49 protein-coding genes, 2 tRNA genes and 5 pseudogenes (1 of these 56 only partly in view) are annotated in these 56409 nt (G+C 65.4%); 24 read left to right on the forward strand and 32 right to left on the reverse strand.

The window, feature by feature from the left end; translation table 11 throughout:
• Positions 1-120, forward strand: a 120-nt coding sequence (locus ACWGRX_RS22420; RefSeq protein ID WP_452119443.1) for a DNA translocase FtsK, incomplete at its 5' end; no start/stop codon positions are given.
• Here the strand turns inward: ACWGRX_RS22420 and ACWGRX_RS22425 are convergent.
• On the reverse strand, positions 117-986 hold the full coding sequence (locus ACWGRX_RS22425; protein ID WP_291644409.1) for a LysR substrate-binding domain-containing protein: 870 nt from the start codon (positions 984-986) through the stop codon (positions 117-119). The genes ACWGRX_RS22420 and ACWGRX_RS22425 overlap by 4 nt on opposite strands.
• A gap of 154 nt (positions 987-1140) precedes the next feature.
• Here ACWGRX_RS22425 and ilvD point away from each other — a divergent pair, with 154 nt between their 5' ends.
• Both ilvD and ACWGRX_RS22435 read left to right on the forward strand, forming a co-directional pair.
• A complete protein-coding gene (gene ilvD, locus ACWGRX_RS22430; RefSeq protein ID WP_452119372.1) occupies positions 1141-2982 on the forward strand; it encodes a dihydroxy-acid dehydratase in 1842 nt (613 codons plus the stop codon).
• A 199-nt stretch (positions 2983-3181) separates the two neighbouring features.
• Entirely contained in the window at positions 3182-3958 is a 777-nt protein-coding gene (locus ACWGRX_RS22435; RefSeq protein ID WP_452119373.1) for a DUF1499 domain-containing protein, read from the forward strand.
• 10 nt (positions 3959-3968) lie between these two features.
• Here the strand turns inward: ACWGRX_RS22435 and ACWGRX_RS22440 are convergent, their stop codons facing one another.
• The 3 genes from ACWGRX_RS22440 to ACWGRX_RS22450 form a co-directional block, all read right to left on the reverse strand.
• On the reverse strand, positions 3969-4916 hold the full coding sequence (locus tag ACWGRX_RS22440; protein ID WP_452119374.1) for an MBL fold metallo-hydrolase: 948 nt from the start codon (positions 4914-4916) through the stop codon (positions 3969-3971).
• A 206-nt stretch (positions 4917-5122) separates the two neighbouring features.
• Positions 5123-5266: a hypothetical protein gene (locus ACWGRX_RS22445; protein WP_291644416.1), complete on the reverse strand. Its 144-nt coding sequence runs from the start codon at positions 5264-5266 to the stop codon at positions 5123-5125.
• 351 nt (positions 5267-5617) lie between these two features.
• Positions 5618-5694 (reverse strand) — tRNA-Pro (locus tag ACWGRX_RS22450).
• Between the two features lie 177 nt (positions 5695-5871).
• Between ACWGRX_RS22450 and ACWGRX_RS22455 the strand changes: the two genes are divergently transcribed.
• Positions 5872-5946 (forward strand) — tRNA-Gln (locus tag ACWGRX_RS22455).
• 290 nt (positions 5947-6236) lie between these two features.
• Here ACWGRX_RS22455 and ACWGRX_RS22460 read toward each other — a convergent pair.
• From ACWGRX_RS22460 to ACWGRX_RS22500, 9 genes and pseudogenes are all read right to left on the reverse strand, one after another.
• Positions 6237-6545, reverse strand: coding sequence for a hypothetical protein (locus tag ACWGRX_RS22460; protein WP_452119375.1), 309 nt, complete (start codon positions 6543-6545; stop codon positions 6237-6239).
• Between the two features lie 131 nt (positions 6546-6676).
• Positions 6677-7082 (reverse strand): annotated as a pseudogene (locus ACWGRX_RS22465) (transposase); the annotation flags it as partial.
• A gap of 181 nt (positions 7083-7263) precedes the next feature.
• On the reverse strand, positions 7264-8046 hold the full coding sequence (locus ACWGRX_RS22470; RefSeq protein ID WP_452119376.1) for a transporter substrate-binding domain-containing protein: 783 nt from the start codon (positions 8044-8046) through the stop codon (positions 7264-7266).
• A gap of 29 nt (positions 8047-8075) precedes the next feature.
• The gene (locus ACWGRX_RS22475; protein WP_452119377.1) at positions 8076-8807 is read right to left on the reverse strand and encodes an amino acid ABC transporter ATP-binding protein; all 732 of its coding nucleotides are present in this window, start codon (positions 8805-8807) and stop codon (positions 8076-8078) included.
• On the reverse strand, positions 8794-9444 hold the full coding sequence (locus ACWGRX_RS22480) for an amino acid ABC transporter permease (RefSeq protein WP_452119378.1): 651 nt from the start codon (positions 9442-9444) through the stop codon (positions 8794-8796). Before ACWGRX_RS22480 ends, ACWGRX_RS22475 begins: the two co-directional genes overlap by 14 nt.
• The gene (locus tag ACWGRX_RS22485) at positions 9441-10136 is read right to left on the reverse strand and encodes an amino acid ABC transporter permease (protein ID WP_452119379.1); all 696 of its coding nucleotides are present in this window, start codon (positions 10134-10136) and stop codon (positions 9441-9443) included. The genes ACWGRX_RS22480 and ACWGRX_RS22485 overlap by 4 nt, the downstream gene beginning before the upstream one ends.
• Positions 10137-10143: 7 nt before the next feature.
• On the reverse strand, positions 10144-11283 hold the full coding sequence (dgoD, locus tag ACWGRX_RS22490) for a galactonate dehydratase (protein ID WP_452119380.1): 1140 nt from the start codon (positions 11281-11283) through the stop codon (positions 10144-10146).
• A 10-nt stretch (positions 11284-11293) separates the two neighbouring features.
• Positions 11294-12466, reverse strand: coding sequence for a galactonate dehydratase (gene dgoD, locus ACWGRX_RS22495; protein ID WP_452119381.1), 1173 nt, complete (start codon positions 12464-12466; stop codon positions 11294-11296).
• Positions 12467-12473: 7 nt separating this feature from the next.
• Positions 12474-13160, reverse strand: coding sequence for a FadR/GntR family transcriptional regulator (locus ACWGRX_RS22500; protein WP_452119382.1), 687 nt, complete (start codon positions 13158-13160; stop codon positions 12474-12476).
• A 191-nt stretch (positions 13161-13351) separates the two neighbouring features.
• Between ACWGRX_RS22500 and ACWGRX_RS22505 the strand changes: the two genes are divergently transcribed.
• Positions 13352-13591: a transposase gene (locus ACWGRX_RS22505; RefSeq protein ID WP_452119383.1), complete on the forward strand. Its 240-nt coding sequence runs from the start codon at positions 13352-13354 to the stop codon at positions 13589-13591.
• Here the strand turns inward: ACWGRX_RS22505 and ACWGRX_RS22510 are convergent.
• Both ACWGRX_RS22510 and ACWGRX_RS22515 read right to left on the reverse strand, forming a co-directional pair.
• Positions 13584-13742 (reverse strand): annotated as a pseudogene (locus ACWGRX_RS22510) (IS3 family transposase); the annotation flags it as partial. The gene ACWGRX_RS22505 and the pseudogene ACWGRX_RS22510 overlap by 8 nt on opposite strands.
• A 58-nt stretch (positions 13743-13800) precedes the next feature.
• Positions 13801-14133: pseudogene (locus ACWGRX_RS22515) on the reverse strand (DDE-type integrase/transposase/recombinase); the annotation flags it as partial.
• Between ACWGRX_RS22515 and ACWGRX_RS22520 the strand changes: the two are divergent.
• Positions 14029-14307: a hypothetical protein gene (locus tag ACWGRX_RS22520; RefSeq protein ID WP_452119444.1), complete on the forward strand. Its 279-nt coding sequence runs from the start codon at positions 14029-14031 to the stop codon at positions 14305-14307. The pseudogene ACWGRX_RS22515 and the gene ACWGRX_RS22520 overlap by 105 nt on opposite strands.
• Here the strand turns inward: ACWGRX_RS22520 and ACWGRX_RS22525 are convergent.
• On the reverse strand, positions 14256-14600 hold the full coding sequence (locus ACWGRX_RS22525; protein ID WP_452119384.1) for a hypothetical protein: 345 nt from the start codon (positions 14598-14600) through the stop codon (positions 14256-14258). The two genes, ACWGRX_RS22520 and ACWGRX_RS22525, sit on opposite strands and share 52 nt — an antisense overlap.
• Positions 14601-15017: 417 nt before the next feature.
• Between ACWGRX_RS22525 and ACWGRX_RS22530 the strand changes: the two genes are divergently transcribed.
• The 3 genes from ACWGRX_RS22530 to ACWGRX_RS22540 all read left to right on the forward strand — a co-directional run bounded on the left by ACWGRX_RS22530 (position 15018) and on the right by ACWGRX_RS22540 (position 18698).
• Entirely contained in the window at positions 15018-16208 is a 1191-nt protein-coding gene (locus ACWGRX_RS22530; RefSeq protein ID WP_452119385.1) for a GntR family transcriptional regulator, read from the forward strand.
• Between the two features lie 73 nt (positions 16209-16281).
• Positions 16282-17610, forward strand: a complete 1329-nt coding sequence (locus ACWGRX_RS22535; RefSeq protein ID WP_452119386.1) for an MFS transporter — start codon at positions 16282-16284, stop codon at positions 17608-17610.
• Between the two features lie 227 nt (positions 17611-17837).
• Positions 17838-18698, forward strand: coding sequence for a 2-keto-4-pentenoate hydratase (locus ACWGRX_RS22540; protein ID WP_452119387.1), 861 nt, complete (start codon positions 17838-17840; stop codon positions 18696-18698).
• A gap of 123 nt (positions 18699-18821) precedes the next feature.
• Here ACWGRX_RS22540 and ACWGRX_RS22545 read toward each other — a convergent pair.
• A pseudogene (locus ACWGRX_RS22545) lies at positions 18822-18947 on the reverse strand (transposase); the annotation flags it as partial.
• Positions 18948-19505: 558 nt separating this feature from the next.
• Between ACWGRX_RS22545 and ACWGRX_RS22550 the strand changes: the two are divergent.
• The 3 genes from ACWGRX_RS22550 (at position 19506) to ACWGRX_RS22560 (ending at position 22525) form a co-directional block, all read left to right on the forward strand.
• Entirely contained in the window at positions 19506-20504 is a 999-nt protein-coding gene (locus ACWGRX_RS22550; protein WP_452119388.1) for a TRAP transporter substrate-binding protein, read from the forward strand.
• Between the two features lie 123 nt (positions 20505-20627).
• Complete coding sequence (locus ACWGRX_RS22555; RefSeq protein WP_452119389.1) at positions 20628-21233, forward strand: TRAP transporter small permease; 606 nt, start codon at positions 20628-20630, stop codon at positions 21231-21233.
• A gap of 17 nt (positions 21234-21250) precedes the next feature.
• Positions 21251-22525 (forward strand): TRAP transporter large permease, encoded by a 1275-nt coding sequence (locus ACWGRX_RS22560; RefSeq protein WP_452119390.1) that lies wholly within the window; start codon positions 21251-21253, stop codon positions 22523-22525.
• On the opposite strand, the gene ACWGRX_RS22565 is transcribed toward ACWGRX_RS22560, so the two are convergent.
• Positions 22476-23042, reverse strand: coding sequence for a site-specific integrase (locus ACWGRX_RS22565; protein ID WP_452119391.1), 567 nt, complete (start codon positions 23040-23042; stop codon positions 22476-22478). The genes ACWGRX_RS22560 and ACWGRX_RS22565 overlap by 50 nt on opposite strands.
• Positions 23043-23642: 600 nt before the next feature.
• Complete coding sequence (locus ACWGRX_RS22570; protein ID WP_452119392.1) at positions 23643-23966, reverse strand: hypothetical protein; 324 nt, start codon at positions 23964-23966, stop codon at positions 23643-23645.
• Between the two features lie 573 nt (positions 23967-24539).
• Here ACWGRX_RS22570 and ACWGRX_RS22575 point away from each other — a divergent pair.
• A complete protein-coding gene (locus ACWGRX_RS22575; RefSeq protein WP_452119393.1) occupies positions 24540-28757 on the forward strand; it encodes an amino acid adenylation domain-containing protein in 4218 nt (1405 codons plus the stop codon).
• Complete coding sequence (locus ACWGRX_RS22580) at positions 28754-29974, forward strand: MFS transporter (RefSeq protein WP_452119394.1); 1221 nt, start codon at positions 28754-28756, stop codon at positions 29972-29974. Before ACWGRX_RS22575 ends, ACWGRX_RS22580 begins: the two co-directional genes overlap by 4 nt.
• 129 nt (positions 29975-30103) lie before the next feature.
• Here the strand turns inward: ACWGRX_RS22580 and ACWGRX_RS22585 are convergent, their stop codons facing one another.
• Genes ACWGRX_RS22585 through ACWGRX_RS22600 form a run of 4 tightly spaced genes read right to left on the reverse strand, consistent with a single transcriptional unit; the run spans position 30104 to position 34086 of the window.
• The gene (locus tag ACWGRX_RS22585; protein ID WP_452119395.1) at positions 30104-31381 is read right to left on the reverse strand and encodes a TRAP transporter large permease; all 1278 of its coding nucleotides are present in this window, start codon (positions 31379-31381) and stop codon (positions 30104-30106) included.
• 10 nt (positions 31382-31391) lie between these two features.
• The gene (locus ACWGRX_RS22590) at positions 31392-31904 is read right to left on the reverse strand and encodes a TRAP transporter small permease (protein WP_452119396.1); all 513 of its coding nucleotides are present in this window, start codon (positions 31902-31904) and stop codon (positions 31392-31394) included.
• Positions 31901-32887 carry a TRAP transporter substrate-binding protein gene (locus ACWGRX_RS22595; protein WP_452119397.1) on the reverse strand — a complete coding sequence of 329 codons (987 nt, stop codon included), beginning with the start codon at positions 32885-32887 and terminating at the stop codon, positions 31901-31903. Before ACWGRX_RS22595 ends, ACWGRX_RS22590 begins: the two co-directional genes overlap by 4 nt.
• A gap of 47 nt (positions 32888-32934) precedes the next feature.
• Positions 32935-34086, reverse strand: coding sequence for a mandelate racemase/muconate lactonizing enzyme family protein (locus tag ACWGRX_RS22600; RefSeq protein WP_452119398.1), 1152 nt, complete (start codon positions 34084-34086; stop codon positions 32935-32937).
• A gap of 109 nt (positions 34087-34195) precedes the next feature.
• Here ACWGRX_RS22600 and ACWGRX_RS22605 point away from each other — a divergent pair, with 109 nt between their 5' ends.
• Positions 34196-35110, forward strand: coding sequence for a LysR family transcriptional regulator (locus tag ACWGRX_RS22605; protein ID WP_452119399.1), 915 nt, complete (start codon positions 34196-34198; stop codon positions 35108-35110).
• 31 nt (positions 35111-35141) lie between these two features.
• Here the strand turns inward: ACWGRX_RS22605 and ACWGRX_RS22610 are convergent, their stop codons facing one another.
• On the reverse strand, positions 35142-36059 hold the full coding sequence (locus ACWGRX_RS22610) for a LysR family transcriptional regulator (protein ID WP_452119400.1): 918 nt from the start codon (positions 36057-36059) through the stop codon (positions 35142-35144).
• 109 nt (positions 36060-36168) lie between these two features.
• Here ACWGRX_RS22610 and ACWGRX_RS22615 point away from each other — a divergent pair, with 109 nt between their 5' ends.
• From ACWGRX_RS22615 to ACWGRX_RS22630, 4 genes are read left to right on the forward strand one after another with little or no spacing between them, the layout of a single operon-like run.
• Positions 36169-37230 carry a TRAP transporter substrate-binding protein gene (locus ACWGRX_RS22615; RefSeq protein WP_291637156.1) on the forward strand — a complete coding sequence of 354 codons (1062 nt, stop codon included), beginning with the start codon at positions 36169-36171 and terminating at the stop codon, positions 37228-37230.
• A gap of 26 nt (positions 37231-37256) precedes the next feature.
• Positions 37257-37847 (forward strand): TRAP transporter small permease subunit, encoded by a 591-nt coding sequence (locus ACWGRX_RS22620; RefSeq protein ID WP_452119401.1) that lies wholly within the window; start codon positions 37257-37259, stop codon positions 37845-37847.
• A 6-nt stretch (positions 37848-37853) separates the two neighbouring features.
• Positions 37854-39143: a TRAP transporter large permease gene (locus ACWGRX_RS22625; RefSeq protein WP_452119402.1), complete on the forward strand. Its 1290-nt coding sequence runs from the start codon at positions 37854-37856 to the stop codon at positions 39141-39143.
• Between the two features lie 34 nt (positions 39144-39177).
• Complete coding sequence (locus ACWGRX_RS22630) at positions 39178-39861, forward strand: HD domain-containing protein (RefSeq protein WP_452119403.1); 684 nt, start codon at positions 39178-39180, stop codon at positions 39859-39861.
• A gap of 31 nt (positions 39862-39892) precedes the next feature.
• Here ACWGRX_RS22630 and ACWGRX_RS22635 read toward each other — a convergent pair.
• The 8 genes and pseudogenes from ACWGRX_RS22635 to ACWGRX_RS22670 form a co-directional block, all read right to left on the reverse strand.
• Positions 39893-40222, reverse strand: a pseudogene (locus ACWGRX_RS22635) (IS630 family transposase); the annotation flags it as partial.
• Between the two features lie 72 nt (positions 40223-40294).
• Positions 40295-41464 (reverse strand): 4-hydroxybenzoate 3-monooxygenase, encoded by a 1170-nt coding sequence (gene pobA / locus ACWGRX_RS22640; RefSeq protein WP_452119404.1) that lies wholly within the window; start codon positions 41462-41464, stop codon positions 40295-40297.
• A gap of 138 nt (positions 41465-41602) precedes the next feature.
• On the reverse strand, positions 41603-43195 hold the full coding sequence (locus ACWGRX_RS22645) for a gamma-glutamyltransferase family protein (protein ID WP_452119405.1): 1593 nt from the start codon (positions 43193-43195) through the stop codon (positions 41603-41605).
• A gap of 174 nt (positions 43196-43369) precedes the next feature.
• The gene (locus tag ACWGRX_RS22650) at positions 43370-44254 is read right to left on the reverse strand and encodes a DMT family transporter (protein WP_452119406.1); all 885 of its coding nucleotides are present in this window, start codon (positions 44252-44254) and stop codon (positions 43370-43372) included.
• A gap of 186 nt (positions 44255-44440) precedes the next feature.
• Positions 44441-46048 carry an ABC transporter ATP-binding protein gene (locus tag ACWGRX_RS22655; RefSeq protein WP_452119407.1) on the reverse strand — a complete coding sequence of 536 codons (1608 nt, stop codon included), beginning with the start codon at positions 46046-46048 and terminating at the stop codon, positions 44441-44443.
• Complete coding sequence (locus ACWGRX_RS22660; RefSeq protein WP_291637144.1) at positions 46048-46884, reverse strand: ABC transporter permease; 837 nt, start codon at positions 46882-46884, stop codon at positions 46048-46050. Before ACWGRX_RS22660 ends, ACWGRX_RS22655 begins: the two co-directional genes overlap by 1 nt.
• A 142-nt stretch (positions 46885-47026) precedes the next feature.
• The gene (locus tag ACWGRX_RS22665) at positions 47027-48004 is read right to left on the reverse strand and encodes an ABC transporter permease (RefSeq protein WP_452119408.1); all 978 of its coding nucleotides are present in this window, start codon (positions 48002-48004) and stop codon (positions 47027-47029) included.
• A gap of 176 nt (positions 48005-48180) precedes the next feature.
• The gene (locus ACWGRX_RS22670; RefSeq protein ID WP_452119409.1) at positions 48181-49737 is read right to left on the reverse strand and encodes an ABC transporter substrate-binding protein; all 1557 of its coding nucleotides are present in this window, start codon (positions 49735-49737) and stop codon (positions 48181-48183) included.
• A gap of 218 nt (positions 49738-49955) precedes the next feature.
• On the opposite strand from ACWGRX_RS22670, the gene ACWGRX_RS22675 reads away from it, so the two are divergent.
• From ACWGRX_RS22675 to ACWGRX_RS22695, 5 genes are all read left to right on the forward strand, one after another.
• Positions 49956-50768, forward strand: coding sequence for an IclR family transcriptional regulator (locus tag ACWGRX_RS22675; RefSeq protein WP_452119410.1), 813 nt, complete (start codon positions 49956-49958; stop codon positions 50766-50768).
• Between the two features lie 42 nt (positions 50769-50810).
• Positions 50811-51725, forward strand: coding sequence for a LysR family transcriptional regulator (locus tag ACWGRX_RS22680; RefSeq protein ID WP_291637139.1), 915 nt, complete (start codon positions 50811-50813; stop codon positions 51723-51725).
• Between the two features lie 148 nt (positions 51726-51873).
• Entirely contained in the window at positions 51874-53514 is a 1641-nt protein-coding gene (locus ACWGRX_RS22685) for a hydantoinase B/oxoprolinase family protein (RefSeq protein ID WP_452119411.1), read from the forward strand.
• A gap of 16 nt (positions 53515-53530) precedes the next feature.
• On the forward strand, positions 53531-55597 hold the full coding sequence (locus ACWGRX_RS22690; protein ID WP_452119412.1) for a hydantoinase/oxoprolinase family protein: 2067 nt from the start codon (positions 53531-53533) through the stop codon (positions 55595-55597).
• 147 nt (positions 55598-55744) lie between these two features.
• A protein-coding gene (locus tag ACWGRX_RS22695) for a TRAP transporter substrate-binding protein (RefSeq protein WP_452119413.1) crosses the window boundary here: on the forward strand, positions 55745-56409 show its 5' portion. 379 nt of this gene lie beyond the right edge of the window; only the first 665 of its 1044 coding nucleotides appear in the window; it begins with the start codon at positions 55745-55747; its stop codon lies beyond the right edge, outside the window.

The following is a 56409-nucleotide window of genomic DNA, read 5'->3' on the forward strand; positions in this document are numbered from 1 at the left end:
GGCTACAACCGCGCCGCCTCGATCATGGAGCGCATGGAGAACGAGGGCATCGTCGGCCCCGCAAACCACGCCGGAAAACGCGAAATCCTGGTGGAAAGCCTGCCCGAGCGCGAGGGCTAGCTCTCGCGGCCTTCCCGGAGCGCCTCGGCGAGGAAGCTGCTGAGCGCGCGGGCCGCGGCGCCGGGGCGTCCCGGGGCGAGATGCAGCGCGATCTCGGAAGCGGGCAGGGCGGGAAGCCCGTGCTCGGTGCCGAGCAGGCGCAGGCCGGGCCGTGCGGTGCCGGCCTTGACCACGGTCAGCGCGGCGCCAGCCGCCGCCATCGCCTCGACGGCGCCGATGCTGGAGCTGGAGAACAGGATGCGCCAGCCGAGCCCGGCCTCGTTCAGCGCCTCCAGCGCCCATTCGCGATACATGTTCGGCGCCTTCAACAAGGCGAGCGGCAGCGGGCCGGCGAGCGAGAGATCATGCCGGTCGGAGGCCGCCCAAGCGGTGCGCTCGGTGCGCAGCACCTCGCCGCGCCCGTCGCCGGCGCGCTGGGTGGCGAGCACGAGGTCGAACTCCTCGCCAAGCGCATTCATCAGATCGCGGGTGAAGCCGGTGGTGACCTCGAGCTCGACCTCCGTATGCGAGCGGGCGAAGCGGGCGAGGGTCTCGGGCAGGACGATGGTGGCGTAGTCGTCCATCACGGCAAGACGGACGCGTCCCGACACGCCCTGTGCCCTGACCACGTCGAGCGCCTCGTCATGCAGTGCGACGATGCGGCGGGCATAGCCGAGGAAATCCTCGCCGGCGCGGGTCAGCAGCACCTCCTGCGGCGAGCGCCGCAGCAGGGTCTGGCCGGCGATCTCCTCGAGCCGGCGCACTTGCGTCGAGATGGTCGACTGCGTCCGCGACAGGGCGGCGGCGGCACGGGTGAAGGAGCGCAATTCGGCGATGGTGACGAAGGAGCGCAGCAGGTCGATGTCGATGTTGCGGAGCGCCGTCACACCATTCCCTTTTCCAGCCCTCATCCTGCTTCGCGCCCGCAGCATGGACCGCGCCGATGGTCAAAATCGAATAATTCAATTTTGGCTGGTCAGCCGCGGTCGCTAGCCTTAGTCCCAAACTCTCTGTTTGAGCGTATGGGCGAAGAGGTCAAGCATGCCGAGGTTGAGATCCGCCACCACCACCCATGGCCGCAACATGGCCGGCGCCCGTGGGCTCTGGCGCGCCACCGGCATGAAGGATTCGGATTTCGGCAAGCCGATCATCGCGGTGGTGAACTCGTTCACCCAGTTCGTGCCGGGCCATGTGCATCTGAAAGATCTCGGCCAGCTCGTCGCGCGCGAGATCGAGAAGGCTGGCGGCGTCGCCAAGGAATTCAATACCATCGCGGTCGATGACGGCATCGCCATGGGCCATGACGGCATGCTCTATTCGCTGCCCTCGCGCGAGCTGATCGCCGACAGCGTCGAGTACATGGTCAACGCCCATTGTGCCGACGCCATGGTCTGCATCTCGAACTGCGACAAGATCACGCCAGGCATGCTGATGGCGGCGATGCGCCTCAACATCCCGACCGTCTTCGTCTCGGGCGGCCCGATGGAGGCCGGCAAGTTCATCGCCGAGGGCGTGCTGAAGAAGGTCGATCTGGTCGATGCCATGGTCGCGGCCGCCGACAGCAACCTCAGCGACAGCGAAGTCGAGGTGATCGAGCGCTCGGCCTGCCCGACCTGCGGCTCCTGCTCGGGCATGTTCACCGCAAATTCGATGAACTGCCTGACCGAGGCGCTCGGCCTGGCGCTCCCGGGCAATGGCTCGACGCTGGCGACCCATGCCGACCGCAAGCGCCTCTTCGTCGAGGCCGGCCATCTGATCGTCGACATCGCAAAGCGCTGGTACGAGCAGGACGACGCCTCGGTGCTGCCGCGCAATGTCGCGAGCTTCAAGGCCTTCGAGAACGCGATGACGCTCGACATCTCGATGGGCGGCTCGACCAATACCGTACTGCACCTGCTGGCAGCGGCGCATGAGGCCGAGATCGACTTCACCATGGCCGATATCGACCGGCTGTCGCGCAATGTCCCGGTGCTGTGCAAGGTCGCGCCCTCGGTCGCCAATGTCCATATGGAGGACGTGCACCGCGCCGGCGGCATCATGGCGATCCTCGGCGAGCTCGATCGCGCCGGGCTGATCGACACCTCGCTGCCAACCGTGCATGCCGCGACGATGGCCGAGGCGCTCGAGCGCTGGGACATCAGGCAGACCACCAGCGAGGCAGTGAAGAGCTTCTACAGCGCCGCGCCGGGCGGCGTGCCGACGCAGACCGCCTTCAGCCAGGACCGGCGCTATGCCGAGCTCGATCTCGACCGCGAGACCGGCGTTATCCGCGACAGGGCGCATGCCCATTCGCAGGATGGCGGCCTTGCCGTGCTCTACGGCAACATCGCGCTCGATGGCTGCATCGTGAAGACGGCCGGCGTCGACGCCTCGATCCTGACCTTCTCGGGCGCCGCGGTGATCTTCGAGAGCCAGGACGCGGCGGTCGAGGGCATCCTCAACAACAAGGTCAAGCCCGGCGAGATCGTGCTGATCCGCTATGAGGGGCCGCGCGGCGGGCCGGGCATGCAGGAAATGCTCTATCCGACGAGCTATCTGAAGTCGAAAGGGCTCGGAAAGGCCTGCGCGCTGGTCACCGACGGGCGTTTCTCGGGCGGCTCCTCCGGCCTCTCCATCGGCCATGTCTCGCCGGAAGCGGCGGAAGGGGGCGCGATCGGCCTGGTCGAGGGCGGCGACGTCATCGAGATCGACATCCCGAACCGCAGCATCAACCTGAAGATCTCCGACGAGGAACTGGCGCGCCGCCGTGCCGCGATGGAGGCCAAGGGCAAGGATGCCTGGAAGCCGGCGACGCCGCGCAAGCGCAAGGTCTCGACCGCGCTGAAGGCCTATGCGGCGCTGGCGACCAGCGCGGCGAAGGGGGCGGTTCGGGCAATCGACTGAGCGCGTCGCCCGGGCTTTTTCCGGTCGTCCCGGGCGAGCGCAGCCCGACCCGGGACCCATGCCAGAGCCTGTTCCGGCGAAGTTCAGGCTGGGATCCCGGCTCTGTGCTGTCTCGCGGCGCCGGCCGGGATGACCTACCAGGAAGCGGTGCCGAAATCGCCCGCTTGCCTTCCGCGCGGCGCTCGGCCACCTAAGAGGCATGCACCGCCGTCTCGTCTTCGAGGAACCGGTTTCGCGTGCGGCGATCTGGAGCCGCCGGCTGGCGCTGTTCGGTCTGACGGTCGTCGTGCTCGCGGTGGTGATCTTCCGCTTCGGGCAGCCTTCGGTGGAAAGGCTGGCGCCGATCGCCGGAGCCTATGTCTTTGTTCTTCTGGCCTTGCTGCTGTCGCTCGCCGCCTTCGTGCGGATCTGGCAGGACGGGCATCGCGGCATCGGCATCGCCGCCTTCGCTTTCGTGCTCAGCCTGCTCCTGCTGCTGCCGGTGGCTTATGCCGGTTTCCAACTCGCGACGCTGCCGCTGCTCAGCGACGTCTCGACCGATATCGAGGAGCCGCCGGCCTTCAGCCGCTCGCGCGTCGCGCTCGCGGCGCGTCAGGGGCTGGTGCCGCCGGACGTGCCGGCCGAGCGGCGCAAGGCGCAGCGCCAAGGCTATCCGCGCGCTTTGCCGATCGTGCTCGAGCTGCCGGCCGAGGTCGCCTATGACATCGCCCGCAAGGCTTCAGTCAATCTCGGCTGGCGGGTGCTGGAGGGCGCGGCGCCGGGGGGGCGCAGCGGCGCGGGGCGGCTCGATGCGGTGGCGCATTCGCGCGTGCTGCGTCTGGTCGACGACATCACCATCCGGATCCGGCCGCGCGCCGATGGCAGCCGGATCGACATCCGTTCGGCCTCGCGGCTCGGCGGTTTCGATTTCGGCGGCAATGCCAGGCGCATCGCCGCCTTCGACGAGGAGGTGAAGCTGCTGGTGGAGTTGCGCTGAGGCTCGGCTCTCAAGCCAATTGGTAGCGGCTCGCCAGCGCGGGCAGGGCGTCGTCGCAGAGCACGATGCCGCGCGCGACCAGATCCTCGAGCTGTGCGAGGACCGACAGCGAGGCGGCGCCATGCAGCGCCGGCGCCAGATCCAGATAGATCATCGGCACCATGGCCGAGATCGTCTCGTCGCCGGCCCGCAGCCGGTTGACAATCGCCGCTTCGCGCTGGAGCCGGTGCTGCACCAGCCCGCGCAGGAAACGCTGCGGCTCGCGCACCGGCCCGCCATGGCCTGGCCAATAGAGGCGATGGTCCGCGCCGCGCAGCTTCTCGATCGAGGCCATATAGGCGACCATCGAGCCGTCGGGCGGCGCGACGATCGAGGTCGACCAGGCCATGACATGGTCGCCCGAGAACAGCGTCTCCTCCTCGTCGAGGGCGAAGGCGAGATGGTTGGCGGTGTGGCCGGGCGTCTCGACCGCGCGCAGGCTCCAGCCCTGGCCGGAAACGGCGTCGCCATCGCCCATCACCAGATCCGGCGCGTAGTCCCTGTCGGCTGCGGCGTCGAGCGGGTTGATCTCGCCGAGCGCGAGCTCGCGGGCGGGGCGGTGCGGGCTGCAACCGACAATCGCGGCGCCGGTCGCGGCCTTGATGGCACGGCTCGCCGGAGAATGGTCGCGATGGGTGTGGGTGATGACGATCTGCTCGACGCTCTCGCCGGCGACTGCCGCGAGCAGGCTGGCGAGATGGGCGGGGTCGTCGGGGCCGGGGTCGATGATCGCGACCTTGCCGTGGCCGACGATGTAGCTGCAGGTTCCGGTGAAGGTCATCGGCCCGCCATTGCCGGCGACGATGCGGCGTACCAGCGGCGAAAGCTGCACCACCGTACCAGAGCTCAGCGCCTCGCGGTCGAAGGTGAGCGGCTCGGCCATCTCGTTGTCCGTCCTCTGTTCGCGGCTCTGGTTCATGGCTGAATCCGGAGCCGGCCGGCCCTGTGCCGCGCGCGGCCGTTCTAGAGCATCATGCCGAGAAGTGGAAATCGCTTTTCGGGCGAATCGGACGCTTTCACAAAGAGATAGATCGCCAATCGACATCCACCGGCAGGCTCGGAGGTCCGGCCGCCGCGGCGCAGGGCGCTACGCATCGGCTACCCTCGCCGAGGGGGGCGGCGAGCTCAGCCGCCGGGCTTGCTGTCGGTGCAGACCTTCTTCACCGGCTGGAGGAACATGTCGAGTTCCAGCAGCTTGCCGCAACGGTCGCAGCCGGCGAGCGTAAGCGCCAGGCCGAGGATTGCAGCGATTCGAACGATGCGCGTCATTGCCGGCCCTGCTCCGCTTGCCGGGACATAGCCTAGCGAAAGCCGGTCGGGGGCGCCACGGGGCGAAAATGCTGGAGCCGGCGCTATCTGCCGTCGAGAAATGCCGGGCCGCTTTCTGTGCCCACAGGCTACTCGCCCCTCGCGATCCTATCCGTCCTCGTGATCGCTGATCGCGTCACCTTCGGGCACGACGCCGGGGCGACGCAGCCGGCACGGAACGGGAGGTGACGGCGAGCGCCCCGAGCGCATGGCCGCCAATCAGTCGGGCGGTCATCGATCGCTGGCCTGCCCGGCAAAAAAGAAAGGGCGCCCTGAGGCGCCCTCTTAACCAGTTGACTGAACTGGAATTTTTGGTCGGAGTGGCAGGATTTGAACCTGCGACCCCCTCGTCCCGAACGAGGTGCTCTACCAGGCTGAGCCACACTCCGATCAACTGGTGGCCGGCTTATAGCCAGCCGCTTGATGCTGCGCAACAGGCAACCGACAGGAAAACGCAAACTTCTGCAGAAAGCTGAGATGGCGGCCGCCAGGGCCGAGACATCTTGTGATCGACGCCGATCCGATATTGCGCGCGCCGTCGCCGCGCTCTAGAAGGCAAGCCGCATTGGGGCGTCGCCAAGTGGTAAGGCAGCGGTTTTTGGTACCGCCATTCGGAGGTTCGAATCCTCCCGCCCCAGCCACCCAGCCCGGTTCCGTGGCTCTTCTGGTGGTTGTCTCGTAAATTCAAAGGCTTGGGCGATTTTTTGCGGTCTCTGGGCGTTGCCCTGACACCTGATATTCGAGCAATTTTGGCCTCAGTCTGCGCCAGGCGATTCGGAATGTCCGCAGCTAACTAGCTGAGACCGTTTGGTTATCCTGCGAGACCGGTTTGAGACGCGGCAAAGACAGCTCGAGGGATTGCAAGCGACCTGTCGACGGCCGCGCCGGCGTATCCGGAGCGCGGTCAGGCGGAGTGGCTTGGCGTTATTCGTCAGCCGATCAGTAAGCGTTGTTCCTGGCTGGCCCAGTCATGGGGGAGGGCGCTCGTCAGGGCGCTGAGGGTGAGGTTAGCCGGGGCGGTGCCATTGGCGATGGCCTCGACGATGTGCGGCGAGAGGCAGGCGAGCGGCAGAAGCCTGCGCAGATGGCGCTGGTCGAGGCCGGCCTGCTCGGCGAGCGCGGCAATGCTTGCGCTGCCGGCAAGCAGTTCGCCAATCCAGCGGCGCGAGCGCGCGATCCCGGCGAGCAGCGCCTGTGCCGCAGCGGGATCGAGGCGGGCGGCCCGCAGGTTCGTACGCAAGGCCCTGCCGCCGGCCGGACGGCTGCCATGCGAACGGGACGATCAGCGCTGCGTCGGTCGTCTCGGGTTCATCGCTTCTGTGCTCGATGACGAGGCGATCGCGGTGGAGCGCGATGCGGCTGACGTGTTCGGTGAGCTGCGCTGCCGTCGTTGAGCCAGGCATGGAAGCCCGAGCGCGACACATCCAGCGCTTCGCAAAGCCACGCCACCGGCCAGATCCCCGGTGCTTCGCAATGAACGTGAACCTCATGTCACGTCCTTCGCGAAGTAGGCTGCGGCCTTTTTTTGGATGTCGCGCTCCGCCTTGAGCTTGGCCACCTCCCGTCGCAGCCTCTCGATCTCAAGCTGCTCCGGCTTCATCTGGCCGTGGCCGGGAAAGGCCTGCGCAGGATCGGCAGAGAAGAGCTTAACCCATTTGCGGAGCTGGTTCTCATGGACATCCAGGTCCCGAGACGCCCGCGCCACGCTCGCTCCGCGATCCTTGATCAGACGGACCGCCTCGATCTTGAACCCACGCCCAAATCGTCTTCGCTGCATACGCCACCTCCGACTTCATGAAACACCCAATCTCGGTGTCCACGAAACCGGCAGCAGGCCAATTCTTGCGTGCCTGGCTCATCTTGGCCTGATCGAGTTCGGTCATGACGAAGCCCGGTGAGATCGCGTTGGAGGGTGGCGGCCACGAGCGGACCGCCACAGGTCTTGTAGTTGCGGAGGCCTAGAATACCGGCAGCTCAGGCAGGTCGGACTTCATCCACTGCTTGTAGATTGCGGCGAGCTTGCCGCTTTGCTTGTGGAACTGGATCCAGGTGTTGACCCATTGCAGCAGGTTGAATTCGCCCTGCCGCACGCCGATCGCATAATAGGAGTTTCGGATGGTGAACTTGCCTTCCAGCTCCTTGGCCGGATTGCGCTCGGCGATGGCGGCCGCGACATGGTCGGCAGTCGCCATGGCGTCGATCTGGCCTGCCAGCATGGCCGCAGTCACGGTGGCATCCGTGTCGAAACGGACGATATTGGTGCCCTTCGGGGCCATCGCGGTCACGTCCGTGTCCTGGATCCCGCCGCGCGTGACACCGATGCGCTTGCCGGCAAGGTCATCGATCGAGGCGATCTTGACCGATTTCGGCGCCCAAACGACGAGCTTCAGGGCGCCGTGCGGGATCGAGAAATTGACCGAGCGGGCGCGCTCGGGCGTGATCGAGAACGAGGCGATGACGAGATCGGCCTTGCCGGTCTGCAGCACAGGCACCCGGTTGGGCCCGGTCACCGGCACGAACTCGACCTCGACGCCGAGATCCTTGGCGAGCAGGCGGGCGACGTCGACATCGGCGCCCTCGGGCTGATGCTGGGCATTGTTGACGGCGAAGGGCGGGCTGCCGGTGTCGATGGCGATCAGCACCTTGCCGCGCGACTGGATGTCGTTGAGCGCATCAGCCCGCGCCGATGACACGCCGGCGACGAGCAGTGCCGCAACCGCAGCCGTCGCTAGTTTGAACATGATCCTGAACATTGTTTCCTCCCGATTTTTTATTTGAGCGTCGATTTCAGGAACTGCTGCAGTTCCGCCGTCTTCGGGGCTTCGAAAAGCTCTTTCGCAGCACCGATTTCCCAGATTCTGCCGCTGTGCATGAAGACCAGCGTGTCGGCCACACGGCGGGCGAAGCCCATCTCATGGGTGACGAGGATCATCGTCATCCCCCGGCGCGCCAGATCCTCCATCACGAACAGCACCTCCTCCGTCAGCTCCGGATCGAGCGCCGAGGTGACCTCGTCGAACAGCATCAGCTCGGGGCTCATCGTCAGGGCGCGCGCGATCGCTACGCGCTGCTGTTGGCCGCCGGACAAAGCATCGGGATAGCTGTCGCGCTTCTCGGCTAGACCCACGAGCTTCAGCATTTCGAGAGCTGTCTCGTCCGCCTGGCGGCGCGGGATCTTCTTCGCCAGCCGCGGCGCCAGCGTCAGATTCTCAAGCACGGTCAGATGCGGAAACAGGTTGTAGCTCTGGAAGACGATACCCACGCGCTTGCGCAGCTCGCGCAGGGCCGCGCCATCCTGCGTCAGGGCCTGGCCGCCGAGCCTGATCTCGCCGGCCTGGATCGTCTCGAGCCCGTTGACGCAGCGCAGCAGCGTGCTCTTGCCTGAGCCGGAGCGGCCGATGATCGCCACGACCTCGCCCTTCTCGACCTCGAGCGAGACGCCTTTGAGGACCTGGACCGAGCCGTAGCTTTTCTGGACGTCATGGATCTCAACCAGCGCCATGGAGCCTCCTTTCAAGCCAGCGGCTCAGGGCGGAAAGCGGGAAATTGATAAGGAAATAGATCGCGGCGACGGTGCAGAAGACCGGCAGAGGCTGGAAGGTCGAGTCGTTGACGAGCTGGCCGGCGCGTGACAGCTCGACATAGCCAATGATCGAGGCGATCGAGGTGTTCTTGACGATCTGCACCATGAAGCCAACTGTCGGCGGCGTGGCGCGCCGGATAGCCTGAGGGATGATCACGCGGCTCAACTTCTGAACTGGCGTCAGTGCCAGCGCATCGGCCGCCTCCCATTGGGTGCGCGGGATCGACTGGATGGCGCCGCGCCAGATATCGGCCAGGAAAGCGCTGGCGTAGAGCACGAGCCCGATAGCGGCAGCCACCAGGGTCGGCAGCCGGTACCCGAACAGGCCGAGCCCGTAATAGAACAGGAACAGCAGCAGCAGGACCGGAATGCCTTGGATAAGCTGGATGTAGGCCAGCGCCAGGAGCTTCGGGAGCCAGGGCCGGGCCGCCCGCATGATTGCGACCGGCAGGCCGAGCAAGGCACCGCCGATGAAGGTCAGGAACGACAGCATCAGGGTGACGCCGGCCGCCTGCAGCAGATAGGGGAGGTCGGTGAGAGCGAATTCGCGGATCATCGGGCCATCACCAGGGACATCAGCGCACGCCTCTGACGCGGGAACAGCACCAGACCGATCAGCGCCAGCAGCGCGCGGAAGCCGATAGCCATCGCCAGGTAGAGCCCAGCGGTCACCGCATAGACCTCGACACTACGGAAGCTCTGCGACTGGATGGTGTTGGCCGCTGAAGTCAGCTCGTCGGCCGAGATCGCCGAGGCAACGCTGGTCGCCAGCATCACCAGCACGAACTGGCTCGACAGTGCCGGATAGACGCTCTGCAGCGCCGGCGGCAGCACCACGTGGCGGAAGACCTGGAACGGCGTCAGCGCCAGCGAGACGCCCGCCTCGACTTGGCTGCGGTGCACAGACTCGATCCCGGCCCGGATGATCTCGCAGGAATAGGCGCCGAGATTGATCACGAGCCCGATCAGCGCTGCTTCGGTCGCGCCGATCCGCACTCCCAATGAAGGCAAACCGAAATAGACGATGAAGAGCTGCACCAGGAGCGGCGTGTTGCGGATCAGCTCGACATAGGAGCGCACCAGCGGGCGGACCCAGGCCGGCCCGCCGGTCAGCAGGCGAGCGGCCACGATGCCCAGCAGCATGCCCAGCACCAGCGTCGCCAGCGAGAGCTGCGCAGTCATCCAGGCGCCGTCGAGCAATTGTTCGAAACGGGCCCAGACCGGCCGGAACTGGAAGGTGTAGTTCATCGCGCCCTCACCAGTCCGCGATGGTGCCATCTTCGCGGAAGGCTTCCGGAATCCAGCTTCCCTGGGGGGTGGCGCGGGCGAAATCCTCGTTGAGATCGCAGCCAAGCCCCGGGCCCGGCGGCAGTCCGACGCAGCCATCCGCCTCGACCTTGGGCACGAAGCTGCCGAGCTTGCCGATGAAATCGGGATGTTCGTGGCGGTGTTCGAGCAGCGCGAAGGGCTGCAGGCCCGCGGCAAGATGCATGCTGGCGATCGACTGGATCGGCCCGTTGGGATTATGCGGCGCAAAGCCGACGCCATAGGTCTCGGCGAGCGCGGCGATTTTGATCATCTCGGTGATGCCGCCGGCATTGGCGACGTCGGGCTGGATGATCGCCGCCCATTGCTTCTCGAGCACCTCGCGGAAGGCAAACTTTGTGAAGAGTCGCTCGCCGACCGCAATCGGGACGACGAACTTCTCGGCCAGGCGCTGCAGCGCAGTCGGGGTTTCCGGGAGAACCGGCTCCTCGATCCAGAGCGGCTTGGTGTGGCGCACCGCTGCTTCGACCTCGACGGCGAAACCTGCCGCCAGCTTGCCGTGGAAATCGAGAGCGAAATCGCCGTCGTCGCCGAGCTCGTCGCGCACCGCCTCGCAGCAGGCGACAATCCGCCTTAGCACGGCCAGCCCCTCGACATGGTTCACCGAGGGCAGCGGGTAAATCTTGACGATACGGTAGCCGAGGTCCCGAGCGTGTCGGACGCGGCGGCGGAACTCGTCCGGATCCTCCGACAGCCCGCAATTAGCATAGAGTTTGATTCGCTTGCGGACTGCACCACCCATTACCTTGTAGATCGGCTCGCCAGCGATCTTGCCGCGAATGTCCCACAGCGCAATGTCGACCCCCGACAGCGCCGCCGTCTGGATCGGGCCGCCGCGCCAGAACGCGTGGCGATACATGCGCTGCCAGCACCATTCGGTGTCGCGTGGGTCGGCTCCGACCACCAGCTTCTCAAGGTCCTCGATGGCGCCCGCCAGTGCGTTGGGCTTGGATGGCAGCGAACATTCGCCCCAGCCGACGAGCCCGGGCTGGTCGGTGTCGACGCGGACATAGACCCAGTCCGAAAAGGGGCTGTAGGTAACGATCGGGGTCAGCTTGGTGATCTTCATCGTCTCGTCCTCACCAGTCCACGACGGTGCCGTCGGCGGTAACCGCATGCTGGGTGTGCAGGATCTCCTGCTTGTAGGGGTGAGCGGCGGCGACCTTCTCGTTCACCTCGATGCCGAGTCCGGGGGTCTCCGGCAGCTGCCAGGCACTCTTGACCCGACGCATCGGCAGGCTGACGACCTCGTCGTACCAGGGCACGGCACCGACCATTTCTTCCTGGATGATGACGTTGGGGGTGGCGAAGCCGAAATGCAGCGCGACAGCGCCCGCGATCGGGCCGAGCGGGTTATGTGGCGCGAGCCCAATACCCGCGGCTTCCGCCATTGCCGCGATCTTGCGCCCCTGCGAGAGGCCGCCGACATGGCAGAGATCGGGCTGGGCAATGTGTGTGGCGCGGGCCGAGAAGAGATGCTCGAATTCATCCAGGTGGACCAGACGCTCACCGGTCGCAATCGTGCAGGGCGAGGTTGCCGTGATCGTCTTCAGCGAATTGATCTCGCCCGGCGGCACCGGCTCCTCGACGAAGAGCGGCTTGTAGGGCGCCAGCACCTCGATGTAGCGCATCGCCGCGGCCGCCGAGGCGCAGCGGCCATGGAAATCGACCATCAGCTCGACATCGTCGCCGACGGCCTTGCGCAGCGACGCCATCAGCGCATCGACATGACGCAGGCCCTTCGCGGTCGCGGTGTAGTGCGTATAGGGGATGAAGACGACCTTGAGCGCGTCATAGCCCTGATCGATCAAGGCCAGCGCACTGTCGGCCAGAGCGATCGGCTCGAAGGTCTCGTAGACCGCGCGCATGTCGCCGAGGCCGAGATGAGTGTAGACCGGCAACTCGTCACGGACCTGTCCGCTGAGCAGCCGCCAGACCGGCTGGCCGAGCGCCTTGCCGCAAATGTCCCACAGCGCCTGCTCGATGCCGCTGATCGCCGACATTCCGATGACGCCGAGCCGCCAGAAACTCTGCTTCTGCAGGATGCGGGCGATCTGCTCGATGTCGCGGGGATCGCGCCCGATGATCAGCGGCTTCAGATCCTCGATCGTGCCGACGACGCCACGGGTCTTCCATTCGAGCGTGGCCTCGCCCCAGCCATAGAGTCCGTCCTGGTCGGTCACGACCTTGACGAACACCCAGTTCCGCATTTCGGCATTGACGACCAACGTGGTGATGTCGGTGATTTTCATGAGGCTCTCAATCTGGGCCGTTGCGTCGTGAACCCAGACCCATCGCGAGGTCGGAGGACGACTGGTCGATGATCGCCATCATGGCGGCGCTGGCAGCAGCCCCGTCCCGGGCAAGCACAGCAGCGGCCACACGCAGATGCTTTGCCGCCGAGGCGATGGCGCGTTCGGATGAGCTTGCGGAGATTTCGAAAGCGCCGAGAAGCGCGCCGGAGATCGAGCGGCCGAGGCAGATCAGGTAGTCGTTCTGCGTCGCCGCGAAGAGGGCGACGTGGAAGGCCATGTCCGCATCGTTGAATTTTGCAAGATCGTTGGCCTTCTCGTGCATTCGACGGGCAGCGGCCTCGATCGCCAGCGCCTCCTCATCTGATCGTCGTTCCGCCGCAAAGCAGGCAGCCTGAGGCTCGATCAGCCGTCGCACTTCGATCAACTGCGTTACCGCAACTGGGTTGTGGCCATCGGCGAGTACCCAGCGCAGCACATCCCGATCGAAAAGATTCCATTCCGAAGACCGGCGAGAGCGCACTCCGATCTTTTGACGGGTTTCAACCAACCCCTTGGCCGACAAGGCCTTGATCGCCTCGCGAACGGCCGTGCGACTGACTTCAAATTCGATTTCCAGGGACTTTTCGGTGAACGGGTCCGTATCGCCCGCGAGCACGGCGCAAACAACGCGCTGTCCGATCCGGTCGACCAACACATCGCCGCGGGCGCTGCGGCGTCCGGACGAGCCAAGGGTGTTCGATCTAGCATTCATAAAAATAGTATAATATGATATTATTACCTCTGCAAGCTCGTAGGAACTGTTCGCGCCCAATCATGCATTCCCGGTGAGGGCAGCTTCCAGATGTAGGCTGGTTTGATCGACGCGAGCACCCGCAGGAGCTCGTGTCGACGGCGCAAGCCATTGCGAACTGGGTCCGTCAGGCTGATCGCGATGCCAGCCTGCGCAGCGACGGCGCGACCGCTATCGAGCGCGAGGGGCTGATCCGTCTTCGCCGCGAGAGCCAGCGCCTGCGCCAGGAGCGCGATATCCTGTCAAAGGCGGCAGCCTGGTTCGCGCGGGAGAGTAAGGCGAATACCACCACTCCGTCGCTGGTCTGCCTCTCTACGACGGGCAGCCGGTGATCTTCAGGTAGGTAAAGTCAGTCTGCCAGAGCTGGTTGGGCCCCGAGGTCTTGTCCTTGAAGTCGCCCGCCGCCTTGATGGCGATGCAGGCCGGGCTGGTGATCAGATCATGCGCTTTCAGCAGCCGATACGCTGAGGCTTCCGAGACGGCGATGTCACGTAAACGGCGATCGACGCGTGGAGGGGCCAGATCAACGCCGGAGGTTAGCTCAGGCGGCGACGCTGGCTACGGCTTTCCAATGAGTGATGGCGCCGAGACGGTGGAGATGAGTGGCGAAAGCTGCACGGCTTGAGCGGGGCGGGGCGAAGAGGTTTCGGAGAACGGAGAGGATCGAGACGAAGCGTTGCAGGCCGCCCGGGGAGCGAAGGCCTTGTATGATCCGCTCTCGTTTTCGGAGAGGCAGGTGCGAGTTCTCCGCCCGGCTATTGAGGCCCGTATGAGCGCGATGCTCGATCGCCGGCATTATTTGGCGCAGGGCCGGGGCATAGGAGCCGAGTTTGTCTGTGATCATACGCCGGGGCGGGTAACACAGCTTCTTGAGAAATCCGCGATCCGGGCGGCGGTGGAGTACGTCTTCGCTCATCAGAAGAGCAGGTTCGGCCTGTTCATCCGCGCCATCGGTCGGGCGCGGGCTGAAGCGAAGCTGACGCTCGCCAACATCGCTTACAATTTCGACAGGCTGACCTTCCATGAGCGGGCTGCCGCAAGGGGATGAAGCCGTCCGAAATCACCGATCAGCCATGAAATCGGCCGCAGATGGTCGCCGATCAGGCCCCCGCAGACGCCAATCGCTCTCGCGCCCTGCGCTGCCGCCGCCTTCGCCAAAATCACCAGGTTCTTGCGGGTCTCTAGCTGACAGGCGGATGGCTCATGCCGCTCCTTCTGCAACGCGAACCGCATGCTCCTGGTTAAAGTGACGACGCCGCTTGGACATATGACGATTTCAGAGCTTGCGCTTAGATCGAGCGTCGAGCTCGACGAGCCGGTTCGGCGGTTTGAGGTCTTCACGGGTGCGGGGCGCCGTCGGGACGGGTCTGCCGAGGACAAGGCGCGGATCGTGTCGGAGATTCACCCCATCAGTTCGGCGTGTGAGAGGGTGGCGCTTCGATCGCGCTGCGACCGAAACTCGTTTAGCAGCTGCTCCGAAGCTGTTCATACAAGCCGGTACGGCTATCAATCGATACAATCTACGGCCAACACTCGTAACAAAAACTGCACTAATGACGCTTTCGTATGAATGATTTATTGCATTGACCGATTGATTGGCTGTTGCGATATTCGCCGAACGCCGAACTGGATCCGGCCTCGCGATGGAAAGTCACCAGGCGGCGCGCGGGATCGGGCGTGCGAACTGCGAGCTAAGGGCTTGCTGAGAAAACGGGGCGGGAGCTTGAGAAGAAGCGTTCTAGCGCCCCCGGCAGATCAATGCGCGCCTCGGGCATCGCGCCGCCTTCGTTCGCGCTCCGGCCGCATCCGGGGATCAGCCAATTCATCAAGACTGAAGCGATGACCTCGATCATTTCCTCAGACAGTCTCGTCGAAGATCTACGCAAGCTGGTCGCCGGCATGCCCGCCGGCGCGCGGCTTCCGACAGTCCGGCAACTGATGAGCGACTATCAGGTCAGCCAGCATTTCGTGCAGAGCGCGCTTGCGCAATTGCGGTCGGACGGGGTGATAGCAAGCCATGTCGGACGAGGGACATTCGTCACCCCCCGTCCCGCGCAAGCCGCGAATGCGAAGGGCAGAACTGTCCTGACGCTGGCCCATGACAGCCCCTACGAGCGCAGCGACGCTATCGCCTCTCTGCTCCATCGGGCCTTGATGGAGCGCGGTTGCGACTCGATGGTGCTCACCTACAGCCAGAGCTCCCAGGTGATGGACATGCTCCGCGGCGGGCGGCGCTTCGATGCCTGCATTGTCCAGCCGCGGACCTCCACCCTCCGGAGCTCCATGCTGGCGCAGCTTCGCGACCTCAGCGAGGTCGTCATCATCGAAGGGCAGGCCGCCGACGGCCTGGATGTCGATGCGATTTCCAACGACCCTGGAACCTGTGTCGAGCTCGCCCTTCGACACCTGATCCCGCTCGGACATGAGAGAATCGCCTGGGTTTCGGAGCAGAGCGACCAGAATTTCTTCAAGCTCTGCGTCCGCGCCTTCGACCTGGCAAGGAACCTGCTCGCCCAGGAGGCAGCCAGCATGCCGTCGGTCTACCTGCCGCCGAACCTGGCGGAACGAAAGGTCGAAGCCCTCGTCGGTGCGCTGCAGCCACTATTTGCCGGCGGGCGAACCAAATCCCCGACCGCGGTGGTGATATCGAGCTTTCTGGACGGCAATACCGTGCTGGAAGCCTTCGATCGTCTAGGGCTTTCGGTTCCCCCCGATGTCAGCGTCATCAAGGTGGGAACGCCGGACATGGAAAGTGACCATGTCGGCCGGCTGGCGATCATCGGGCGCCCGACCTACCAGGCTACGGACACCGTCCTCGCGCGCCTCGAATGGCGGTGGGCGCATCCGGGGCAGCCCTGCCAGACAATTTTCGACCAACCCATTCTCCAACCGTTCTCGAGCACGGCGCCGGTCACAAGCGGGACCAGAAGAAAACGCCCGTCGGGCTGACGGGGAAGGGTCGGCGGTGCCGGAAGCCCATCGAGCCGATCTGCACATGGCTATCGCAAGGGAAGGAAATCGCATGTCAGTAACGGATACGGCGTTCGACATTCAATCGTCGCGGCGCACGGCCGACAAGGCAAACATCCGCAAGGCGGTCATCGCAGCGACCGTCGGTACGGTGATCGAATGGTATGACTATGCCCTCTACGGCGCCGCCTCCGGGCTGATCATCAGCAAGCTATTTTTTCCAAACTTGACATCAACGACCGGGTTGTTGGCGGCATTCGCCACCTTCGCTGTGGGGTATTTCGCCAGGCCAATCGGTGGTGTCGTCATTTCCCATATCGGGGACAGGTTCGGACGCAAGCCGGCGCTCATTCTGACCATCGCCCTGATGGGGTTGGCGACGGTCTGCATGGGCCTGCTTCCGACCTATGCGAGCATCGGCATCGCAGCGCCGGTACTGCTCGTCTTCCTGCGTCTTCTCCAGGGTTTCGGCGCGGGCGCCGAACTCGCCGGCGCGATCGTTCTGGTCGCCGAATACGCGCCGCCGAGCAAGAGAGCCTTCTACACGAGCTTGCCGAATGCGGCGACCGTGGTCGGCGTCATGCTGGCGACGCTTTCGTTCCTGGCCATGTCCTTCCTGCCCGACGAGGTACTGCTCGGCTGGGCCTGGCGCGTGCCGTTCCTGCTGTCCGGCGTCCTGTTCATGGTCGCGCTCTATATTCGCAAGCATCTCGACGAAACGCCCGAATACGTCGCGGCGATGGAACGGGCCGAGGCGAAGCGTGAACGACAAAGCGTTCCGATGCTCGATCTGCTTCGCAACAGCCCGAAGGAGGTCCTTTTCGGCTTCCTGAGCGTTACGGGTCACAACGCCAACGCCTATATCCTGAACACCTTCTCGCTCAGCTACATGGTCAACACGGCCGGCATGTCGCGCACCGCGAGCCTGACCGCCGTGGTGGTCGGAGCATTCTTCGGGATCGTCGGCACGCCGATCTTCGCCATGCTGGCTGATCGTATCGGAAGCGCCGCCGTCTATGCCGGAGGTGCGCTTTTCGTGCTGATCTTTGCCTATCCGCTATTCTGGATGTTCGATACGCATAGCCTGGCGCTGTCGATTCTGGGCATCAGCCTTTGCTACGGAATCGGATTTGGCGCCATGGCAGGCGCGCAGGGGGCATTCCTCGCCAACCTGTTCCCCACCCGTTATCGCTTCTCGGGATTGGCGATGACCCGAGAGCTCAACGGCGTCATCATTGCAGGTCCGACGCCGCTCATTGCCGCCTACCTCGTTGCCGCCGCGGGCGGAAAGCCGATCTACGTCGCCACCTACCTCATGCTGTGCTGTGCGGTGACGATCCTGGCGGTCTATGCGATCAAGAAGCGCTCCATTCATGAATGACGACGCGCCGACATTGATGCGCTTCCGCCTCGCCGCGGCCTGAATGTCGGCGCGGGGGCGCCTCGGCAATGATACCGCGGAATAGCGGCGTCGGCCCGGCGGGACATGCCCCCACCGCCGTCTTCATCGTTCAGCCGGTCCTCCAGCGCGCCCTGCGCGATGACCTGCACGACAATTCATTGAAACAGAGAGAGAAAGTTGTGACGTCAGTACAAGAAAGCCCCTCGTTGACCGAGGTCGGGCGGCCGATTTTCGGCGCCACCCTTCCGGGCTGTGCGACACCCTGCGCCCGCCAGACGCCGCTGACCGACGCTGAGGTGCACGAAGTCGTCGAGCTGTTGGCGAACGCACGCGAGCGCCGGGCGACGATCGAGCTTCCGGAGCGGCTGAGAACGCGGCATTGGGACAGCATCACCCGGATCGTGCTGGAACTCGACACCCGCCGAGGGCTGCCCCCGATCGGCTGGAAGATCGGTGCCGCGAGCGAGACCGTACGTCGTGCCGAAGGCTTGCCCTACCCGTCGCCCGGCCGGCTCTACAAGGGCAACGTGTTCAAGAGCGGATCGACGCTGCCACCTGAACTGTTCATCAACTACCGCAACAACGAGTGCGAATTCGCCTTCATCATGGACAAGGAGCTCGTGCCGCGTTCCACGCCCTACACCGAGGAAGAGGTGGACCAGGCGATCGGTTGCATGGTTCTGGCCATGGAGATCGGCGATACCGTCTTCCCCGACTGGTATGGGGTGAGCGGCTATCTGGGGTCGTGCCTGGACAATGGCGGCGGCGCCGCGATCGTGCACGGTGATCCCATTCCGGACTGGCGCAAGCTCGACCTGCCCAATACGCGCATCGACCTTTATCTCAATGGCACCTGGGTGAAATCGGGTACGGGCGAGGCGGCGATGGGGCATCCGCGAACGTCGCTGACCTGGCTCGTCAACTGGCTGAACTCCCGGGGCATTACGCTGGCCGCAGGCGAGATCGTCAGCACCGGAACCTGCACGGGCCACTGCTTCGCCGCTCCCGGCGACGAAATCCGGGCGGTTTTTGAGGGGGTTGGCGAGGTGACAGTCGACTACGCGTGAGCTGAGGCAGGAAAGCCTCAATCGAAGCATAGAGGTTTTCCCATCCTGCGCTGGCTAACAGCCAGCGCAGGATGGGCGTCGCTATGTTAGCTTTGACATGGTTCTGGGGAGCATGGCCGGGCTGACACGTTCCTGATACCAACGCGACAGCGTCGAACCCGGCTGGTAGCGCAGCCACAGCCATGCGGCCTGAACCATTGTCGTGCGCAATCTCGGATTGCCGGACTTCGAGACGCCCTGCTCGCGATTATCCAGACACGCCAGTAACGCCGGCATATTGCCGCCTGGCACCGAATGTCGCGACATCTTCTCGCTGCCCGGGGTGTTCAGTTCTCTCCGACTGACCCGGGCACACTGAAATACTCCGACCAGCTCAAAATTTGGGATCATCTAACCCTCCAGCTTGAACCCGCCCTTCTTTGTATGCAAGAAAGACTGCCGCCTAGCGCGCTATAGGTGTCAAACTGATTGACGTCCTGATTCTTGCATGCAAGCTTGCGAAGTGCCTTGCAAGGGATTGATGGAAACGATCGGGCCATCTGCGTGCCTCCCATCGGACGGGATGCCAATGAGCGGGGAGCGGGGACGCCATGATTTCACGTGTTGAATGCGCCTCGACGCTTGGGCAGCGTTCCATGGCTCGACGACTGGATGCGTTTTCGGCTGTGATGGCGGGCTCCACGCGCTCATTGTGAAGAGGCTTAGCGCGAGAGGCAGCTGCGTCTCACCGAATTGCCAACAATCAACGAGCTCGGACCGCAGCGCTGGACAATAAGCAAACAACGCAACGCCATGGGGGAAATGATGATGAGGAAGCGCGACGTATTGAGAGCAGCAGCTCTGGGAGTGGGCCTTTCGCTTGGTCTGGCGCTGCCGGCCCAAGCGCAGGTTACGATCCGCTACGCGCATGTCGGTTCGGAGGGCGATATCCAATACTGGTATGGTGAGGAGTTCGCCAAGCGGGTGAAGCAGCGTACCGAAGGCCGGGTCCAGGTTCAGGTCTTTCCAAACTCTCAGCTCGGCGGCACTCAAGAAACGATCGACGGCGTCCGCAGCGGCGCAATCCCGCTTGCGCATCACGAATTCGCCTCGCTCGCTCGGCTGTTGCCGGAGATCGCGGTCTTTGCGGCGCCGTTCAACTATCGCGACGGCCCGCACGCAATGGCCGCGACGGATCCGGCCAAATCCGAGGTGATGAAGGAGCTTTCCGACAAGCTTGTCGCCCAGGCCAATATCCGCATCATAGGCCGGCTCTATCGTGGCGCCCGGCAGATGACGGCCAAGATGGCCGTCTATTCGCCGGCCGATCTCAAGGGCCAGCGCTTCCGCGGCGTGCCTCTGCAGCTTTGGACTACGATGATCAAAGGAATGGGTGCCGTACCTACGCCGGTCGAGGTTGGCGAACTGCCGACGGCGCTGATGACCGGCATGGTGATCGGGCAGGAAAATCCGCTGACCATGATCAACGCCAATAAGCTCTACGAGGTGCAGACGCATGTGATGCTGACCAGCCACATGCAGAACGTGCTGCCGGTTTTCATCAATGAAAAGACCTGGCAGTCGATCCCGGAGAAAGATCGCGCAATCCTCACGGGCGTGGCGGCTGAACTCGGCGACGAGACCCTCAAGCTAGGCCAGGCCTCCGAGGTTCAGCTCATCGACGAGCTGAAGAAGAAGGGTATGAAGTTCATCACCGAGAGCGACGGTCTCAAGGTCGAGGAGTTCCGCAAGGCTGTCGGCGCTCAGGTCTTGGTCGATTTTCCGACCTGGGGGCCGTTTATCGAGCGGATCTCAGCCGTGAAGTAACCGGGTGGCGATTCCACCGAGACGTCCGGCGCCTAGCTGCCTGGACAAGCACCTCAGAGCCGGCCTCTCCGGCTGGCTCGACCGCTTGCCGCACTCCAGTTGCCTCCCTGCGAGACCATTTGCATGACGAGCATGACCACCTCTCCGGATGCTTCCGTTACGTTGCTCGCCGTCGACAGCCGCGCCTATGCCGTCGACCGCGCTGTAGAGCCCCTGCGCTGGGTTTTTCGCTGGGGCAGTCTCGTCATGCTGGTGCTGATGGTACTGCTTCCTTTTTTTCAGGTGATCACGCGCGAAATCATCGGGAATCCGGTGATAGGACTCGATGAACTGGCGCGCTACATGTTGATCTGCACAGTTTTCATTGCGTTGCCCTGCGTAGTGGCCGGCGGCGCGAATATCCGCATGGAAGAGATCTTGTTGCTCTGTCCAGTGCGGTTCATCCGTGTCGCCAAGATCCTAACTGCCATCGTCGTGGTCGCCACCTTTGCCACGGCGACTGTGGCGACAGCGGTAGCCATTACGAAAAATCTCGACAACGCCACGCCGACACTGGGAATGCCGTACTGGCTGTTCTTCGGCGCCGCTCTCATCAGTTTCGGCATGACGACGCTCGAATGTGGCATCCAGCTGTTCAAGGTCCTGCAGGGCCGACCAATCTACATCACCTTTCCGCAGGAACAGGAGCCAGAAGAAGAGCTCAACCTACCTGAAGACATGAAGATCTGACGGAGCGGAGCGAGCTCATGTCCATTGCTGTCGTCCTGGCCTTTATGGCCTTTTTCATTCTCGGCTTTCCTGTCGTCGTCGCGATCGCGGTCCCAGCGCTAATCTATGTTCTCGTAGCCGGTTTCCCGATCGAGTTGATTGCGCAGCGCATGACCTATGCGCTCGACAGCTTTCCACTCGTCGCCGTGCCGGTGTTCATCTTTGTCGGCAGCCTGATGAACCAGAGTGGCATCACCAGCGATATCTTTCGCTTCGCCCACACCCTGGCCGGCCGCGTCCCTGGTGGATTGGCGCAGGTCAACGTCCTGGGGTCACTAATCTTCTCAGGCACCTCCGGCGCGGCACTCGCCGATATCGGTGGCCTGGGTCGCATTGAGGTGCGCGCCATGGTTAATGTCGGCTTCACCCGCGCTTATTCCGCGGCGATCACCGGCGCTTCGGCGGTAGTCGGGCCGATCTTTCCGCCTTCGATTCCGATCATTATCTACGGCTCCGTCACCAGCGTCTCAATCGTTCAGTTGCTTGTCGCAGGCATCGTGCCGGCGCTGCTCTATGTTGCGCTGCTGATGGGCACCGTCGCCTGGCTGGCGTTTCGTTACAATCATCCGCGCGCGAAGGCGTGGCCGAGCCTGCGAGAGGTTTGGCGTTCTTTCCTGCCGGCGGCCCCTGCGCTGCTGACGCCGGTCCTGCTGGTCGGAGGCATGCTGTTGGGCGTTTTTACGCCCACGGAGGCTGCCTCGGTTACGGTCGCCTACATTCTGCTGATCACGATGGTATTCTATGGCGGGATCAGTTGGGCGCGCCTGCGCTTTGCGTTGTTCGACACGGTCAAATCGACATCGGCAGTGCTGATCATAGTGTCCGCCGCCTCTTTGTTCGGCTGGATCCTGACGATCGAGCAGTTGCCCCAGACCTTCACCCGCACGATCCTTTCGCTCTCGACCGAGCCGATGGTCCTGCTGCTGATCGTCAATTTGCTGCTGCTAGTTGTGGGCATGTTCCTTGATAGCACCACCGCGACGCTGCTGGTGGCGCCGCTCGTATCCGCGCCCCTCGTGATGGCAGGCGTCGACCCAGTGCATTTGGGAATCATCTTCATCTTTAACCTGATGATCGGATTGTTGACGCCACCAATGGGGCTGGCGCTCTTTTTGCTGGCCGACATAGCCAAGGCACCGATGCCGGCAATCTTTAAGGCGCTGATGCCGTTCTATGTGCCGCTGTTCCTGACGCTGGCGATCATTACGCTTGTCCCCGAACTCTCACTTTGGCTGCCCAAGATGCTGCGCTGACGGAGAGGGCAGCCGCGCGCTCGGCCCCGGTGATGTTCTCGCATGTCTTGCCGCCCGCAGCAGGGCAGGGGACGCCCCGCAGCGTTTGGTAGCGCCGCTGCGCATACGAGTGCCGGTGACCGTGCATGTTGCGGATGCCGGCGCCCCAGGTGGCATTCTCGATCGCGTCACGGGCTTGTTTGTAGGTCATGCCGGCCGCCATCTGTGAGCGGTCGCCGGGTGCGTCGTGGATTTCCTGCAGGAGATGGCGCTGCCGGTCGTGGACGAGCGGGATAGCTCGAGCCCTGCCGCCTTTGCACCAGCTGGCCTGCAGCGCCAGAAAACTGCCCTGGTCGGCCGAGCCCGGGCGAAACCTCAAAGACTCCTCGAGGCGCATGCCAAAGGCCATTTGCATCCGGACAGCTAGGCGCATCCATCCCGGAAGCTTCGTCAGCGGCTTGGCGGAAGTTGTGCGCGCCTTATCGGTTCCTGACGGCTGGCGTCGGGGAATACCAATCTCGCCGTTATCACGGGGCAAAATGCTGGTTTTCCGGGCTATGTGCGGGGCAGGCAGCCGTGGTGAGAAGAAGCCTAATGGCGTCAGTAAATGTATATATCAAGGACGTGATTGGCGCTCTCCTGGCGCGATCTAGGTCGAGATGATTCGGCAAGATCTAGTCGCTACATAATTGAATTGTGCTTTTAAATGTCGACTTTGACGGCGGCGATGACCAGAAAATTCACAATAATATGCTCAAATGCTAAGTAAATTGTGCAACAAGCGATTGCGCTTAACTTGAATTATGAGTTAAATTTATTTAAAATAATACATCCAACAGAAGTTCGAGATGCAAATTAGACGAGTAATTTTGGCTTAAATACTTCTCATTATTTTATTGATATCTTATAGTCAGCGATAATTATATTTTCGAAATTGCGTCTCTCTTGTATCTAGATAAGTAGAGAGATCGTCGATCTGCGCCGGCGGGCCTCGACAACCTGCTTCCAGCCGTCCTGGCCCCTCGAACTCCTGAATGGCGAAATCCAGTTCAGGTATTGGCTCCGGGTAGTTGCTGAAGATGCCGTCCACCATTTCGGTGGCGACATCGTCCAGGCTGTAGAACCTAAAACTGGACAGTTAGAGATTGCCGACGTTGTCGCCGTAGTTGTTCGCCTTGGTCTTCAGGTAGGCGACGAACAGTTCCTTGTCGGTCGTCGCAGTGGTATTCGTAGTCATCATGTCCCTTTCAGGCTTGTGACCGCAGGTGGAAGCGCCTGTCTCGCTGCGCTGCCGGTTCGGGCGTCGAATCGACGCCCGAACCGGCAGAATCTCGATATTGGGAAGCGCGCGGTACACGCGGACGCGCTTGGCGCTTGAGCGCGATGCTGCGGGAACGATGTCGAGCCACGGGCTTTCATTCTTCGAAAGCCCGGCTCCTCGGTCAATTGCTGGCGTCACCATGCCCGCCTCAAGAGGCGCGCTCCAATCCCCTGCCCCATGGGGGCAAACTTGCGCGCCGAAACACAGTATTCGGGGCAGCATGCTGCCAGTATTCTAAAACATTCTAATCGTTTCCATTTTCCTGGAGAATGAAGCCGGATATCTCGTTTGAGTTGGTGTGCTGGAGGCCGAGATAGCTCATGAGATCTTCGCCCTCACTCGTGGATGGGGACCGGCTGTCAAGGGGGAGGTCGCCATGGCCGATCTGACACAGGCTCTGCCCCGGGTTGGCCAGGAGCGGGCTAGCCCCCTTGCGATCGCCTCTGACGGCGCGCGTTCCCTAAAGGACTTATGGCGTCACAGGGCAGGATGGCCTCGCCAGAAAGGCGCTGACCTTCGTGCCCTCAGGCCTCGCATGCGCGAACTCGCGACGGCGTTTTGCGGCGATGCATGTTCAGTAAGACGGCTCGCGCGCCGCAAGGCCGCGACACCGTGAAGCGTCATTCTCCGCGCAACCGACGGCGCCCGTCAGATCGGCGCCGTTCGCTCCAAGTCTAGTCAAGAGTATCGCGCATCAGCGTCGGAGCCATCACGATGAACGCCGTCACGCCTGAAATACCTCTTGCCATTCCGCTTGCGGTCGTCACCCAGCGCATCTGGCTGGAGTGCAAGCGCGCGCCGGACAGCTCCGCCTATTTCGTGCCGTTCGTCTACCGCCTCAATGCGGGTGTCGACCCGCAGCGGCTGGAACAGGCGCTGCGAGAGACGGTGAAAGCGCATCCGGCGCTGCGCTCCGTGGTGACGGAGGTGGACGGCAAGCCGTTCCAGATCGTCAAGGAGACGCCGGCTCAAGTGCTCGAGCGCTCGGACTGCTGGGAATGGGCCGTCACCAAGCCGTTCGACATGGAAAACGGCCCGCTTTTCCGCTTCGTGCTGTGCGGCGACATCTTCGTCATCAATGGCAGCCACCTCATACTGGACGGCAGCTCCATTCTGCTGCTGCTGGAAGAGGTGAGCGCGCGCTATCACGGCCAGCCCGTGCCGGAACCCGGGCCGGGCCCCGAAGCCTGGCGCGCGCTCGAGAACGCCTATCTGGAAAGCCCCGAGCGCGAGGCCGACAGGGCCTATTGGTCGGGGATGCTGGCCCAGTCCGATTTCCGCGCCGGCCTGCCGACAAGGCGCGAGAGCTATGCCGGCGAGCAGGACGGCAACCTCTATTTCTCCCTGCGCCTGCCGCAGATGAATGTGAGCCCGTTCATCACCACGCTCGCCCTGATCCAGGCGCTGATCCACCGCTACACCGAGCAGGAGATGGTGGCGGTACTCTATCCCACCGATCTGCGCGGCAAGGAGTTCGCGCGATCCATGGGCTCGTTCGTCAACTCGCTGATCGCGACTGCGAGCTTTACGCCCGAACTTTCCTTCGCGCAGCTGGTGGCGCAGGTGCAGGAGCAGCGGCGGGCAACCCGCGCGCATGACCGCCTGTCGTTCCAGGAGGTGATCGCGGGCCTGCGCAAGGCGCGGCCCTCGGACGCCGTCCAGCTACCGAACGTCTCGGTCTCCTGGGCGAAGCCGCTCTGGCCGTTCGAACTCGGGACGCCGCTGCCGCTCGAGACCGTGGACTGCCAGAACGACCTCCTGTTCCTCGCCTTCGCCGAAGGGGAGCGGCTCGACCTGCGCCTGCAATACAGCGCCCGCCAGTTCACCCGCCGCTTCGTGGAGGAGATCGCGGCGCATCTCTCGGTCCTGGCCGATCTCGTCGCTGCTGAGCCCGATGCGCCGCTCTCGACGCTGATGCTCGCAACGCCCGCCGAGGTCGCGCGTATCGAGCAGGACTGGACACCCGCGCCCGCGCCGCGCAGCGATCTGCAATTGCTCCACGACGCTTTCTCCGACTGGGCCGAGCGGCAACCCGAGGCCCCGGCCCTGCTGACGCGCGAGCGGGTGATCAGCTATGGCGAGATGGAGCGGCTGACCAACCGCATCGCCCACAGCCTGCGCCGCCGCGGCGTCAAGCCGAACAGGCTGGTCGGCGTGATGATGGAGAAGGGCTGGGAGCAGGTGGTGGCCTGCATGGCCATCCTCAAGGCGGGTGGCGGCTACCTGCCGATCAATGCCGGCTGGCCGGCCGAGCGCATGGACGCCGTGATCTCCCAGGGGGACGTCGAGGTGGTGCTGTCCCAGCAGCGCGTCGTCGAGCGCCTCGGCCGTCCCGGCCTCGCGGTCGACGACGAGGCCTTGTGGGCGGGCGAGCCCGACACGCGTCTCGCTTCGGTCAACGACCTCAGCGACATCTGCTATGTGCTGTTCACCTCCGGCTCGACCGGCAAGCCGAAGGGTGTGACGCTGACCCATTTCAGCGTGATGAACACCCTGCGCAATGCCAATGAGCAGCACGGTGTCGGTCCCGGCGACCGTTCGCTCCAGCTCTCCGATTTCGCCTTCGACCTCTCGGTCTACGACATCTTCGGCATGCTCTCGGCGGGCGCCGGCGTGGTGATCCCGGACGAGAGCCGTCATCTTGAACCGCTCCACTGGGTCGAGATCGCCCGCCAGCATCAGGCCAGCATCTGGACCAGCGTGCCGATGTATGTGGACATGTGGGCACAGTCGGGCGAGCCGATGCCGAGCATGCGCGTGTTCATGATGGGCGGCGACAAGATCCCCGTCGACCTGCCGGAGCGCATTCGCCAGCTCGCCCCCGATGCGGTGCTCTGGAGTGTCGGCGGACCGACCGAGACCTCGATCATCTCCAACTGGTATCGCATCGGCGCGGTGGACCCGATCTGGACCACCATCCCCTATGGCCGGGCGATGTTGAACCAGAAGATGCTGGTGCTCGATTCCGGGCTCAACCAGTGCCCGCCTTTCATGCCGGGCCGGATCTTCATGGGCGGAGTCTGCCTGGCGCGCGGCTATTGGAAGGACAAGGAAAAGACCGACGCCGCCTTCATCACCTATCCTGCCACTGGGGAGCGCATCTACTACACCGGCGACCTCGGCCGCTGGCTGCCGGACGGGCAGGTCGAGTTCCTCGGGCGTGCCGACTTCCAGGTGAAGATCAACGGCTTCCGCATCGAGCTCGGCGAGATCGAGGGGGCTATCCAGTCGCTGCCCGGCGTCAAGGCCGCGATCGTGGACGGCCAGGAGCAGCCGGATCGGAAGGGCAAATTCCTGGTGGCCTATGTGGTCTCGGACTCGCCGCTCGACGCCGCCGAGATGCGCGCAGCGCTGCAGGACGGGTTGCCCTATTACATGATCCCGCGTGTGTTCGCGCAGCTCGACCGGATTCCGCTTTCGGCGAACGGCAAGGTCGACCGCAAGGCGCTGCCGCGGGTCGAAGTGGCCCGCACGGCCGATGATCTGCCCTATGTGGCGCCGCGGACGCCGATCGAGGCTGCGCTGGTCGACGTTTGGCAGTTCGTGCTGGAGCACGAGCCCGTCGGCATTCACGACAATTTCTATGGGTTGGGCGGGGATTCCCTGCTCGCCGTCCTGCTGGGCATCAGGGCGCGGGAGGCGGGCGTGCCGTTCGACCCCGCCACGCTGCAGCGTACGCCTACCATCGCCGAGCTCGCACAGAGCCTGACCCCCGCCCGCAAGGTGGAGACGGGCACGGTGACCGGCGAGGTGCCGCTCTCGCCCATGCAGCGCTATTATTTCTCCTGGGCGACGGAACGGCCGCAGCAATTCAACGTCTCGGCCGTGTTCCGCTGCGCGGTCGAGGCGGATCGCCTGAGGACGGCGCTTGCGACGCTGGTCGCCCATCACGACGCCCTGCGGCTGAGATTTGATGGCACGCGCCAGTTCTACGCCGAGGACGAGGTGGAGGTGCCGCTCGAATGCGCCGACATTCCGCTGGCCGAAGTCGGCGCGCGGGCGGCGCGGATGCAGGAGGCCCTCGACATTGCGCGCGGGCCGATCATGCGCGCGGGACTGTTCACCACCGAGAACGGCCAGCGTCTCGTGCTGATCTGCCATCATCTGGTGACCGACGGCTTGTCCTGGGGCGCGCTGGTCTCGGATCTACAGCGCGCCTATCTCGGCGAGGCGCTGCCGCCCTCGGGCGGATCCTACAAGGACTGGGTGGAAGAGCTGATATCCTTCGCCAACAGTCCGGAAGCTGAAGCGCAGCTGCCCTTCTGGCTCGGCCAACAGGGGCCGAGCTTCGCGGCCGACAATGAGTGGCCCGGCGCCCGCCAAAGGGACATCGTCACCTATGAGAGCGATATGTTGGACGCCGCGCCGCCCAACGCCTACGAGCGTGTCGCCGCGGCGCTCCTGGAGGCGACCGGCCAGGACCGCCTGATGCTGCACGTGGTCGGCCACGGGCGCGAGTCGGTGGTAGGCGACAGCGATCCCACCCGCATATGCGGCTGGTTCACCAGCCACACGCCGCTCGTTCTCTCGGGCGGGTTGAAGGAGGTGGCCGGGCAATTGCGCTCGATGCCGGATCACGGCATCGCTCATGGCGCGCTCAGGGCCTATCACCCGCGCGGATCGGAGCTGGCCGGGCAGGACCAAGTCAAGATTCTCTACAACTTCTTCGGCGAGACCTGGGACAGCAGCTTCCGGGGCGCGGTCTTCGAGAAACCGGAAGACGAGCTGCTCTATCTGAAGAACCACGCCCATGCGGATAACCCGGCTGATTTCCGGCTTTATCTGATGGCCATCATCACCGAGGGCCGGCTGAAGGTCCGCTTCCACTATTCCGCGGTCAATTACGAGGCGGATGTGATCCGGAGGCTCGCCGACCGGATGCGGACCAGCCTGCTGGCGCATGCGAGCGAGCCCGTCGGCGCGCCGGCATGATCGCGCTCTATCTGTTGATCCTGATCGACTCGATCAGCGCGACGATCATCATCCCGCTGCTCGGGCCGCTGCTGATCGACCAGGCGACGCTGGTGTTCCTACCGGAGGCCTCGCTGCCGCTGCGCAATTTCGTCAGCGGCCTTCTGGTCGCGACCTATGTCCTCCTCATGCTCTACATGGCCCCTGTGCTCGGCCGGCTGTCCGACCAATGGGGACGCAGGCCCGTGCTGCTGCTCTGCGCGGCCGGGTTGCTGCTTGGCAACATCCTTGCCGGGCTGGCGATCGAGTTCGGGAGCCTGGCGTTGCTGTTCCTCGGGCGGATGATCGGCGGCGCGACGGCCGCAGCCCAGTCGACGGCCCAGGCGGCGCTGGTCGATCTCGGCAGCAACAAGGCCCGGCTGTTGAGCTACAGCATGCTGTTCTCCTCGCTCGGCTTCGTGCTCGGCCCGGTGCTGGCGACGGGCCTCTCCCATGTCTCCTTCGCGGCGCCGCTGCATTTTTGCACCTTCCTGACCGTTGTCGCGCTCCTGCTCCTCGCCCGCTACCGGGAGGGGGCGGCTGCCGAGCGGCGGATCGACTGGTCCAGCATCTCGCTTTGGGAAGGGGTGCGCTGCTTCCGGGACGCGGCGGGCGACGAACTCGTGCGTGGCATTCTCGGCTGCTTCATCCTGATGCAGGTGGCATGGGGCGGATTCTTCGTGTTCGTCTCGGTCTATCTCATGGAGGCCCCGAGGATCGACCTGAGCCTGTCGGAGGTCGGCGTGTTCATGGCGATCATCGGCATCGGCTTCTGCGTTTCCAACGGGCTGGTGCAGCCGATCCTGGCCGGGCGCTTCGACATGCGCACCCTTGCGGTGACGGGGCTCGGGCTGAATGCTGTGACCATGGTGCTGTGCCTGATGGCGACCTCGGCCTATCAGGCCTATGCCGCCGGGCTGATGGCGGGCATCACCATCAACATCGCCTATCCCTCGATCGTCACGATGCTGTCGGATCGCGTGCCGCCTGAGCGGCAGGGCTGGATCCTCGGCATGGTGGGGGCGGCGGCAGCGATGGGCTGGGCGATTTCCTCCGTCGTGTCCGGAGGGCTGGGCGGGCTCGGGCATGCGCTGCCCATCGTTTTGGCCGCAATCCTGATGGCCTGTGCCGCGCTGGCGATGACGGTGGCCGGCGCCGGCTGGCGCAAGCTTTCGGAGGCCCAGGGAAAGTCCGAGTGAGCGCCCCAACTGGTGGCTCAAATTGGCCTGGTGCCGGTTTCGTGGACACCGAGATTGGGTGTTTCATGAACACGGCAGCAGGCCAAGTCGATCGAACAGATCCCGCAAACCGGATCTCGGCGGGCGAGATCAGCGATAGACGAGATCGCGCAGAGCCAGAGAAATCCAGGGTGCGTATGTGATCAGCATCAGGCAGGCCAGCACAACGCCGATGAACGGCATCAGCGACTTCGTCATGCGATCGAGCGAGATCCTCGCCACGGCGCAGGCCGCGAAGAGATTGACGCCGAAGGGAGGCGTGATCATCCCGAGCGCCAGATTGACGACCATGACCATGCCGAAATGGACGGGGTCGATGCCGAAGCTGGCTGCGACGGGTGCAAGGATCGGCGCCAGCACGATGATCGCGGCCGAGGTCTCGATGAACATGCCGATGATGAAGAGGAACAGGTTCACCGCGAGCAGGAACGACCAGCCGCTGTCGAAGGTCGCGATGATGTAGGCACCGATCTGCGCGGGAACGCCGGCGCGCGTCAGCAGGAAGCTGAACAGCCCCGCCATTGCGATGATCATCATGATCACCGAGGACGATATCACCGACTTGCGCAGGATCGCGATCACACCGGGCAGATCGAGCTCGCGGTAGATGAGGCAGCTGACGATCAGCGCGTAGAAAACGGCGACGATCGATGCCTCCGTGGGGGTGAACACCCCTCCGTAGATGCCACCGAGAATGATCACCGGCATCATCAGCGCCAGCCCCGCCGCGCGCGTCGCCGGCAGGACTCCGAGGCGGCCCTCCCGGTCGGTCTTGCCGTAGCCCTTGATCCGGCACCAGAGCCAGACCGCCAGCATCAGCGCGCCAGCGATCAGGAAGCCCGGCCCGAAGCCGGCGACGAAGAGCTCGCCGATCGAGACTTCGGCCGCCACGCCATAAAGGATCATCGGGATGGACGGGGGGATGATGACGCCGAGTTCCGCCGCGCTCGCCTGCAAGGACGCCGCGAAGGGCAATGGATAGCCGTGCCGGACCATGGCCGGGATCAGGATCGCGCCGATCGCGAAGGTCGTGGCGACGCTGGAGCCCGAAACCGCAGCGAAGATCATGCAGGTCAGGATGCAGGAGCAAGCCAGCCCGCCCTGCACGCCGCCGACGAGGCTCTTGGCGAAATCGACGAGCCTTCGCGAGATGCCGCCTTCGCCCATCAGATTGCCGGCGAGGATGAAGAAGGGCACTGCAGCGAGCGGGAACTTGTCGAGCGCGGCGAAGGCCTGCTGCGCCACGAGGACCAGAGGCAATTGCGTGTGAAGTCCAAGCCCCGCGACCGCCGCCAGCCCCACTGCGATCGCGACAGGCACGGAGCACAGGAACAGGACGCACATCGTGACGAGCATGGTCGCGGTCATGATCGGCTCCTCAGACCGCGGTTTCGAGTTCTTCGCGGCGCGGGTCGAAGAAGTGCGCAACGACGGCCAGCATCGAGACCAGGGCGCCCGCCGGGATCGCGGCATAGGCATAGCTCACCGGGATCTCGAGACCGGCGAGGTTCTGGAAGCGCACGCGGCCGGTCAGATCGATGCCGAACCAGACGAGGACGCCGAGCAAGGCAAGAGTCGCCAGCGCGATCAGCCCCTCGAGCACGCGGCGCCGACGGCCGCGCACCAGCCGATAGAGCAGATCGACTGAAACCAGCGAGCCGGCCCGCACCGCAGCCGCAAGGCCGAGATAGGCCATCCAGATCAGCATCATCCGGATCAGCGGCTCCGACCAAGTTGCCGGCTCTTGCAGGATGAACCGGGTCAGCACCTGGAAGAGGCCGGCGCAGGCGGCAACCGCCATCGCGACGCAGCCCAGGGCAAGCGCTGCGCCGGTGACGAGGCGCTCGGTCGCGAGCAGCAGCGCGACCGGCCGGGTCGGCTGCGTGCTCACTTCTGGTCCCTGATGCGCGCGATCGTCGCCTCGCCGAAACGCTTGCCGAGTTCGGCGAAAGCCGGCTTCAGCAGGTCCTGGAACTTGGCGGTGTCGACCTTCTCGACGACCTGCAGGCCGAGCTTGCGCAATTCGTCGATGCCGGTCTTCTCCACCTTCGCAACCTCGTCCTTGCAGATCGCCATGGCGCGGCGCCCGGCCTCGACGAACAGCTTCTGGTCCTCCGGCGACAGTGCTTCGAAGGCGCGCGGTGCCATGACGAAGCCGACCGGCGTGAAGGCGTGGTTGGTGATGGTGAGATACTTCTGCACCTGGCCGAACTTGTTGTTGAGGATAGCGCCGATCGGATTTTCCTGTCCGTCCACGACGCCCTGCTGCAGCGCCGTGAACACCTCGGGCAGCGCCATCGGCGTCGGCAGAGCACCGAGCGCGCGCCAGACCTGGAGATGGATCTGGTTCTCCTGGGTGCGGATCTTCAGGCCCTTGACATCTTCGGGGGCGTTGACCGGCCGGCGGCTATTGGTGAGCTGACGAAAGCCGATGCCCCCGAAGGCCAGACCCTGCAGGCCCTTGGCCTTGAACTTGGCCAGGATCTCCTGGCCGATAGGGCCGTCGAGCACAGCCTGCGCATGGTCGAAGTCGCGGAACAGGAACGGAATGTCGAAGACCTGAACCTCGGGCACGAAATTGGCGATGACCGAGGTCGAGGGGACGGTCAGATCGACGGTGCCGATCTGCAGGCCTTCCAGCACCTCACGATCACCACCCAGGGCTCCGCCGGGATGCAGGCGAATCTCGATACGGCCATTGGTCTTGGCCTTGATCTCCTCGGCGAAGGCGGTCATCGCGACGCCTTCGGGCGCCGTGGCGCGACCGACGAAAGCCAGGTTGAGCACCTTGGGCTGCTGCGCCGAGGCGGATGAGAAACCGGCGAGGCAGGCCGCGCCCAGAAGCGCGGAACGGAGAATGGCGGTCAGTCGCATGGTCGTCTCCTCTGTGATGACGGTCGCGGTTGGATCCGACGAGCCGACTATTCGATGGTCCAGTGGCTGGTGATGAAGGGTTCGAGCCGCTCGGGCGTCAGGTCGAGGCCCAGCCCCGGTGCGTCCGGGACGGCAACCGCGCCGTCGGCGTCGAGGGGATGGCTGGCAAAGGCGGTGCGCAGCGGATTTTCCGACGGATCATACTCGAACAGTGGCCAGCGCAGGCGGCCGCGCCGCTCCGGCAGGCAGGCGGCGAAATGCAGCGATGCCTGGAAGTTGACGACCGAGCCCCAGACATGGGGAACCAGCGCGACCTCGAACGCCTCGCACAGAGCCGAAATCCGCATGCCTTCGGAAAGCCCGCCGCACAGCCCGAGATCGGGCTGGACGAAGTCGAAGACGCCGGCCGCCAGGTAGTCGCGGAAGGCCCGCAGTCCGAAAAGGGCCTCGCCTCCCGCCAGCGGAAACGGCGAGGCCGCGGCAAAGCGGCGATAGCCTGGCAGGTCGTCGTGAGCGATCGGCTCCTCGAGCCAGACCGGGTCGACCTCGGCGAGGCGTTGCGCGATCGCGAGCCCACCTTCGACGGAAAAGCCCTCGTTCAGGTCGATCATCAACGGCATCGTCTCGCCGATCTGCGCGCGGACCTTGCGAGCCGTTGCTCCGTCGCAGGCCGGATCGGTGCCCATCCTGAGCTTGATCGCCCGGAAGCCGGCATCGAGATAGCCGGCGATATCGGCCTCGAAATCACGATAGGGGGCGCTGCCGGGCTTCATGAACGGGCCGCTGACATAGGCCGGGATCCGGCTGCGCAGCTTGCCGCCGAGCAGGGCGTGAACCGGCTTGCCGGCGATCTGGCCGGCGAGATCCCAAAGCGCGACGTCGAGCCCGCCGAGCGCCATCGTCGAGATGCCGCGCCGGTCATAGCCCAGTCGCGCGGCCATGGCCTGCCAGCCGGCCCGCGGCAGCGTCGCATCATGGCCGATCAGCGCCGGCGCGAAGTGCTCCCGCACAAGCGCCGCGGCCGCGCCGGGATAGGCCCAGCTTTCGCCCCAGCCGACCGCACCACTATCGCTCACCACCCGCAGCAGCAGCGCGCCGCGGCGGTCGAACATCTGCCGGGAATTGCCGATGGTCTGGCTCAGCTTGGCGCAGAGCTCGAACCCGTCGATGCGGATGATCCTGGGAGGCGTTGAAAGCATGACAAGTGATGAACCGAGGCAGGGAAGCCATCGTAAAGCATCTTTGCCAACGCTAATCTAATTTGATTATCTACGGCACGATTCATCAGAAATCCAAATATGGAATGCCATGGGCCTGAGGTTCACCATCGCGCAGCTCGAGGCTTTCTTCTGGACCGCCCGGCTAGGTTCCCTCAGCAAGGCGGCCAGCCACCTTCACATGTCGCAGCCGACCATTTCGCTGCGCCTGCGGGATCTCGAACAGGCGCTCGACGTCAAGCTCTTCCAGCGCAACGGCCGTGGGCTCGTGGCGACCGCCGACGGCCTCGCGCTCCTGCCGCGTGCTGCTGCGCTGCTGGAGGAGGCGGACCGGATCATGCTCCAGACAGACCCGGAGGTGGTGACGGGAAGCATCCGCGTCGGCTTTGCGGAGGGCTTCGCGATGACCTGCCTGCCGACGCTGCTCGAGACTGTGCGGACCGACTATCCGTTGTTGAAGGCAGAGTATGTGGTCTCGATCAGCTATGAATTGGAGCGAGAGCTGAACGACCGGCATCTCGATCTCGCCGTGCTGGTCAACCCCATCGGCAGGCCCGGCATGAAGCTCGTCCCACTCGGCGTGCAGGACACGGCCTGGGTCGCCTCGGTGAAATGGGGGCTGGGACCGGAAGTGCGCCCGCGCGATCTGGTCGGCCTGCCGATCGTCAGCAATCAGCCGCGATCGGCGATGTTCCGCCAGATCAAGGACTGGTTCGCCACTGCCGGCCTCGAACCGCTGAGCCACGATCTGTGCAACAGCGTCGCCGTCATCGGCCATCTCGTCTCGTCGGGTGTGGCGCTCGGGGTGCTGCCGGCCCGCATGATGGAGGCGGAAGTCAGAGCTGGACTGGTCACAGTCCTGCGATCGGTGCCGGACCTGATCCATGGCCGGGTCTATGCGAGCTATCCCGAGGGCGGCCTGACCGCACCGGTGAGCGCGATGGTGAAATCGATCCAGAAGGCTCTGGAGGCCATCGACTACCTCAAGGTCGATGGGGCGAGCTGAGTGGCCAAGCCCGAATACAAGCAGCGGGGTGTCAGGCCTCCGAGCCCAGCGGCGGCAGCAGGAACGGAACCTGGCCCAGGACACGTTGCGCCGCGGCGATGACCGCCTCGATCTCGGCCGTGGCCCCGCCGATGCGATGACCGGCGCAGACGGCTGCATGAGGAAACTCAGGCACAGAGCGCAGTTTGATGACGCTCCCGCTCACGAGGACCGGCTCCATCAGCTTCACGGGCAGGAAGGCGGCAGCAACGCCCTCCCGGACCAGATGGGCAATCACCATCTGGCCCGTGCAGAAGTCGAGCCGTCGGGGCTTCACATCTGCTGCGCTGAACCAGTCGGTGATCTGCCGATGCATGGCAGACGGGGGAGGATTGGTCAGGATCTGGCAGTCCTGCAGATCGGCTGGTCGCACGATCGGGCCCAGTCGCAGGCTCTCGGCTGCAACCCATGCAGCCTCCTGGCGCCCAAGCTCGACCAATCTGATGGCTGCGCCGTCGCTGGGATGAACCAGAATGGCGAGATCGAGTCGGTGTTCGCGCAACTCGTCCTCAAGCTGCGTGCTCGTCGCGATCGACAATTCGAGGCGCAGCATCGGATGGAGCGCGGCAAGGTCTTTGAGGATTCTGGGCAGGCAAGCGACCGCGAATGTTTCCGGCATGCCGACCTTCACCGTGCCGTGCAGGGCGCCGGTGGACCCCGCCCGTTCGCGCATGCGCGCGAGTTCCTCGATGATCGATATGGCGTGCCCGAAGAGCTGCTCTCCGTCGGGGCTCAGTCTCAATGTCGCGCCGGATCGCTCGAAGACCCTGACGCCGAGCTCGTCCTGAAGGGATTTCAGCCGCAGCGACACAGTGGGCTGAGCCAGGAAGAGATGCCTGGCTGCGGACTGCACGGAGCCCAGCCGGGCAGTCCAGACAAAGGCCTCCAGTTCTGCAATCGTCGGACGCATTGAAAAATCCAATGTGATCTAACGAGATAATCCAATTGGATTTACGATTGCAATGCGGCTTAGGCTTCCCACCAGAAGTCGGATAGCCGACCCGCCAGGGGAGAACATGATGCAGCGACCGATCCGCACTTTGACGTTCCTCGCAAGCTTCGGCCTGTCAGCCATGGCTGCGCAGGCCCAGGACTTTCCCAAGATCAATCTGAAAGTGTCTGGCGGGAACCAGACGCAGAACCTGTTCCAGAAGGTCTACAAGCCGTTCTTCACGGAGACGCTTTCCGCGAAGACGAACGGCGCGATTACGACGACCTTCGGATCGCTGGAGGAACTCGGCCTGCGTGGACCCGAGGTGCTGCGCCTGCTTCGCCAGGGTGTGTTCGACATCTCCGAAGCGACGATGAGCTACATGGCCGGCGAGGATTCCCGGTTCGACGGCCTCGACCTGCCCGGCGTCACGGTCGACATCGCCACCCAGCGCAAGGCCGCCGACGCTTTCCGGCCCGCCCTCGCGAAGGCCCTGGAGACCAAATACAACACCAAGCTCCTGAGCATGAGCCCGGTCGCAGCGCAGATGTTCTACTGCAAGGGCGATGTCGCCGGGCTCGACTCGCTACGCGGCAAGGCGGTGCGGACCTTCAACCGCGCCATGTCGCAAATGGTCGAGGGCGCCGGCGGCTCCTCGGTGAACGTGCCCTTCGCCGAGGTGATCCCGGCGATGCAGCGCGGCGTCGCCCAATGCGCCGTGACCGGCACCTCGGCCGGCAATACGGCACGCTGGTGGGAGGTGAGCGATCATCTCTACGCGCTGCCGATGGGCTGGTCGATGACGTTCTTCGGCGCCAATCTGCGCAGTTGGTCGCGGCTGGATGAGAAGACGCGGACCTTCCTCGAGCAACAATTCGCCGAGCTCGAGGATCGCATGTGGGCGCAGGCCGGCAGCGACATCCAGGACGGCGTGAACTGCAATACCGGCCTCGGCCCGTGCAAGGATGGCATCGAAGCCAATCCCAAGATGAAGTTCGTCACCGTGTCCGATACGGACAAGGCTGCGGCGCAGAAGATCCTGCGCGAGCGTATCCTGCCAGATTGGGCCAAGCGCTGTGGCGCCGAATGTGTGGCCGAGTGGAACGCCACCGTCGGCAAGGTCGCGGGCATCGAGGCGACGGCGCAGTAGCGCCGCCGCCCAGCGAGGCGCATTACATGGTGGGATTTCACACACTCGTCGCGGCCGTCTCGCTCTGGATGGCCCGCATCGGCGGCCTGATGCTCGTCGGATCGGCGGTGGTGATCACCGTCGAGATCCTGGCACGCAAGGTGATCCATATCCCCTTCAGCGTCGGCACGGAATTGTCGAGCTATGCGCTCGCGATCTCCGCCAGCTGGTCCTTCAGCTACGCCCTGCTGAACCGCGCACATGTGCGCATCGACGTGGTCCGGAACTGGATGCCACCCGGCATCCGCTTCGGCCTCGACGTTCTCGCGCTGGGCGCGCTCGGGGCAGTGGCGTTGATCCTCGCCTGGTTCGCCTGGGATACGGTCTATGCCTCCTGGGAACTCGGTGCACGGGAAAACACCTCGCTCGGCACGTTGCTGGTGATCCCGCAAGGCCTCTGGTTCGTCGGGCTGGTCTGGTTCGCGCTTGTCTGTGTGGAACAGCTGGGTTGCGTCGCCCTGGCGCTGATGCGCGGCGATGGAGCCGCGGCCAGCGTGATCGTCACGACGCCCGATGTCGCCGACGAGATCGAAGAGGCACTCGAAGCCGTCGACGCGCAACCTGTGATCCCGAGATAAGCGACCATGGTCCCCACCTCGCTTGGCCTGCTGATCGTCCTGCTCGGGCTCAGCATCCCCGTTGGCGCGGCGCTCTTGCTGCTTGCGCTCTCGCTCGGGGCGGCGTTCTCGCCGATGCCGATCTATCTCGCCATGGGCGAGGTCGTCTGGTCGGCCTCGACCAACGCCATCCTCGTCAGCGTGCCGCTCTTCGTGCTGCTCGGCGAGATCCTGTTGCGTTCGGGCATGGCGGACCGCCTCTATCGCTCGATGAGCCACTGGCTCGCCTGGCTTCCCGGTGGGCTGATGCATGCCAATATCGGCGCGTCGATGGTCTTCGCGGCGACCTCGGGATCGAGCGTCGCGACCGCCGCCACGATCGGGACGGTCGCAACCCCGGTCATCAAGACCTATGGCTATGGCGAGCGCCTCTTCCTCGGCACGGTCGCCGCGGGTGGGACGCTGGGCATCCTGATTCCGCCCTCGATCAACCTGATCATCTATGGCTGGCTGACGCAGACCTCGGTGCCGCAGCTCTATCTCGCCGGCTTCGTGCCCGGTATCGCGCTCGGGCTGATCTTCATGGCGACGATCCTGATCTGCTGCCTCATTCGGCCGCAATGGCGCGGGCGCGCGATCGAGACCTCGTGGAACGAGCGTATCGCCAGCCTCGGCGGGCTGGTGCCGCCAGCGATCATCTTCCTGATCGTGATCGGCAGCATCTATGCCGGTTTCGCGACGCCGACGGAATCGGCTGCGCTCGGCGTGGTCGTCGCGATCGGGCTGGCTGCGATCAACCGCAGGCTCTCCGCCGCGATGATCCTCGAGGCGCTCGACGGCACGATGCGGACATCGGCGATGATCATGCTGATCGTCGCCGCGGCCTTCTTCCTGAACTTCGTGCTGTCCGCGATCGGCCTGGTCGGCGCGCTGAACAGCTTCATTACCGGCCTCGGGCTCGGCCCGATGGGAACGCTGGTCGCGATCATCGTCTTCTATCTGATCCTCGGCTGCTTCATGGAGCCATTGCCGATGATGATCGTGACGGTTCCGATCATCGTCCCGGTCGTGGTCCAGGCCGGATTCGATCCGGTCTGGTTCGGCATCATGGTGGTCCTGCTCTGCGAGACGGCGATGATCACGCCGCCTGTCGGGGTCAATCTCTATGTCGTGCAGGGCGTCCGGGGGCGCGGCGTCATCAGCGACGTCATTCTCGGAGTCCTCCCCTTCATCGGCAGCCTGCTCGTCATGATCGTCCTAATCATCGCCGCGCCCGGCATCGTCATGTGGCTGCCGCGCCTGATCGGCGCGCAGTGACCATCGTCCAACGATCTGTAATTCGGAGAAGAATGTGACCTATCCGCGAACCGTATCGCTGCGTGGCAAGTCGATCGAGATCACCGAAGCCAAGCGGGCCGCCCGCGTCGCCGAGATGCCGGAGATCGATTGGATCGGGGATCGCGATCTGCGCGACAAGGTCATCGACGCCTGGGTCGCTGCGCTCGAAGCCCATGGCTTCACGCAGATCGGCGAGATGAAACCCTCGGGCAACTACGACTCGATGCCCTTGCTGACCGGCACGCAATGCGACCATATGCGCTCGGTCTGCCGCTTGGCGGTGAAGACGGCGGAGGAGATGGCGGGCCTGTTCCCCAATTTCCGCTATGACCGCGACATCCTGATCGCCGGCGCTCTCTGCCACGACATCGGCAAGGTCTGGGAGTTCCAGCCCGACAATGTCCAGCGTTGGAAGGCCAATCGCCACGCTGTCGGCTTCCCCTCGGTCCGTCACCCCGGCTACGGCGTTTTTATCTGCTTCGCCATGGATCTGCCGGAGGCGGTGGCCCATATCGCAGCCGCTCACTCAGCCGAGGGTGAACTGCTGGAGCGCAGTCTCGAAAACACGATCGTCCATTGGGCCGACGTAACCTTCTGGAAGACGGTCGAAGCCGGTGGCCAGTTCGCAACAACCGACACTTGGCTCGATGGTCTGACCGGCGGCGTCAGCGGAAAGCCAAAATCCGCGGCGCTCTAGCACCTACATTGCGGACGCCAAATCAGGTCGTGAGGAGCTTGACGAAATAGGTCTCGAAGGCGTCGCGGTTGACGGCCCGTCCAGCAGCCAGGGGGCGATGAAGCCGCGCAGCCTCAACGCGCCGACGAAGGTCGTCGTGATCGCTGCTACGCGCGGCCCTTCGGGTGCGACGGCCATGCGGCACGGCTATTCGCTGGCGTTCACCGCGCTGACGGCGGCCGTGTCGGCGGGCCATGTTGGTCGAGGCCCGGGGCTGATCGATGAGGGCGAGGCGCTGCGGATCGAGATCGGGCCGGCTCTCTGACCAGCCCTGCCGGCGCTTCAGGATGTCAGAGGGGCTCTGCACGCTGCCATGCGCCGATGCGCATGTCGCGAGCTGCCAGTTCGGCCCTGATCTCAGCCGGCCCTTCCATCGACCTTTCGTGTTCTTTCCTCAGAACGGCAGGCCGACATAATTCTCCGCCAGCGCCGCCATCGCAGCCGGCGACGAGGTCAGATAGGCGCGCTCGGCCTGCTGGATCCGGCCGCCGAAGCCGTCATGGTCGGGAAAATGATGCATCAGCCCGGTCAGCCACCAGGAAAAGCGCTCGGCCTTCCAGACGCGGGCGAGGGCGCGGGCCGAGTAGGCGTCGATGCCGGCGGATGAGCGCTCGGCATAATGCTCGCCCAGGGCTTGCGAGAGATAATGGACGTCGCTGGCGGCGAGGTTCAGGCCCTTGGCGCCGGTCGGCGGCACGATATGGGCGGCATCTCCGGCGAGGAACAAGCGGCCGAAGCGCATCGGCTCGGCGACGAAGGAGCGCAGGGGTGCCAGCGACTTTTCGAGCGAAGGGCCGGTGACCAGGGCGTCGGCGGTCGCAGGATCGAGCCGGCGGCGCAGCTCGGCCCAGAAGCGCTCATCCGTCCAGTCGTCGACGCGCTCGTTCAGGGCGCATTGCAGGTAATAGCGGCTGCGGCTGTTCGAGCGCATCGAGCAGAGCGCGAAGCCGCGCTCCTCGCCGGCATAGATCAGCTCATGCGAGACCGGCGGGACATCGGCGAGCAGGCCGAGCCAGCCGAAGGGGTAGACCCGTTCGAAGGTCTTGAGGGCGCGGCTCGGCACGCTGGCGCGCGAGACGCCGTGATAGCCGTCGCAGCCGGCGATGAAGTCGCAATCGAGGCGCTTTTGTTCCCCGCGATCGAGATAGGTGACGTAAGGGGTGTCGCCGTCGAAATCATGCAGGGCGACCTTCTCCGCCTCGTAGACGGTGAGCGCGCCCTGGCTGGCGCGCAGGTCCATGAGGTCGCGGGTGACCTCGGTCTGGCCGTAGACGGTGACATGCTTGCCGGTCAGCCCGGCGAGGTCGATCCGGTGGCGCTTGCCGTCGAAGAGCAGGTCGAAGCCGTCATGCGGCAGGCCCTCGGCGTGCAGGCGGGTGCCGGCCCCTACCGCGTCGAGGAGCCGGACCGTGCCGCTTTCGAGGACGCCGGCCCGGATGCGCGAGAGCACATAGTCGCCGCTGCGCTGCTCGAGGATGACATTCTCGATCCCGGCCGCATGCAGCAGCTGGCCGAGCAGCAGGCCGGCCGGGCCTGCGCCGATGATCGCGACTTGCGTGCGCATTCTGGTTACGTCCTCGGCCGTTCCGGCTCGGAGCTGGCCGGTTACGCGTTCCCCGCGCACATCCTGCGCGGAGTTCCGAAGCTGCGTCCAGAGTGCCGGCAGCCGGTATTTGGTCGTAGTTAGCGGCCTGGAAATGGCTCAGAAGCCGGCGGCGTGCCCGTCTTTCCGGAAGTCGGAGCCGCCGACATAGCCGCCCGCGATCCTGTGGACGAGCTGCGCGCCGCCGAAGCCGAAGCTCGAATCGGGGGACTCCAGTGCGAGACGGTGGCCGAGCGCGCCGAGCTTCTGCACCACGTCTGACTTCATCGTGCTTTCGATCGCGACGTCGAGCCCCTGGATGACGCGCCAGCGTGGCGCGTCGGCGGCGGTCTGCGGGTCCTGACCCCAGAGCTGGGTGCGCAGCATCATCTGCAGGTGACCCTGCGCCTGCATCGGTCCGCCCATCAGGCCGAAGGCCATGATCGGCTCGGAAGCGCCCATGACGAAGCCGGGGATGATGGTGTGGAAGGGGCGCTTGCGCGGACCGACCTCGTTGGGGTGGCCCGCCTGCGTCGTGAAGCCGAAGCCGCGGTTCTGCAGGCTGATGCCGGTGCCGGGCACGACGACGCCGGAGCCGAAGCCGGCATAGTTGGATTGGATGTAGGAGACCATCATGCCGTCGGCGTCGCCGGTGGCGAGGCAGACGGTGCCGCCCTGCTTAGGCGCGCCGACCGGGAATTCGGTTGCGTGGCTGCGGTCTATCAGCCTCGCCCGCGAGGCGAGATAGGCAGGGTCGAGCAGATGCGCCGTCTTGACCTCGTGCATGCTGCCTTCGTCGGCGACATAGGTCTCGACGTCGAGGAAGGCGAGCTTCATCGCCTCGATTTGGAGATGCAGCGCCTCGGCGCTGTCGGGCGCAAAATCTGCGATATCGGTCTGGCTGAGCATGCCGAGCGCCATCAGCGCGGCGATGCCCTGGCCGTTGGGCGGGATCTCGTGCAGCGCCGCCTCGCCGAAGCGCTGGCTGATCGTGCCGCACCAGTCGTTGCGATGAGCGGCGAGGTCGTCCTCGGTCAGCGCCGCGCCGTGCTGCCGCGCGAAGGCGGCGATCTTGCCGGCGAGCGCGCCGCGATAGAAGGCCTCGCCGCGCGTCTCGGCGATCAGGCGCAGGCTCTCTGCCATATCGGGCGTGCGGAAGATCTCGCCGGCGAGCGGTGCCCTGCCGCCCGGCATGAAATGCTCGGCGAAGCCGGGCTGCTCCTTCAGCGTGTTGGCGCCACGCCGCCAGAGCTCGCCGATGATCGGGGTGACGTGGAAGCCGCGCGAGGCGTAGTCGATCGCCGGCTCGAACAGGGTCTCGAAGGGCAGCTTGCCGAAGCGCTGCGACAGCTCGGCCCAGGCCGAGACGGCGCCCGGCACGGTGACGCTCTCCCAGCCACGCTGCGGCATGCCGCCCTTTCCGGCGAAGCGCTCGGGCGTCCAGGCGGAAGGCGAGCGGCCCGAGGCGTTGAGCCCGTGCAGCTCCTTGCCGTCCCAGAGGATGCAGAAGGCATCGGAGCCGAGACCGTTGCCGGTCGGCTCGACCACCGGCAGGGTGATCGCGGCGGCGAGCGCCGCATCGAGCGCATTGCCGCCCTTGCGCAGCATCGAAAGACCGGCCTCGGTCGCCAGTGGATGCGAGGTCGCGACGAGGTTGCGGGCGAGGACGGGAGAGCGCCGGGTCGGGTAGGGCGCGTCGATCGGGAACTTCATGGGCGAGGCCTTCAGCGGAGTTTTTGCGCACGGACGCGCGGCAGGGCGAGCGGCGGCGAGGCCGACCGGGTGACTGGTGAAATCCGAGCGCGCCGGCAAACGGGCGAGCGCCACGAACCTGCCGCGAAGCGCCCGGTTCAGCAAGCCTTCGCGGCTGTCTCCGGGGCTGGCTGGCTATGCCTTGCGCGAAGCCGGGATCATGATCGCGCCGGAGGCCGCGACGACGAGGGCGAGGCCGAGCCAGTCGGTCGCCGTCGGGCGCTCGCCGAGCAGCAACACGGAGCCGAGCGCGCCGACCGCCGGCACCATCAAGGTGCCGAGGCTGGCGATGCCGGCCGGCAGCCGCGCGACCACGACGAACCAGAGGAAATAGGCGAGCGCCTGCGCGCCGAGGATGTGGAAGCTCAGTGCCGCCGCGACCTTCGGCGAAAGCAGCTTTGGCACGGGAAAGCCCTCGAAGACGAGCATGCCGAGGCCGGCCGCGACGCCGCCGACCAGCAATTGCCAGGCGGCGATGGTGAGGGCCGGCGCCGCCACCGGCCAGCGCTTGGTGACGATGGTGCCGAGCGCCCAGCTCAATGCGGCGAGCAAGGCGAGCGCCAGTCCGGGCGAGAACTGGCCGCTGCGGATCAAGGGCAGGCCGAGGCAGACGAGGCCGGAGATGCCGAGCCCGAGGCCGAGGAGCCGGCGCCGGTCGAAGCGTTCGCCGAGGATCGGCAGAGCGAGCAGCGTCGCCCAGATCGGCATGGTGAAGGTCAGGATCGCGGCGCGCGAGGTCGGCGCCATCAGCTGGGCGAAGGCGAGCAGGATGTTGAAGGCCGCGATCGAGAGGAAGCCGGCGATGATCAGCCGCGACCATTGCTCCCTTGGCACGGCGAGCGGGATGCCACGGGCGAGCGCGACGGCGACCAGCACCAGCCCGGCGAAGGTCATGCCGGCGGCGCGCAGCGTCCAGGGTGCGATCTCGGTGAGCGATATCCGCACCGCCGGCCAGTTGAAGCCCCAGAGCAGGCCGAGCAGCGGGACGAGCAGAAGCGAGCGGGAAGGGGCGGGCGGCATGGCGAGACTATGCGGGATGGCGGGCCACTGGCGTCATGTCATTTCGATGGAGGCTCGATGCGCGGCAGACGGGCGCCGCTTTTCGCTTCTCCCCTTGCGGGAGAAGGTGGCTCGAAGGGCCGGATCAGGGGGCGCTCAGGTCATCCTTCGTCATGGTCGGGCTTGTCCCGACCATGACGAGCGTAATTACCGCGCGAACCATTTGCCGCCGGGGACGGCGGCGAGGAGCTGGCGGGTATAGTCGTGCTGGGGCGCGGCGAAGAGCGCCGCCGTCGGGCCGCTCTCGACGATCCTGCCGCGCTGCATCACCGCGATCTTGTCGCAGATCTGCGCGGCGACGCGCAGGTCATGGGTGACGAACAGGATGGCGAGGCCAAGCCGCTGCTGGATGTCCTTGATCAAGGTCAGGATCTGGGCCTGGACGGAGACGTCGAGCGCCGACACCGCCTCGTCGGCGACCAGCACATCGGGCTCCAGGGCGAGGGCCCGGGCGATGCCGATGCGCTGGCGCTGGCCGCCGGAGAATTCGTGCGGGTAGCGGTCGATGGCATTGGCCGAAAGCCCGACCAGCTCGAGCAGCTCCTTCGCCCGAGCCAGCGCCTGGGAACGCGGCGTGCCATGCGCGACCGGCCCGTCCGAGATGATGCGCCCGACGGTCTGGCGCGGGTTGAGCGAGGCGAACGGGTCCTGGAAGACCATCTGGATGCGCTTGCGGTGCTGGCGCAAGGCGGCGGCGCCGAGATCGCTGAGCACGAGGTCACCGAGCGTGATCCTGCCGCCATCGGGCTCGATCAGGCGCAGGCAGCAGCGCCCGACGGTTGACTTTCCGGAGCCGGATTCGCCGACGAGCCCGAGCGTCTCGCCGCGGGCGAGGGTGAAGCTGACATCGTCGGCCGCTTTCACCTCCCGCCCGGGACGGAAGAGGGAGCGCTTGCGGTAGACCTTGCCGAGCTTCTCGACGGTCAGCACCGGCTTACTGTCGGGAAGCGCCGGCCGTTCCGGCGGCGTCAGCGAGGGCACGGCCGCGAGCAGCTTCCGGGTATAGGGATGGCGGGCTGCGCCGAGCACCTGATCGACCGTGCCTTCCTCGACCAGCACACCCTTTTCGAGCACGGCGATGCGGTCGGCGATCTCGGCGACGACGCCCATATCATGGGTGATGAACAGCACGGCGGTGCCGTGCTTGTGGCGGAGATTGTCGATCAGCTTGAGGATCTGGGCCTGCGTCGTCACGTCCAGCGCGGTGGTCGGCTCGTCGGCGATCAGCAGCTTGGGTTCGAGCGCGAGCGCCATCGCGATCATCACGCGCTGGCGCTGGCCGCCGGAAAGCTCGTGCGGATAGGCGCGCGCCAGCCGCTCGGGTTCGGGCAGGCCGACCTCGGTCAAGAGCGCGACGGCTCTCGCATAGCGCTCGGGCTTGCCCAGCAACCCATGGGCCTCGAAGGTCTCGACGATCTGGTCGGCAACCCGCATCACCGGGTTGAGCGAGGTCATCGGCTCCTGGAAGATCATGCCGACCTCGCGGCCGCGCACGCCTTCCATCGCCGCCTCGTCGAGCGAGAGCAGGTCGCGGCCGGCGAGCCGGATCGCACCGCCGGCCGGCTTCACCGCCTTGGGCAGGAGGCCCATCACGGCATGGGCCAGCATCGACTTGCCCGAGCCGGATTCGCCGACGACGCAGAGCGTCTCGCCGGGTGCGATCGAGAGCGTCACGTCCTCGACCGCATAGGGACGGTCGGCGAGGGCGGGGAGGGCGAGCCGCAGCCCTTCGACGGCGAGAGCCGGAGCCACCATCATTCCCGCTCCCGGGCTAGACGCGGATTGAGGGCATCGTTCAGCCCTTCGCCAGCGAGGTTGAGGGCGAGCACGGTGAGGAAGATCGCGAGGCCCGGGAAGAAGCTGATCCACCAGGCGTCGAGCAGCCGGGTCCGCCCGGCGCCGACCATATAGCCCCAGCTCATCAGATTGGGGTCACCGAGGCCGAGGAAGGAGAGCGAGGATTCCAGCAGGATCGCCGAGCCGATCATCAGCGAGCCCATGACGATGATCGGCGCCAGCGTGTTGGGCAGGACCTGGCTGAAGATGATGCGCGGCGTCGACTGGCCGATGGTGACGGCGGCCTGGACATATTCGCGCGTCCGCAGCGAGAGCACCTCGCCGCGCACCAGCCTCGCCACCGGCGGCCAGGAAACGACGCCGATGGCGAGTACGATCGAGCCGAGCTGCGGCTGCAGGATCGCGACCATGACGATGGCGAGGGCGAAGGAGGGGATGGTCTGGAAGAACTCGGTGAAGCGCATCAGGGCGTCATCGACGAAGCCGCCGGCATAGCCGGCGACGGCGCCGAGCGGCACGCCGATCAGGAGGGCGACGAGCGTCGAGACCACGCCGATCATCAGCGAGACGCGGGCGCCATGGACGAGGCCGGAGGCGAGATTGCGTCCGAGCGTGTCGGTGCCGAGCGGGAAGCGCTCCATCACGAAGGGGGCGAGGAAGGGGCGGCCGACCGTGCGCCAGGGCGATTGCGGGTAGAGCCAGGTCGCGAGCAGCGCGAAGGCGATCACGACGAGCAGGATCAGGACGCCGATCAGGGCGCCGCGATTGCGGGCGAAGCGCTTCAGGAAGCTCATGACAGCGCCTCCGCTGCGACCAGACACACGCCGTCATGCGCGGCCTTGCGCCGAGCATCCACGCCTTGCGACGCTGCGGTTGGCTGAAACGAAGACGTGGATGGTCGGGGCAAGCCCGACCATGACGAGGAGGCGGACCGGATCATGATGCTGCCTCGATGCGCGGGTCGACCAGGCGATAGACGAGGTCGGTCAGGATGTTGAAGCCGACGACCATGGCCGAGGAGATGAAGAAGACGCCGAGCAGCACCGAATAATCGCGCTGGACCAGCGCGTCGAACATCAGCCGGCCGATGCCCGGCCAGGCGAAGACGGTCTCGGTCAGGACGGCGCCGCCGACGAGCTGGCCCGCCTGCAGGCCGGCCAGCGTCACCACGGGGAGGATCGCATTGCGTGCGACATGCCGGCGCGAGACGACCGCCGGCGAAAGCCCCTTGGCGCGGGCGGTCTTGACGAAGTCGGCGCCCGCCACTTCCAGCATCGAGGCCCGCATCATCCTGGCATAGAGCGCGGTGAAGAACAGGCCGAGCGTCAGCGCCGGCAGGATGAGGTGGCGGCCGATGTCGAGCGCGCGGGCGAGGCCGGTATAATTCGCGCCGATGGTCTCGTAGCCGACATTGGGAACGAGGCCGAGCTTCAGCGCGAAGGCGATCTGGCTCAGAAGCGCAACCCAGAACAGCGGCGTCGCGTAGAAGACGAGCGCCAGGGTGGTGATCAGGCTGTCCTGCCAGCGGCCGGCGCGGCGGGCGGCGAGCGCGCCCATTAGCGTGCCGAGCCCGAGCGAGACGATGAAGGCGGCGCCGGTGAGCAGCAGGGTCGCCGGCAGGCGCTCGAGGATCAGGTCCAGCACCGGGCGCTGCTGGCGATAGCTGAAGCCGAGATCGAGCGAGGCGTAGCCCTTGAGATAGATCCAGAGCTGCTGGAGCAGCGGCTGGTCGAGGCCGAAGCGCTCGCGCAACTGCTGCAGCAGCACCTCGTCCGCGGCGCCGGCCTCGCCCGCCAGCACCTGCGCGGGGTCGCCGGGCGCGGCCCGGATCAGGAAGAAATTGAGCACCGCGATGGCGAAGAGGACGACGATCCCCTTCGCGAAGCGGCCGGCGAGGAACTGGGGCAGGTTCATTCAGACGATCCGAAGAGACTGGCGATCTGCCGATCGATCGCAGGCCGCGAGGGTCTCACCCGTCATGGTCGGGCTTGTCCCGACCATCCACGTCTTCATTGGTCGAGGGCGGAGTTCAAGACGTGGATGCTCGGCACAAGGCCGAGCATGACGGTACGATGCGGCGGTCGAAGGCATCACTCCTTCCAGGCATCCCGGAAGCCATCGTTCACGCCGACGCCGGTGGTGACGAGGTTCTTGACGTTGCAGCGATAGATGGTCGGGAAATCCATCTCGAGCAGCCAGAGGACCGGCAACTCGTCGGCGAGCAACTTCTGCACCTTCGTATAGAGTTCCTGCCGCTCCTTGTCCGTGGGCGCGATCGCAGCCTCGGCGAAGAGCTTGTCGACCTCCGGATTGGAGTAGCCGCCGACATTGGCGAAGGGATTGCCCTTGGCGATGTTGGACGAGATGTAGCTGCGCGCCACGCCCATTGCGGGGTCGCCGAGCTGGTAGAGGAAGTTGAAGTTGAGATCGAAGTCCCAGTTGCTGGCCTTCTGGGTCCAGCCGGGCACGTCGGTGTTCTCGATCTGAACCTTGACGCCGACATCCTCGAGGTTCTGCTTGATCGCCTCGGACCAGCGGCTCCAGGTCTCGCCATAAGGCAGGTTGAGCAGCTTGATCGTCTCGCCCTTGTAACCGGAGGCCTTGATCAGCTCCTTCGCCTTCTTCGGGTCGAAATCATATTTCGGCACGTCGGCGGAATAGAAGCGCGTCTTCGACGAAATCGGCCCGGTCGGCAGCTTGCCGAGGCCGCCCCAGACCACTTCGCGGCCGAATTCGCGGTCGATCGCGTGCATCAGGCCCTGGCGGAACTGCTTGTTGCCCAAAATGCCGTTGCGGACGTTGGGGGTCAGCCAGGCATGGGGAGCGAACATCTCCCAGCCCTTGGTCGTCATGCAGGTATTGGGCAGCTTGGAGAGGCGGGCGACGTCGTAGACATCGACCGAGCCGCCGGTCAGCACGTCGACCTTGCCGGTCTCGTAGGCGACGGCGCGGGCCGCCGCATCGGGGATGATCTGCCAGTAGATCTCGTCGATGTTCGGCTTGCCCTTCAGCCAGTAGTTCTCGTTCTTGACGAGGTGGATATAGGAGCCCTTCTTCCACTCCTTGAACTTGAACGGGCCGGTGCCGATCGGCGTGTTGTTGGCCGGGTTGGCGCGGTAATCGGTGCCGTCATAGATGTGCTTCGGGATCATCGGCGCCGAAGCGACTTCCTGCGTCATGATCAGCGGCCCGAAGGGCTGCTTCAGCGTGATCCTGACGGTGAGGTCGTCGACCTTCTCGATCTTCTCGACCTGGGCGTTGACGATCGGGCGCCAGCGCGGATGGACCTCGCGCAGGAACTTGTCGAGCGTGAAGACGACGTCGTCGGCGGTGAAGGGCTTGCCGTCATGCCAGGTCACGCCCTCCTGGAGCTTGAAGGTGTAGACCTTGGCGTCGGGCGAGATCTCCCAGCTCTTGGCGAGCGAGGGCTGCGGCTCGAGCTTCTCGTTATAGCGCAGCAGCGATTCATAGATGTTGCCGGCGACCATGTTGGTCGGGCCGTTCTGGTTCAGCCCCTGCATCAGCATCGGCGGCTCGGGCTGGACCACGACATGGACGGTGCCGCCCTTCTTCGGCTCCTGCGCGGTCGCGGCGCCGAGCGCCAGCACCGACACGGCGAGTGCGAGTCCCAATCTCGATACCGTCATCGTCGTTCTCCGTTCCCTTGGCCTGCTCCCGGCAGCAGCAGGCAGCGCTGCCGGGGCGACCTCTGTTTTGACCTGCTCTGCGGCCTGACGGGATCGCACCCGATCACACGCCGATTGGCAAGCTCCGTGCCATTGAAAGCGAGACTCAAAATTCGTGTCAATCTCTGACATGCCGTGTTAATAGGCGACACGGCGAGTGTTCAGGTGGCGGGTGGATCGTGAGCGGAACCGATGGGGCGGGGGGAGATCGGGCAGCGCGCCTGCCGCCGGGTGTTCCGATCGTCAGGGCGGTCGACCGGGCGATAGCGCTGCTACGCGCTTTTCGTCCGGAGCAGCCGCGCCTGGGTCTCAGCGAGCTTTCGCGGCAGGTGGGGCTCGACAAGGGCACGACGAGGCGGCTGCTATCGACGCTGCAGCTCAACGAGCTGGTCGAGCATGACGAGCGCACCCAGACCTATGCTCTGGCGGTCGGGCTCGCCGAGCTCGGCAGCGCCGTCCCGACCGGGCGTGAACTGCGCGATATCGCCGGCCCCTGTCTGACCGAGATCGCCGAGAAAACCGGCGCGACCTCCTTCCTCTGGGTCCATGTCGCCGGGCGTGGTCTCTGCGTCGATCGCGTACGGGCCTCGCTGCCACATGTCGACGCGACCTGGTTCGCGGTCGGGGCGCAGGCGCCCTTGAATTGCGGGGGCGGCCCGCGCGTGCTGCTCGCCTATCTCGATGACGAGCAGCGTCGGCTCGCGCTGTCGATCGAAATGCCCAGGCGTGCACCGGCGAGCCAGACCGATCCCGAACTGCTCTGGCGTGAGGCCGAGCGGATCCGGGCCCAGGGCTGGGAGCTGGCGGCGGACGATTTCTTCATCGGCCTGACCGGGGTGGGTGTGCCGATCTTCGACCGTTCGGGCGCGCTCGCCGGTGCGCTCAGCATTTCGTCGTTAACCTCGATCGTGGCGCCGGACGGTCACCCCGTGCATCTCGAGGCCCTGTTCGATGCGGCCAGGCGGATCGGCAGCAGGCTTCTGCCGGACTGAGCGGACTTGGCGGCTCCGGCGCAGGCCTGTATCAGCCTTGCCATGGAACTGAGGCATCTGCGCTATTTCGTCGTGCTGGCCGAGCAGCGCCATTTCGGCCGCGCCGCCGAGATCCTGCACATGGCGCAACCGCCACTGTCGCAGCAGATCAAGGCGATGGAGGAAGAGCTTCAGGTCACGCTCTTCGACCGTAGCGTGCGCCCGATCGAGCTCACCCCCGCCGGCAAGACGCTGCTGCGCGAGGCCCGCCAGATCCTGCAGCAGATGGCGCGCGCCCAGGCGATGACCAAGCGCGTCGGCCGGGGCCAGGAGGGTAGCCTCGTCATCGGCGTCACCGGCTCGGCGGCGGCGGAGTTCCTGCCGCCGATCCTCGAAGCCTTCTACGAGCGCTGGCCGGATGTGACGTTGTCGCTGCGCGAGATGTCCTCGCCCGCCCAGCTCCTGGCGCTGGAGAAGGGCGAGATCCATCTCGGCTTCGTGCGCCCGCCGATCCTCGACGACACACTCGGCATCCGCCTCGTCCATCAGGAGCCTTTCCTGCTGGCGCTGCCGGAGAGCCACCCATTGGCGGCCTCGCCTGCGGTCCGTCTCGCCGACCTCGCCGGCGCGGCGCTGGTGATCTTCGATCGCGACGAGGCGCCGGGTTTTCGCGACCTGATCATGCATCTGTGCCAGAGCGCCGGCTTTTTCCCGGCGCGCGTCCAGGAGGCGCACCAGATGGTGACGATGCTGGCGCTTGTCGCCGCGCGGGTCGGGGTCGCCCTGGTGCCGCGCTCGGCGAGGCACCTCACCCCTGAGCGCGTCGTGCTCAGGCCGATCCTCGACGACACCCCGCTGATCGAGCTCTACGCCGCCTGGCCGCGCGACCGGCACTCGGTACTGATCGAGGAGTTGCTGGCCGTGATCGACGAGGCGCGTATCACCCAGGCCGTCGATCTCGACCCGACGCCGGTATAGCCGCCGGCCGGCGCGATATGCGTAGCGCTATAATAGGATAGAAACTCGATATTGGACCCTGGTCCGAGCCGGCAACTAGCCTCATCGCGTCGGTGTTGCCTCGATAATCATATCGATCCCAGCGCCTTCGTCGATGAGAGGCCGAGGCGTGAGCAATTCCGTAGATCCGATCACCCGATCCGTCGTCCAGCACCGGCTGATTTCGATCGTCGAGGAAATGGGCGAGGCGATGCTTCGTACCTCCTATTCGCAGATCCTCAACGCGAGCCGCGATTTCTCGATCGGCATCTGCGACCCCCAGAGCCGGCTGATCGCACAGGCCGACCATATCCCGATCCATGTCGGAGCCCTGACCTGGGCGGTGCGCGCCGTCGAGGAGAAGTTCGGCGACGCGGTGCAGCCGGGCGACGTCTACCTGCTCAACGACCCCTATTGCGGCGGCAGCCATCTGCCTGACGTCACCGCCTTCGTGCCGGTCTATGGCGATGGCAGGCGCCTGCTCTGGAGCGTGGTGCGGGCCCATATGGGCGATATCGGCGGCGCGACGCACGGGGCCTACAACCCGCAGGCGACGGAGATCTGGCAGGAAGGCCTGCGAATTCCGCCGATCCGCCTCGCCGAGGCCGGGCGGATGCGCGAGGACATCCTCGACATGCTGGCGCTGAACGTGCGCTTTCCCCGCGATTTCCGCGGCGATCTCGCGGCGATGATCGGCGCGGCCCATCTCGGTGAGAAGCGGATCGGCCGGCTCTTCGCCGATGTCGGCACCGACACGGTCTCCGATGCGATCGAGGCGATCCTCGACGGCGCCGAGCGCCAGTCGCGCGCCATCGTCGAGAGCTGGAAGGACGGCGTCTATCATGGCGAGGCGCTGCTCGACGATGACGGGCGTGGCCGCACCGATATCAAGGTGGTCGCCAAGGTCACCAAGCGGGGCAGCGATCTCGAAATCGATCTGACCGGCAGCGATCCACAGTCGAAGAGCTTCGCCAATTCGCCCCATGCCAACACCCAGGCGGCGGTGGCGATGGCCTTCGCCTATCTCGTCGATGCCGAGATCCCGAAGAATGATGGCTGCTTCCGGCCGCTCTCGGTGAAGCTGAAGCCCGGCACGATCGTCTGCGCCGATAACAATGTGCCGGTGACTTTGTGCACCACCCATCCCGCCAACGAGATTGTCGAGGCGGTGATCCGGGCGCTGAGCCAGGCCTGCCCCGACCGGGCGATGGGCGGCTGGGGACGGCGCTTCCGGATCTCGATTACCGGCGACAACCCGCGCACCGGCAAGCGCTTCATCTGGCACATGTTCCATGCAAGGCCGGGTGGCGGCGGCTCGCCGCGCGGCGATGGCTGGTCGGCGGCAGGCGAATGGCATTCGGTCGGCGGCATCAAGTTCGGCAGCATCGAGGTCGCCGAGGCGCGCTTCCCCTTGCGCTTCGAGAGCCATGAGTTCCGCCCAGGCTCGGGCGGTGATGGCGAGCATCGCGGCGGGCTCGGCACGAGCATGGACCTCGTGGTCGAGGTTCCGGCCTATGCCCATACTGCGGGCGAGGGTGCCAAGCACGGTTCGGCCGGCATGCTCGGCGGCAAGGACGGCGCGCCGCATGACTATCGGATCGTCTCCGGGGACAGCAGCCGTGCCTTGAAGACCAAGGAGTTCGGCATCGGCATTGCGGCCGGCGACCGGCTGGAGATCCGCTCCTCCGGCGGCGGCGGCTGGGGGCCGCCGGAACGGCGCTCCGCCGAAGCGCGCCAGCGCGACATCGACACCGAATTCACGAGCGCCTGAGCGGAGCCCACGCGTCATGACCAAGCTTTTCCGCGTCGGCATCGATGTCGGCGGAACCTTCACCGATCTCGTCGCGATCGACGAGGCCGGCATCACCACCTTCACCAAATCGCCCTCGACGCCGCAGGACCAGTCGATCGGCGTGCTCAATGGTCTCGCCGATCTGGCCGGGCGGGTCGGGCTCGACCTCCCGGGCTTCCTGGCGGCGATCGAGCGTATCGTCCACGGCACCACGGTCGCGACCAATGCGTTGCTCGAAGGCAAGGGCGCCAAGGTCGGCCTGCTGACGACGCAGGGCCATCGCGACGTGCTCGAAATGCGCGAGGGGCTGAAGCCCGAGCGCTACAATCTCCTGCTGCCGCCGCCGGATCCGCTGGTGCCGCGCCAGCTGCGGCGCGGCGTCAAGGAGCGCATCGCCTTCGACGGCAGCGTCTCCGTGCCGCTCGACACGGATTCGCTCGATGCGGAGATCGCGCGGCTGAAGCAGGAGGGCGTGACCTCGGTCGCGGTCTGCTATCTGCATTCCTACCGCAACGCCGCGCATGAGCGCGAGACGGCGCTGGCCGTGGCGCAAGCCCTGCCGGACGCCTTCGTTTCGCTGTCGAGCGAGGTGCTGCCGCAGATCAAGGAATATGAGCGCGTCTCGACGACGGTGGTGAACGCCTATGTCGGTCCGGCGGTGCGCAAATACTTGCAGAGCCTCGAGACGCGGCTGGAGCAGGCGGGCTTTGCCGGCTCGCTCTTCATCATCCTCTCGCATGGCGGCATGGCGCCGCTGCAGGAGGCCGCGCGGCTCGCCGCCGCGACGGTGCTCTCCGGCCCGGCCGGCGGTATTGCCGGCTCGCGCCGCGTCGCAGAACTGATCGAGACCCGCAATCTCGTGCCCTTCGACATGGGCGGCACCAGCACCGACATCTCGCTGATCGAGGATGGCGAGATCGCGCTGTCGGCCGAGCGCGGCCTCGCCGGCCAGCGGATCGCGCTGCGCAGCCTCGACATCGCCAGCATCGGTGCGGGCGGCGGCTCGATCGCCTATGCCGATGCCGGTGGCACCTTCCATGTCGGCCCGCGCAGCGCCGGCTCGGTCCCGGGGCCGGCCTGCTACGGCAATGGCGGGGAGGAGCCGACCGTCACCGACGCGAACGTGCTGCTCGGCTATCTCGGCGCCGAGACTTTCATGGGCGGGCGCCGCAAGCTCGATACAGCAGCGGCTGAAGCCGCCGTCGACCGGCTCGCGGCCCGGCTCGGCATCGACCGGATGCACTGCGCCGCCGGCATCTACCGGCTGATCAATCTGAAAATGGCCGACGGTATCCGCCTGATGACCTTGCGCCGCGGTGTCGACCCGCGCGGCTATACCCTGCTCAGCTTCGGCGGGGCGGCCGGTCTGCACGCTGTCGAGGTGGCGCGCGAGATGGAGATGCGCCGGGTCGTGGTGCCGACGGTCGCCTCGGTGCTCTCGGCCTGGGGCATGCTCGCCAGCGACCTGCGCTACGAGGTCACCCGCAGCCATCTCGGCGACATGGCCCAACTCGACGGCAAGGCGCTGCGGGCCGCCTTCGACAGCCTGGCGGGCGAGGCGACGGCGCATCTGAAGTCCTGGTTCAACGGACAGATCCGGATCGAGCGCTCGGCCGAGATGCGCTATGGCGAGCAGATCTTCGAGGTCGACGTGCCGCTCGACGGACTCGACCTCGACGATGCGGGCGCGATGACCGAACTGGTCGAGCGCTTCCATCGCCGCCATGAGGAACTCTACACCTATTGCTCGCCCGGCCAGGAGGTGGTGCTGGTCAATGCCCGCGTCGCGGCCGTCGGCCTGGTCGAGCCGCCGCGCGACGAGCCGGGCGTCGCCGTTTCCGGCGAGGCGCCGCAGCCGGCGGGTACGCGCCGTGCCTTTTTCGGCGAATGGCGCGAGGTGCCGGTCTTCCGCTTTGAGACGCTGGGCCCCGGCAACGCGGTCGAGGGGCCGGCCATCGTCGAGGCGGAGACCACCACCGTGGTGCTGAATGATGGGGACAAGCTCGGCGTCAACGGGCTCGGCTGGCTCGACATTGCGCTGAAGCCGCGGCCCGGTGCCTGAAACCCGGCGCTTTCGCCGTTTTCGCAGGCATCATATGCGCAGGCTAATAATCGTATACGAACTGGGTATTTGACGATCAAGCTGCTGAAAATTCAAGGTATTTCAGCAGGGAAACCGAAAGCTACAACCAAGAAGAGGGGTCGTGTCATGTCCGTCCTGAACTGGCTCGGAGGAGCCTTCATCACTGCGGCCATGGCCGTAAGCGGCCAGGCCGCCGCGCAGACCAGTCTCAAGGTCGTGGCTCCCTGGTCGAACCTCAATGCCTATGGCAAGGTCGAGCAGCCCTTCTGGTCGAAGACGTTCGGCGAGCTCACCGGCGGGCAGGTCACGGCCCAGGTCACCTCCTATTCGGAGCTTGGACTGTCCGGCGTCGAGCTGCTGCGTCTCGCCAAGCTCGGCGTCTTCGACATCGCCCATATCGTCGTCGGCTATTCGGTGGCGGACGACCCGGTGATCGAGGGGCTCGAGCTCTCGACCCTGATCCAGGACATTCCGACCGGCCAGAAGGCGCTCGACGCCTACCGCCCGGCCGTCGCCGAGACGCTGCTGAAGAAGCACAATCTCGTCCTGCTCGGCGCCTATCCCAATCCGAGCCAGGTGCTCTATTGCCGCGAGCCGGTGAAGAGCCTCGCCGATCTGAAGGGCCGCAAGGTCCGCTTCTACGGCGCCAGCATGAACGACTTCATCTCGGCGGCCGGGGCGGTCGGCGTCAGCGTGCCGCTGGCCGAGGTCGTGCCTTCGCTGCAGCGCGGCGTGGTCGATTGCGGCATCACCGGCACGCTGACCGGCTATTCGTTCAAATGGCCGGAGGT

Source organism: Allobosea sp. NPDC055594 (assembly GCF_053618995.1).

Excerpts from the sequence above, each read along its gene's own strand:
- ilvD (WP_452119372.1), top strand. The coding sequence starts at position 1,141 with ATGCCGAGGTTGAGATCCGCCACCACCACCCATGGCCGCAACATGGCC.
- ACWGRX_RS22435 (WP_452119373.1), top strand. The coding sequence starts at position 3,182 with ATGCACCGCCGTCTCGTCTTCGAGGAACCGGTTTCGCGTGCGGCGATC.
- ACWGRX_RS22440 (WP_452119374.1), bottom strand. The coding sequence starts at position 4,916 with ATGAACCAGAGCCGCGAACAGAGGACGGACAACGAGATGGCCGAGCCG.
- ACWGRX_RS22445 (WP_291644416.1), bottom strand. The coding sequence starts at position 5,266 with ATGACGCGCATCGTTCGAATCGCTGCAATCCTCGGCCTGGCGCTTACG.
- ACWGRX_RS22470 (WP_452119376.1), bottom strand. The coding sequence starts at position 8,046 with ATGTTCAAACTAGCGACGGCTGCGGTTGCGGCACTGCTCGTCGCCGGC.
- ACWGRX_RS22475 (WP_452119377.1), bottom strand. The coding sequence starts at position 8,807 with ATGGCGCTGGTTGAGATCCATGACGTCCAGAAAAGCTACGGCTCGGTC.
- ACWGRX_RS22480 (WP_452119378.1), bottom strand. The coding sequence starts at position 9,444 with ATGATCCGCGAATTCGCTCTCACCGACCTCCCCTATCTGCTGCAGGCG.
- ACWGRX_RS22485 (WP_452119379.1), bottom strand. The coding sequence starts at position 10,136 with ATGAACTACACCTTCCAGTTCCGGCCGGTCTGGGCCCGTTTCGAACAA.
- dgoD (WP_452119380.1), bottom strand. The coding sequence starts at position 11,283 with ATGAAGATCACCAAGCTGACCCCGATCGTTACCTACAGCCCCTTTTCG.
- dgoD (WP_452119381.1), bottom strand. The coding sequence starts at position 12,466 with ATGAAAATCACCGACATCACCACGTTGGTCGTCAATGCCGAAATGCGG.
- ACWGRX_RS22520 (WP_452119444.1), top strand. The coding sequence starts at position 14,029 with ATGAGCGCGATGCTCGATCGCCGGCATTATTTGGCGCAGGGCCGGGGC.
- ACWGRX_RS22530 (WP_452119385.1), top strand. The coding sequence starts at position 15,018 with ATGCGCGCCTCGGGCATCGCGCCGCCTTCGTTCGCGCTCCGGCCGCAT.
- ACWGRX_RS22535 (WP_452119386.1), top strand. The coding sequence starts at position 16,282 with ATGTCAGTAACGGATACGGCGTTCGACATTCAATCGTCGCGGCGCACG.
- ACWGRX_RS22550 (WP_452119388.1), top strand. The coding sequence starts at position 19,506 with ATGAGGAAGCGCGACGTATTGAGAGCAGCAGCTCTGGGAGTGGGCCTT.
- ACWGRX_RS22555 (WP_452119389.1), top strand. The coding sequence starts at position 20,628 with ATGACGAGCATGACCACCTCTCCGGATGCTTCCGTTACGTTGCTCGCC.
- ACWGRX_RS22560 (WP_452119390.1), top strand. The coding sequence starts at position 21,251 with ATGTCCATTGCTGTCGTCCTGGCCTTTATGGCCTTTTTCATTCTCGGC.
- ACWGRX_RS22570 (WP_452119392.1), bottom strand. The coding sequence starts at position 23,966 with ATGGTGACGCCAGCAATTGACCGAGGAGCCGGGCTTTCGAAGAATGAA.
- ACWGRX_RS22575 (WP_452119393.1), top strand. The coding sequence starts at position 24,540 with ATGAACGCCGTCACGCCTGAAATACCTCTTGCCATTCCGCTTGCGGTC.
- ACWGRX_RS22580 (WP_452119394.1), top strand. The coding sequence starts at position 28,754 with ATGATCGCGCTCTATCTGTTGATCCTGATCGACTCGATCAGCGCGACG.
- ACWGRX_RS22585 (WP_452119395.1), bottom strand. The coding sequence starts at position 31,381 with ATGACCGCGACCATGCTCGTCACGATGTGCGTCCTGTTCCTGTGCTCC.
- ACWGRX_RS22595 (WP_452119397.1), bottom strand. The coding sequence starts at position 32,887 with ATGCGACTGACCGCCATTCTCCGTTCCGCGCTTCTGGGCGCGGCCTGC.
- ACWGRX_RS22600 (WP_452119398.1), bottom strand. The coding sequence starts at position 34,086 with ATGCTTTCAACGCCTCCCAGGATCATCCGCATCGACGGGTTCGAGCTC.
- ACWGRX_RS22605 (WP_452119399.1), top strand. The coding sequence starts at position 34,196 with ATGGGCCTGAGGTTCACCATCGCGCAGCTCGAGGCTTTCTTCTGGACC.
- ACWGRX_RS22610 (WP_452119400.1), bottom strand. The coding sequence starts at position 36,059 with ATGCGTCCGACGATTGCAGAACTGGAGGCCTTTGTCTGGACTGCCCGG.
- ACWGRX_RS22615 (WP_291637156.1), top strand. The coding sequence starts at position 36,169 with ATGCAGCGACCGATCCGCACTTTGACGTTCCTCGCAAGCTTCGGCCTG.
- ACWGRX_RS22620 (WP_452119401.1), top strand. The coding sequence starts at position 37,257 with ATGGTGGGATTTCACACACTCGTCGCGGCCGTCTCGCTCTGGATGGCC.
- ACWGRX_RS22625 (WP_452119402.1), top strand. The coding sequence starts at position 37,854 with ATGGTCCCCACCTCGCTTGGCCTGCTGATCGTCCTGCTCGGGCTCAGC.
- pobA (WP_452119404.1), bottom strand. The coding sequence starts at position 41,464 with ATGCGCACGCAAGTCGCGATCATCGGCGCAGGCCCGGCCGGCCTGCTG.
- ACWGRX_RS22645 (WP_452119405.1), bottom strand. The coding sequence starts at position 43,195 with ATGAAGTTCCCGATCGACGCGCCCTACCCGACCCGGCGCTCTCCCGTC.
- ACWGRX_RS22650 (WP_452119406.1), bottom strand. The coding sequence starts at position 44,254 with ATGCCGCCCGCCCCTTCCCGCTCGCTTCTGCTCGTCCCGCTGCTCGGC.
- ACWGRX_RS22655 (WP_452119407.1), bottom strand. The coding sequence starts at position 46,048 with ATGGTGGCTCCGGCTCTCGCCGTCGAAGGGCTGCGGCTCGCCCTCCCC.
- ACWGRX_RS22660 (WP_291637144.1), bottom strand. The coding sequence starts at position 46,884 with ATGAGCTTCCTGAAGCGCTTCGCCCGCAATCGCGGCGCCCTGATCGGC.
- ACWGRX_RS22665 (WP_452119408.1), bottom strand. The coding sequence starts at position 48,004 with ATGAACCTGCCCCAGTTCCTCGCCGGCCGCTTCGCGAAGGGGATCGTC.
- ACWGRX_RS22670 (WP_452119409.1), bottom strand. The coding sequence starts at position 49,737 with ATGACGGTATCGAGATTGGGACTCGCACTCGCCGTGTCGGTGCTGGCG.
- ACWGRX_RS22680 (WP_291637139.1), top strand. The coding sequence starts at position 50,811 with ATGGAACTGAGGCATCTGCGCTATTTCGTCGTGCTGGCCGAGCAGCGC.
- ACWGRX_RS22690 (WP_452119412.1), top strand. The coding sequence starts at position 53,531 with ATGACCAAGCTTTTCCGCGTCGGCATCGATGTCGGCGGAACCTTCACC.